Below are 57,671 nucleotides of genomic sequence, written 5' to 3' on the forward strand. Positions count from 1 at the left end.
TAGGGTGGTACACAGCCGTTATCCAACCTCAAGAACAGGAATTACAAGCCATACTGCAGCGTGATCAACAAGCAAAGCAAAATATGTCTAACAAAGTAGACACGGAGTCCCTTGTAGAATGGGCGACAGGAGGTATCAAGTACTTTCCAGAACCAAGTGTCTATCGAGTACTGCTGATTCCACAACGAACGTACCGACCATGGAATGTTGAAGCGGACATTGAGGGAACAAAGATTTTCTATTACCCTGTTTCCAATGAGAGCATTCATATGGATGACCCTTATGCTCCTGATCAATTCCTCGTCCAGAAATATAAAGCCTTAGGCGATGAAGTAAGGATGAAAATAGTTAAGCTTTTATTTGAAAAGGAACGTACCTTACATGAGCTTACAGATATCCTTAACATGGGCAAATCAACCATCCACCACCATTTGAAGCTATTGAAGTCTGCGCGAATCGTAGAAGGTGAGCGTTCCATCTATCGTTTAAGGAAAAACTCGATCGATATGATGGCAACAGAGCTTGAGTATTTCATTGATAGTCTCTCATGATAGATCCGTTACTAAATCGTGCTTCCTCGGATGAAACTCCGGAGTGGAAGAGGAACTTTCCCGCCTTTCGCTTAATAGGGGGAAATGTGATCTCTTTCCTTGGTGATCAAATCTATTTATTAGCATTACCGCTAATTGTTTTAGCGTTGACTGGGTCTCCATTAGCTATGGGGATCGTAGCTGCACTAGAACGTTTGCCCGTTCTACTTCAGCCTCTAGCAGGTGTAATTGCGGATCGCTTTCACCGCAAAGGAATACTACTATTTTGCGATGCGGGAAGAGGAGTGATCGTTGGTGCGGTGGGAGTTCTATTTATTAGGGATACCCTCATGATGTGGCAGTTATATAGTACGGCATTACTGATTGGCACATTGAGTCAGCTCTATAACACAGCCCAATTTGCTACAATTCCTCAGTTAGTTAGGAATAATGAGCTGGCAAAAGCAAATGCCGTAAATACAGGTTTGTTTCAAACGGCCGTACTAGTAGGACCTGGTTTGGGTGGAATACTAATTAACGCTTTTCATCTAGGATATGCCCTTATAGCTAACAGCTTGAGTTTTTTCTTGACCTTTTGTGCTGTATCCACCTTGACAATCCAACCACCAGCAAAAGATTCTGGGCAAAAGAGGGTGATGGAAGATATAAAAGAAGGCTTTTCGTATGTACTGCAAACAAAGCCCATTCTGTTCACAAATTTAGCTATGTTATTTTCCATTTTCGGTACGACATTGTTCTTAACGATGATGGTCTTCTACATGAGGGATGGAATAAGGTTAACAGTTGTGCAAATTGGATGGGTATTATCTTTTGGGGGAGCAGCTGCGGTAGGCGGGGCTATTTTAACCTCAGTTTTAAGAAAATGGTGGACCTATAGGCAGATATTATTTACAGCTTCTCTCGTTGGAGGTATGTCTATCATCGGTTTTAGCCATTTCCAATCATTTTGGTGGTTGGGAGTGATGAATGCTGTAGGAACTTTTTGTGCAGCTATTAAAAGTCCATCCATTGTAACAATTCGTCAAAGGCTCACACCTAATCATTTGTTAGGAAGAGTCCAGGCCACAAGCCGTTTCATGACATGGATGTTGATGCCTGCAGCAGCTCTCATGGCTGGGATTATCTCTGAATGGGCAAGCACGGAAACAACAATTTTTTGGGCAGGGGTGATCGTTGTGACAGCCTCGACCTTTTACCTCCATCCTTCATTAAAGACAGCTTGAACTTTATCGAATCGCAAAAAAATGTTTCACGTGAAACAAATTCATAGAAATCTTTGTGACTGATAAGATATTTAATAAAGCTATATAATACTCAAGGCAAAAGGAAACCGGCTTTCTACAGAAGCCACTTCATTTCCTTTTATCCATGTATGCAGTTACCACAAAGGCTAAATCATCGTTGCCGAATAAAGATAGTACACCGAGAAGGGTTTGGTCCGGAATATCTTCGGCCTCCTGTTTAGAGACAGTTAACTCTAATGCCTGTTTTAATGAATCATTTTCTAATTGGTTGGGATAAGCTTCTTTATAGAGCGAAACTGGGTCTAGTTCATGATTGATGCACCACTGGGCAAATACAAGGATCATCATCTGCTCATCTTTTTTATAACTTTGTATCACTTGTTCTTCGATTTCTTTACGATCCATAAATTATGCTCCTTTTTCTAGTCTATATATAATTATAACGAATGGAAAGCCATTATCATAATGAAAGAAGGAGTAAGCATATAACTTAGCCGATATCTATATAGATGTTAAAATTATAACTGTAAACCTTTAACCCTGGTGGGTATGATGAACCCTTATACAGAAAAAGGAGGCAAAAGAAGTGAATAAATTTTTGTCAGTTTCTATCGTTGCCTTGGTTGGTTTGGCTGTCTTTATTGGTCCAGGAGTTTATAAAAAGATATTTGGTGAAGAACGCAATATGGAACGTACAGTTGAAGTGAAAAGTGATGACGGGGAGAAGATAACATATTCTAAGTCTGAGCTAAAAGAAATGCTCACACCCATTCAATATAAAGTCACTCAAAAGAATGGAACGGAAAAGGCCTTTGAAAACAAGTATTGGGATAATAAAAAAGAAGGAATCTACGTAGACATTGTATCTGGAGAGCCTCTTTTCAGTTCCACTGATAAATTTTATTCGGGTACAGGCTGGCCTAGTTTTACTAAACCCTTAGTTGAAGAAAATATCGTTACAAAAAAGGATCCCGGGATCTTTGGTACTAGAACAGAGGTTAGAAGCAAGGAAGCGGATTCTCATGTTGGTCATGTTTTTAACGATGGCCCAGAGCCAACAGGTTTGCGTTACTGCATGAACTCTGCAGCTATGGACTTCGTTCCTAAGGATAAACTTGAGGAAAAAGGCTATGAAGAGTTTATGTACCTGTTTGAAAAGTAAAAGTTAATAATATAAGTGATTTTATCGATTAGACGCCTTTCCTAAATTAAGGGGGCGTCTTTTTTAACGAATAAAAGTGGCATTGAATCGCCATTATTAGGCACTTTTATATATTAAATGAATCTGCGAGATGGTTAGAACAGGGCAGCAAAACCTTATTGTTAGTTAGCAAAATCTAAAGGAAGTATTGTTGATTTCTTATAACACCTCAGAAAAATGGAGGGAACCCGAGGTCGTGGGACTTTTCGATCATACGTAAAGAGCTTGAGTTTTACGAAAAATCTGTTAGTGGTAGTCACTGTTAGGGAGGAAGGGTCGAAATTTTAAAGAAATCATCGTACAATGAGGGTATGATTTTAGTTTTTAGCTATTGTTTTGTAGTAAAAAGTCGATAATAGAAATATTCGATTTACTAGATACTTTTACTAGCCAAAATATGATAAAATAAATGATAGATTCAAAAAAGGCATACGTATGCGCAGCAGCTCATAAGCCTGCGGCGCTTTTTTCTATTTGATAAAGTAATGTTCCACGTGAAACATATTTGATCGTGTGCTTGATCGAAAAAAGGTGGTGTCTGATCGTGTTACATCCTTTTAGTCGTCTGTTTGGGCTGGGAGACAAGTCAGATTCAGATAGTAATAACAGCGAAGAAGAAGAATACAATCCTGATGAAGTCATGCAAGTCCCTGTCGAACGTGTTCAGCCGAACCGTTATCAGCCAAGGGCCATTTTTAACAATGAAAAGATTAAAGAACTAGCCCAGACGATACATACGCATGGGATGATTCAGCCGATTGTAGTTCGTCGTTTAAATGAGGATCAGTATGAATTAATTGCTGGGGAGCGCAGGTGGCGTGCTGTTCAATCACTTGGATGGGAAAACATCCCTGCCATTCTTCGAGATATGGATGATGCTCAAACAGCTTCTGTTGCCTTAATTGAGAACTTACAGCGTGAAGAATTAACAGTTATAGAGGAAGCTACAGCTTATGCACGGTTGATTGAAATCCATGAGTTGACTCAAGAAGCGCTTGCTCAACGTCTCGGGAAAAGCCAATCAACAGTTGCTAATAAGATGCGGCTGCTCAAACTTCCTGAGTCTGTACAGCAGGCGGTGATGGATAAAGAGATCACGGAACGTCATGCTAGAGCTCTTATCGTTTTGAAAGATAAAGAGAATCAGGAAAAGCTTCTTGATGAAATTATTGAAAAGCAGCTTAATGTAAAGCAAACGGAAGAACGGATTGCGAAGCTCCAAGATCCGAAACCAAAGAAGAAAAAGCCGAAGCTTAAAGGTGTCAATAAAGACATGAGGATTGCTATGAATACAATCCGCCAATCGCTTGATATGGTTTCAGATACTGGTATTGATCTGGAAACGAACGAGGAAGAACACGACGACTATTATCAATTTACTATAAAAATCCCTAAGAAAAGACCATAGCTTAATGAAACCTTGCCCATCTAAACAGCTGTGAAGATGGGTTTTTTAAAGATAATGCGAAACTTCCGTTTTATTTTGAAACCAATTGAACAAGTAAATTCGAACATATGATGTTAAGTAATTGGGAAGAGGCAGGTGACAGCATGGGTAAAGTGATTTCCATTGCCAATCAAAAAGGTGGCGTTGGAAAAACAACAACAGCCGTTAATTTAAGTTCATGCTTAGCTTATTTAAATAATAAGGTGCTTTTAGTCGATATTGACCCACAAGGGAATGCAACAAGTGGGGTAGGTGTAGAAAAGGGTGCAGTTGACCAGTGTATTTATGATGTGCTAGTGGATGGAGTAGATGCTTCTCAGGTACGCACATCAACAATGGTAGAAAATTTAGATGCTATTCCTGCTACTATACAGCTAGCTGGAGCTGAAATTGAGCTTGTACCTACGATCTCAAGAGAAGTGAGGCTCAAGCATGCCATTGATGAAGTGAAAGATGAATATGATTATGTCATTATTGATTGTCCGCCGTCACTAGGTCTTTTGACAATCAACTCCTTGACCGCTTCGGATACAGTATTGATCCCTGTTCAGTGTGAGTATTATGCGCTTGAGGGGTTGAGCCAACTATTGAACACCATCCGTCTTGTTCAGAAACATTTAAATAAGGATCTTATGATTGAAGGGGTCTTATTAACAATGCTGGATGCCCGGACAAATTTAGGTATCCAAGTTATTGAAGAAGTGAAAAAGTACTTTCAGGATCGTGTGTATCAGTCAATTATCCCGCGTAATGTTCGTTTAAGTGAAGCCCCAAGTCACGGCAAGCCTATTATTTTATATGATGCCAAATCACGTGGGGCTGAAGTATATTTAGACTTAGCGAAGGAAGTGATGGCAAATGGCGAGAGGGTTAGGTAAAGGCATTAATGCCCTGTTTACCGACATGAATGCACAAGATGATGAGCAGATTCATGAAGTAAGAGTGAAAAGTTGCAGACCCAATCCGTATCAACCGCGGAAGCACTTCACTGAGGAAGCGATTGAAGAGTTAAAGCAGTCGATAGAGGAACATGGAATCCTTCAACCTTTGATTGTCAGGAAAAGTATTAAAGGCTACGAAATTGTTGTAGGCGAGCGTCGTTTTCGTGCAGCTATACAGGCTGGCCTTGATTCGGTACCTGTTCTAATCAGGGAGTTAAGCGATGATCAAATGATGGAGTTGGCTTTGCTAGAAAACCTTCAACGTGAGGATTTAACACCTATTGAAGAAGCACATGCGTATCAGAACCTCATTAAAGAATTAGGGGTGACTCAAGACAGCCTCTCTAAACGTCTTGGTAAAAGCCGCTCTCATATCGCGAATCTTGTACGATTGCTTACACTTCCCACTGAAGTGAGTGAGCGAATTAATAACGGCTCCTTATCCATGGGCCATGGGAGAGCACTTCTAGGGTTGAAAGATAAGAAAAAGGTCCTCCCTGTTATGGAAAGAATTGAAGCGGAAGGGTTAAATGTACGGCAGGTTGAAAAGCTCATTCTAGAATTAAATGATCGAAAAGCTAAACAGAAGAAAAAAGAACCGGAAAAGGATATTTTCATTCGTGAAAGGGAAGAAAGCCTCAAAAAGCGCCTTGGAACAGGTGTAACCATTCATAAAGGTAAACGAAAAGGGAAAATTGAGATTGAGTTTTTTAATGATGAGGATTTAGAAAGAATTTTGCACTGGTTTGAAAATGAATAAAACTTGAAGCCTGGTCCTATGTAATACCAGGCCTTTTTCTTACATATAAAATAGTTTCACGTGAAACAAATCATTGGAGCGAGCATTATGGTCTTATTGGGTACAATTGTAAATGGAGTATGTATCTTTGTCGGTTCCTTGTTAGGTTTATTCTTTACCAAAATTCCCGAGCGTTTTAAGGAAACGGTGATGAGTGGTGTCGGTTTAGCGGTTATTCTGATAGGTCTGCAGATGGGATTCGAGACGAAGAACATTGTTGTTGTGCTACTTAGTTTGTTAACGGGTGCCATTATAGGTGAAGCTTTACATTTAGAGGAGCGTTTAGAGTATATTGGGCGCTGGATCGAAAGAAAGTTTACAAAGGCTGATCAGAAATCTACTATTGCTCAAGGGTTTATTACAGCTTCGCTTATTTTTGTCATTGGTGCACTCTCTGTTATCGGTGCATTGGATAGTGGTCTTCGAAACGATCATGAGGTGTTGATTACTAAGGCGATCATAGACGGATTTGTTGCCTTAGTATTGACTTCTACCTTAGGTATCGGCGTGATTTTTTCTGTTATTCCGGTTGTGCTTTATGAAGGCTCTATTGCGTTACTTGCAACACAAATTAATCGGTGGATTCCTCAGGAAATACTTGACTTATTTATCATAGAAGTGACCGCAACAGGAGGATTACTCATTGTAGCAATTGGTTTAAATTTACTTAAATTAACCAAAATTCGGGTAGCAAATTTATTACCTGCCTTGTTAATGGTTGGGGTGATTCTTTTTATTATGCAGTTGTTTTAAACAGTAACGAAAGCTATCGTTGCTGTTTTTTTGTTGCTGCTGAGTACGGCTGGTAGACATAAGTTCGTTTCTTTTCTGCGAGACGGATTCCAGCAGCTATCTTGGCGGCCATCTTCATTACGTGGTGAAGACGTGTGTTTTGTAAGACAACATACTCCATAAACCCACCAACGTTAACCATTCCACTTATATGCATGTCACCAATAGGAGGGAGGTCTTTTTTTAGGGCTGCTCCAGGATTGAGAGTTCCTTGTGCGATTGAAACACTTCCGATGGAAGAATTCTTTCCAAGACAAGCATCAATGGCAAGAATGAAGGGCTGTGGATGAGTACGATGAATGGCTTTTATCGTTTCTTTTAAGTTTAATGCATGTAGGGGTTCTTCTAACGTCCCATATACATGGAAGGTCTTTAGTGGCCTGTCTTGAAGCATTGACCCGATAAGAGGTCCTAATGAATCACCTGTGGAGCGATCGGTACCAACACATGCAATGACCACTTGTTTATTATTTGGAAGGGATTGAAGCAAATAATCGCTTAATTGTTCACTCATTTGCGGATGGTCAACATGTACGCGTTGCTCCCCTTTTGAAAACTTGTCCCTAACATTCATAGCAACTCCTCCAGACACATATTAGTAACAGTATATAAAGATATTCTTGTTTCTATACGTGGCAAAATACTTGAGTAGGGAGCGGTCGCTTGTGAAAGCAGGACTCAAATGGATGTGTTTGATTATAGGCACGATGATTGGAGCAGGATACGCTTCAGGAAGAGAGCTATGGCAATTTTTTGGACAAGATAGTAGTCTAGCTATCTTGTTATTTACCATTATGTTCATGATTTGTTGCATGAGTATTATGAAAATTAGTTATGAACAGAAGGCGGGACACTATTTACCTGTACTTAGAAAAATTGTTGGAAGACACTTAACGGGTGTATACGATGGGATGATTATTTTATATTTGTTTACGACGACGGTCATTATGCTTGCAGGCAGTGGTGCAACATGGCAGGCTTTCCATTTTTCCTATCGTTTAGGTGTACTAGCTCTTATCATTCCATTAATCTTGTTGTTTGTCTGGGATGTGAAAGGAATTGTAACCGTAAATAGCTTTATTTTGCCTTTGTTAATTGGCGGATTGCTTTTTGTTTTGATTCTTTTTATTACGGATCAGAACCTTTCTATGTTTGCCCACTTCAATGAGACAAGCAATTGGACTGCTGCCTTTCCTTTTACAGCTCTTAATGTTGTTCCATTGATTGCTGTACTCGGCGCGATTGGAAATCGCATGGAAAGTAAAAAAGAGATATGGGTGGCAAGTGTGGGGAGCGGTCTTGTGCTTGGTGTTGTTTCCTATTTATATAATAATAGTTTGATTCAGATTTCAGAGGATATCATTTTATATGAAATCCCGTTATTTGCCATTTTGAAGCATTATCCCTTTGAAATGATGGTTTTTATGTCGGTTGTCATGTGGGTAGCGATCTTTACAACGGCTGCTTCGGGGATCCTTGGATTGGTCACTCGCTTTAGAGATTATTTGCGTCAGCCTTTGTGGGTGCTGGCCATGGTGACAATAGCCATTATGCTGCCTTTTACATCTTTGGGATTTTCAACACTGATAGAATATTTATATCCATTATATGGCCTCCTGAATTTATATGTATTGGCCTCACTCTTATTATCTCCCTTCCTACATCGATTCAAAATTAACTGAAAACCTGTTAAAATAAGTTTCATATACATGGATCTTAGGAGGGGGAATCATGGAGGAAGTCATTTCACAGTGGGACAAAGCCGTTGAATATCTGACGGGACCTGACTTATGGATTGCTTTAGCGCAGGGTTTGTTAAAAATATTGCTGATTTTATTCATTTCATTACTCATCGTTCGAGTTGGCAGTAAAGTTATTTCCCGGTTTTTCGAGAACCGCAGACGGGGTCCATTTAAAATAACCGCTCGTCGTGAATCTACCCTTAAGAAGCTTGTGGTTAATACAATGACCTATATTGTTTATTTCACAGCGTTTATTATGATACTAGAAGTGTTCACTATCAAAATAGGCCCGTTGCTGGCTGGTGCAGGAGTTGCTGGGTTAGCGATTGGCTTTGGTGCCCAAAACCTAGTACGTGATATCATTTCAGGTTTTTTTATTATCTTTGAAGACCAATTTTCTGTAGGTGATTATATTCTTACTTCAGGTGTAGAGGGGTTTGTTGAGGAAATTGGACTTCGCACCTCCAAAATAAAAAGTTGGACGGGAGAGATTCATATTTTGCCGAATGGGAATGTCACCCAAGTTACCAATTATTCTATTTATAATAGTATTGCTGTAGTTGATGTAAGAATAGCTTATGAAAATGATATTGAACAGGCAGAACAAGTTATTGCTGAACTTCTTGAGGAGCTGCCAGAGCGTTATGAGCAGATGACGGCAGTGCCGGAGTTGCTTGGCGTAGATCATTTGAATGCATCCGAAGTCATTATGCGGATTATTGGGGAGACCGTTCCTATGGAGCACTGGGGGATTGCCCGTGTAATTCGCAAGGAAGTGAAACAGCGTCTACAAGAGAAAGGTATTGAAATTCCTTACCCGCGTATTGTAATGTACTCTCGTCATGAAGAGGAGTCGGCTCAAGAACCAACTTAACTAAAAGCCAGGGGGAGAAAGTAATGGCGGATAAAAATTATCACTTAAACGATGTGGTCCAAATGAAGAAAGCACATCCATGCGGAGAGAACCGTTGGAAAGTCATTCGTATGGGGGCGGACATTCGTATTAAATGTGAAGGATGCGGGCATAGTGTGCTAATCCCAAGGAAAAAGTTTGAAACAAAGATGAAGAAAGTACTAGAGACGAGCGAATAACAGGAGGGATACAAAAAGCGGGCAGCAATTAATTGTGTTGATTTTATTTAAACTATTCGTGCACTGATGTCGACTTTAAAAAAAGAGGTAGGGGAAGTTACAAAAACAGGCTCCGTTTCGGAGGCTGTTTTTCCTTTTTGCATAGCTTGTTATTTTTCTGTACAGTATCTATAATTGGTATGACCGAACATACATGTATGTAATTCCTTAAGGAGTGAAAGTCTTATATGGCACTAACAGCAGGTATTGTAGGATTGCCTAACGTGGGTAAATCTACGCTATTTAATGCAATTACGCAGGCTGGAGCTTTGTCTGCGAACTATCCGTTCGCAACAATTGATCCAAACGTTGGGATAGTAGAGGTTCCGGACCCTCGTTTAGAAAAGCTTACTGAACTAGTCAAACCGAGGAAAACTGTTCCCACAGCTTTTGAATTCACGGATATCGCTGGAATTGTAAAAGGGGCAAGTAAAGGGGAAGGGCTTGGCAACCAATTCCTATCTCATATTCGTCAAGTCGATGCAATCTGTCATGTCGTTCGTGCATTTGAGGATGAAAATATTACGCACGTTTCTGGACAGGTGGATCCAATTTCTGATATTGAAACGATTAATTTGGAGTTAATTTTGGCTGACCTTGAGACCGTTTCTAAACGGATGGATCGCGTGGCTAAAATGGCTCGCCAAAAAGATAAGGAAGCTGTTGCTGAGTATACGGTGCTTGAGAAGCTCCAGGATGGATTAGAGGGTGAAACACCTGCACGTGCAGTTGAGTTCTCCAGTGACCAGCAAAAGATCGTTAAGGGACTACATTTGTTAACAGCTAAGCCCATTCTTTATGTAGCAAACGTAAGTGAAGATGAGATTGGGGAAGGCGACAATGAAAAGGTGAAGCAGATTCGTGAGTACGCGGCTCAAGAGAATGCTGAGGTGATCGTTGTTTGTGCCAAAATCGAGGCGGAAATTGCTGAACTTGATGGAGAAGAGAAACTTGAGTTTCTTGAAGACCTTGGAATCACCGAATCGGGTCTTGATCAGCTGATCAAAGCAACGTACAACCTTTTAGGGCTAGCTACATATTTCACAGCTGGTGAACAAGAGGTTCGTGCATGGACGTTTAAGGAAGGAATGACTGCTCCTCAAGCTGCGGGTATTATTCACACGGACTTTGAACGAGGGTTTATTCGTGCAGAAACGGTATCCTATGATGACCTTGTTGACGCTGGAACAATGGGGGTCGCTCGGGATCGCGGACGTGTTCGTTTAGAAGGTAAAGAGTATTTAGTGAAAGATGGCGATGTTATCCATTTCCGTTTTAACGTATAAGCTGAAATCCGGGTCTCTCCGTTAACGTATTGTAATTCTACTGCACTTTTGATATAATACAACACTGTGAGTAATTATAGTTAAATTACTCCTTGCTCCTTTAATTTTAAAGGGGCCGTTAAGTCCATAAGGAGGTGAAAACGGATGAGAAATTACGAAATCATGTACATCATCCGCCCAGACATCGAGGAGGAAGCTAAAACTGCTGTAGTTGAGCGTTTCAGCGGGATCCTTACAAACAATGGTGCGGAGATTGAAAATGTTAAAGAAGTTGGCAAGCGCCGTCTTGCTTACGAAATTAACGACTATCGTGATGGGATTTATGTAACGATCAACTTTAAAGGTGATCGTGAAGCGATCAATGAATTCGACCGTCAAGCGAAGTTCTCGGATGATGTTATCCGCCACATCGCTGTACGTGAAGATGACAAATAAGGAGTGGTTCTGATGTTAAATCGTGTCGTTTTAGTCGGCAGATTAACGAAGGATCCGGATTTACGCTATACGCCAAACGGAGTGGCTGTTGCCAATTTCACTGTTGCAGTGAATCGACCATTCTCTAACAATCAGGGTGATCGTGATGCAGATTTCATTAACTGCGTTGTTTGGAGACGAGCTGCTGAAAACCTCGCCAACTTTATGAACAAAGGCAGCCTTGTCGGTGTGGACGGGCGTTTACAGTCTCGAAGCTTCGATAATCAAGAAGGTAAGCGTGTGTTTGTAACAGAAGTTGTTGCGGACAGCGTACAGTTCCTAGAATCTAAAGGTGCTTCACAAGGTGGAGGCAGTCAACAAGGTTCAGGATTCCAGCCAAATCAGAATCAGCAACCAACAGGAAATAACTTCGGTTCTAATAATAATAAAAAAGATGATGATCCATTCGCAGATAATGGAGAACCCATCGACATCTCAGATGATGATTTACCATTTTAAATAAGTAAGGGGGAACGCCTCATGGCACGTCGTGGACGCGGTAAACGCAAAAAGGTGTGTTTCTTCACAGCAAACGGAATCACACATATCGACTTTAAAGATACGGACTTGCTAAGACGTTTCATTTCCGACCGTGGAAAAATTCTTCCTCGTCGCGTAACTGGAACTTCTGCTAAGTACCAACGTAAATTGACAAAAGCGATCAAACGCTCTCGTCAAATGGCATTATTGCCTTATACTGCTGAGTAATAGCGGATGGAAAAAGCCGTTCAGTCTAAACTAGGACTGAACGGCTTTTTTGTGTGCCATTGATGTAGGTTAGCAATGGAAGACATCTTACATAACGTTGTACTGTTTAAAAAAATTAAACTAGGTAATATCCATTAACTCCCTTAATTCATCTTTGTTTGATAGTAAATCTTTGAGCGTATATTGATCGATTACTTCTAGAAAAGCGTGTAAGGCATTATTTAATATATGTCTTAGTTTGCAAGCTGGTGTGATTACACAGTAGTTGGTGTCGCGGTCAAAGCATTCCAGCAACAGAAAGTCGTCCTCCATTGCTCTAACAACATAACCTATATTGATATTTTCAGGTGTTTTTGCTAATTTAACACCACCACTTCTGCCCCGTACGGTTTCAATTAATTCCAACTTGTTTAATTGATGTATGATTTTCCCTAAATGGTTTTCGGATATATGAAAGATATAAGATATTTCTTTTTTGCTAGCTAATTCTCCCTCGGGTATAGAGGCTGTATAGATTAATACTCTAAGAGCATAATCTGTATATTTTTTTAAACGCATGTATAAAAAACCTCGTTCTCCTTTTTCATTATCTTATCATATTTGTAAGCAAGTTGTCTTTATCTTTGGTCTACAGGGAGGTGTTGATAATATTGTCACAAAAGATGTATTTTAAATATTGCTTTTATAGGTGAATTATTTTTACAATAAAGATGTATTAAAAATACATCTTTAAATAAAGGGGTATTGATATGTCTGTAAAAACTGAATTAAGCGAAGGAACAGTAAGAATTGTTAAGTCGACAATCCCCGTACTGGCTGAGCATGGGGAAGAGATTACAACTTGTTTTTATCAGCGAATGTTTGCGGATTATCCTGAGTTGAAGAACATTTTTAATCAGACGAATCAAAAGGCAGGGAGACAGCCGAAAGCTTTGGCAAATGCAGTATACGCTGCAGCACAACATATTGATGACTTGGGCGCAATAATGCCGACGGTGATGCAGATTTCTGAAAAACATCGTAGTTTGAACGTGAAACCTGAGCATTATCCGATTGTCGGTGAGTACTTACTTTTAGCAATTAAAGAGGTTCTTGGTGATGCCGCAACAGACAACATTATTGAGGCGTGGGGCGAAGCTTACGGAGTGATTGCGGAGGCATTTATAGAAGTTGAAAAGCAGAAATATCAAGAAGCTGCTTCACAAAAAGGCGGTTGGAAGGATTACCGTGAGTTTCGTGTATGGAAGAAGGTTAAGGAGAGTGATGTCATTACATCCTTTTACCTTCAGCCAGCCGACGGTGGAGAGTTAGCTGCCTATAAGCCTGGTCAATATATTACGATTAAGGCTGAGGTCCCCGGAGAGAACCATACACATCTAAGACAATATAGTCTGTCAGACGCGCCTGGAAATAACTATTATCGTATAAGTGTAAAAAGAGAAGATGGGACTGGGGAGAACCCGGCAGGTATTGTATCTACTTACTTACATACTCAGGTAGAGGAAGGGAATGTATTCTCCATTAGTGCACCTGCGGGCGATTTTTACTTAGATACGGAATCTGTGAATCCCGTTGTCCTTATTAGTGGAGGTGTTGGTTTAACACCCTTAATGAGTATGATGAAAACCTCGATGATTAAAGAGCAAAACCGTGATATTTATTTCATTCATGCGGCTCGTAATGGAAGTGTTCATGCTTTTAAGGAAGATATGAAACAAACGAGCAAGGAATTTCCGTTTGTCAAAACCCATATCATTTATGACTCACCAGATGAAAAAGATTCTGATTATGATAAAGAAGGGTATATTGATCTTGCGTGGCTGCAGGGAACAGTTCCACAAGATGCTGATTTTTACTATTGTGGTCCAGAAGGGTTTATGAAGGCAGTTCATAAAGCACTCAAAGAGTGGAATGTACCTGTGGAGCGAAGAAATTATGAATTCTTTGGTCCAGAAGGAAGCTTAGATTAAATAAATATAAAAAATACCTCTGTTGCAATTTAGCAACAGAGGTATTTTTTATATTTATTCTTCTACATATGCCCATTTAAATTCGAATTCTGGACCAGTAGCTGTAGGGAACGCGTTTTTAATTGTAGGTCTAAATAATTGTGCTTTAGCATCCTGGTAAATAGGTGCTACAGCAGCATACTCTTCCAGAAGTAATCTTTCAGCTTCTAGGAAAGTCTCAAAACGCTTTTGTGGGTCTTGTGCATACTCACCATTTGCCTTCGCGATGAGGGCATCATACTCTTCACTAGAGAAGTTCATGTTATTGTTTTGTCCATCTGTCAAATACATATTTAAATATGTGTTCGGGTCAATATAGTCGGGACCCCAAGTCGCAGCAAGGATTTCAAATTCTGATTCCTGTCCGCGTCGTACACGTTCTTTAAATGGTACCTGAACAAGGTTAATGGTTAGTCCTTCCAGTTTAGTCTCTAGTTGGTCTTTGTAATAGGCCATGACGTTTTGTGATGTTCCCGTATCATCACCGAGAATTTCTAACGTAACCTCTTCTTTTCCAAGTGCATCGAGTGCTTTTTGCCAGTGTTCAGCTGCTTTCTGTTCATTAGCTTCTACAAGAGAACCTTGGACTTCGCGGAAGCCTTTGTCAGTACCAGGTTTGTTTACGAAGTTTGACGGAACATATCCTTCAGCCGGAACAGATCCATCGTTAAGGATAACATCAGTTAGAGCTTGACGGTCAATGGCTAGTGAAATAGCTTTACGCGCGTCAACATTTGCTAATACTTCGTTTGCCTGGTTGAATTTGAAGAAATACATATATGGTTGTTTAGCCACATTGAAATCTTCTGTAGTAGAATATTGGTCAACAAACTCAGCGTTTAACTCTGTTTGGTCAATTTGACCAGACTCGTATAAATTGACCCCTGTGGAAATTTCTTTAATTACTTTTCCGTTAAGAGTTTGCAATTTGACTGCATCTGCATCCCAGTAGGAGTCATTCTTTTTAAGTGTCCATCCTTCACCATGATTCCACTCGGTCATCTTAAATGGACCGTTTGACAAGGTGAACTTTGCTTCTGTACCGAAGTCTTGACCATGCTTTTCAACAAAATCTTGATTTTGAGGCATGAACGTAATGAACACTGTCATGCCCTTGAAGTACGGTACTGGCTTTTCAAGGGTAACTTCTAATGTATGATCGTCGACAGCTACAGCACCTAGCTTTTCAGGATCCATTTCTCCGCTACTAATGGCTGTTGCGTTTTTCACAACACCTCCAAGGAAGTATGGTCCATATTCTGAAGCTGTTTCAGGAGTTACAGCGCGCTGCCAAGAATAAACGAAATCGTGTGCTGTTACAGGGTCCCCGTTTTCCCATTCAGCATCCTCACGTAAATTGAATGTCCAAGTGAGCCCATCCTCACTTACAGAACTGTCCTTGGCGATACCGGGTGAAAGGTTGCCCTCTTTGTCCAAACGGAACAAGCCTTCTAACGTTTCACCCGCCCATTGGAATGAAACGGTGTCTGTAATTAATGAAGGATCCATGCTCGCAATTTCACTTTTTGCAGTGATAGTAATTTCTTGTTTTACATCACTTTCTCCTCCACTTTCGCTGGAACTTCCTTCTTCTCCACCAGAATTACTTGATGTGCTTTCACCACCGCTGCATGCGGCTAAAATCAGTGTTAGCATTAAGACGAATAATAGCCATAAACTGTTGTGTTTTCTCAAAGTAATCCTCCCCCTAATGTTTTAATTTTCTAAAAATTTGTTACCTCTTGAATTATACAGACTGTTTTGTTAATTTTCAGCATTTTTATAAAAGAAAAAAAAGAAAAAAAGTATCTCGACTTAACATTCTTAGTAGATTGACAACAGCGATTCATTTGGTAGGATAAAGGAATATCATTTTTCTACCTTATAAAGTAATTTGTTCGTGCTGAGAGAACAATGCAGGTGGTGGAATGAAATGTGAGTGGGAACATTTACATACGAAAGGGCCGACTTCTATACCGCCTGCTATTGAACGAAGATGGGGCAGTCGATGATCCGGACATGTTTGATGCTTTTTTTAAAAAAAGTATGTGAGATGTATAGGGTGTCCTCGGTCGGCGTTGGTTCAGCTGCGGCTCGAAAGTCTATTAACAGAGGGGTTGAAGTAAATGTACCGTGTATTAATAAGTGATCCATTAAGTGAAGGTGGTATCCGACCACTACTTGAAGCAACAGATGTAGAAACGGTTGTTAATCCATCATTAAGTCATGAACAGCTTCTGAGGGAAATAGGAACAAGTAACGCCATTATTGTTCGCAGCCAAACACAAGTGACGAGAGAGCTGATTGAACAGGCACCTGAGTTAAGGGTGATTGGCCGAGCTGGTGTTGGCGTCGATAATATCGACCTTGAGGCAGCAACTGAGCACGGAGTTGTTGTCGTTAATGCTCCAGATGGGAATACGATTTCAACGGCAGAACATACGATGGCAATGCTGATGGCACTTGCCCGAAATATACCACAAGCTTATCATCAACTGAAACAAAATAAGTGGGAACGGAAAAAATTTGTTGGTGTAGAACTGAAAGATAAAACCTTGGGTATTGTCGGATTCGGTCGTATTGGGAAGGAAGTGGCTCACCGCGCGAAAGGGCACCGGATGAACGTGGTTGCTTACGATCCCTTTTTAACAAAAGAAAAGGCTGATAAGGCAGGCGTGAATCATGGCAGCTTAGAGGAGGTACTACAGCAAGCGGACTTCTTAACTGTTCATACTCCTCTAATGGATGAAACGAAGCATCTTATTAACCGAGATTCAATTCAGTTAATGAAGACGGGTGCTCGAATACTCAACTGTGCTCGTGGAGGGATCATCGAAGAAGATGCTTTGTACGAAGCGGTGAAGAGTGGAAAAATTGCTGGAGCCGCCCTCGATGTATTTGAAGAAGAGCCGGCTATCGATCATCCACTCTTGTCACTGTCAGAAGTGATTGCAACCCCACACTTGGGGGCTAGCACGATAGAAGCGCAGGAGAGTGTAGCTACAGACATCAGCTATGATGTCATGGAGCTTTTGCGGGGAGGCACGGTGAGACATCCTGTTAATATGCCTTCGGTTTCCGCAGAAATGATGGAGAGGCTTTCTCCATACTTCCAACTTTCCGAGAAATTAGGAGCGTTTTTATCAAAAGTTGTTGACGGGGCCCTTGAGCGAATTACCGTTTATTACTCAGGAGAGTTGCTCGATGTTGATACAACACCGCTGACACGGATGGCGATAAAAGGGATACTTCAGCGTTATATTGGAAATCGAGTAAATGATGTAAATGCATTTAAAACGGCTTCAGATAAAGGGATAGTCATTAATGAGCAAAAATCGACTTCAACTAAGGGCTTTACCAACCTTGTGAGGATCGAAATAGAGACTGATCGTGAAACTCGGAGCATTTCAGGTACGTTGTTGATTGGATTGGGGGCAAGGGTTGTCATGCTCGACCACCATTCAATTGATGTCGTTCCTCATGGCCATCTAATTGTCATCCAGCATAAAGATCAGCCCGGCGCTATTGGCCGCGTTGGAAGCTTGCTTGCTGAATATGAAGTTAACATTGCGACGATGCAAGTCGGACGGACGAATCAAGGTGGTGACGCTGTAATGGTTCTCACTGTAGATAAGGAAGTGGAAGAAAATTGCCGTGAGCAGCTTGCAGGAGTGGCTGATATTAGACAAGTGCAATGCCTTACACTATAACCATAATAAGGAGCAGATAGGCTAGTAAAGCTTGCCTGCTTTTTTAGTGGTTTAAAGTTGCTGGTGTCGACGTGCCACAAATAAAGTGCTGCCACTTATAAAGGGAAAATGCCATAAAATAGTGGAAAACATGTTTGTTCACTCATGGCTGAAATCACGAGAGTGTCTCAACCCACCATATAAACCTTAGATGGTGTATAGAATACCCCCTTATAATAATAGACACTGACCAACAACAAATAGTCTATTAATTAAGGGGTTATTTTTCAGCTATCTTATTGGGTCAACACGTGCTTTACGCTTTGTAAACACGTGTACCTCCTCATATCCAGCGGAGCGGGCTAATCTGATTGCGTCATCGTAGCAATAACCGATATGATCCGGTTTATGGGCGTCTGAGCATAGTACGATACCAACGCCTTTTTCCTTACAGATTTGCAAGAGCTCAGGATCAGGATAAAGCTCCCCTACAGGTTTTCTGAGTCCTGCTGTACTTATCTCTATGCAGGTGTTTGTTTTGGCTAAGGCTTCTGCTGCGCGTTCGTACTGTTCACGGAGAAACACCTTATCATCGGGGCGATAGCCAAACACTTTAATGACGTCAATGTGGCCAACGAAGTCAAATAAGCCAGATTCCGCTAGTGAAACGACTCGGTCAAAGTACTGACGGTAAACCTCATGTAAATCCCTTTTCTCGTATTCTTCACGAAAAATAGCCAGATCAATTCCCCATTCATCAATCCAATGGACTGATCCTATCACGTAATCGAAAGGGTGGGCATCGATAAATTGCTGCATTTCAGCTTCTTTGCCAGGCATGTAATCCATTTCGATCCCCATTTTAATAGGGATCCCGGCCTCGCTTGCTTGATCGAACATTTGCTGGTATGTCTTGAAATCAAGTGTTCGCCGATTTTCTACCCAAGGATTTGATAGAATACTTCTCGTCTCCTGGAAAAAGTAAGCATGTTCAGAAATGCCGAGTTCCTCAACCCCCTCTTGCCGAGCTTTTTCAATGTAATTCCGTAAGTAATCAATGGTTAAATTTCCCGTTTCTGCCATATGTACGTGATAATCGGTCCGCATGTAGACTCCTCCTAATCCGAATTTATTGTTTCCTATCATATCAGATAATAAGACATTAAGACAAAATGCTGAGAGAAGATGTGAAGTGGGTTTGTGTGTTAAAATAATGGAGTTAGCATAGCTTGATTAAAGATGAGGTGCAATGGATGAAAGATACAAGAAGAATTACTGAAGGGGCTTTAATGACGGGTGTTTATCTGCTAGAGTTATTGTTAATTCTCTTCCTCCCTGGAATTGTTGGGTCCTTATTATTATTTACATTACCTATACCTTTCGTATTTTACAGCTATCGTCACGGGTGGAAGGCAGGAGGACTCATGCTGATAGCGGTCGTTATTTTTGCTTTGCTATTTGCAACGGTTTTCTCTCTTCCTATAACATTACTCACCGGGGTCGGTGGAATATTTGCAGGAACAGCGATGTATCATAAGCGGTCCTCCTATGAAACTTGGGCTGTAGGTTCGATTGGATTTATTATAGGTATTGTCGCTGTTTACTTGCTGTCACAGCTGTTCCTTGGAGTGAGCTGGGCAGAGCAAATACGAGTGTCCTTAGATGAGGCATTTACGATAACTGAAAGGATGCTTGGAACTTTCGGTGGGGAAGAGCAAATGCAGGAGCAGCTTGAGGGATTACGTCAACAAATTGAAACATTGCCGGACTTAATACCTAGTTTAATTGCTATATTAGGGATTATTTATGCTTTTGTAAGCCAATGGTTAAGCTATAAACTAATAAACCGTGTAGAGGGTAAAAAGTTTCATTTCCCCGCATTTCGTAACTTTACCCTGCCTACATCCGTATTATGGTATTACTTTTTTGCGTTAATCTTAAACTATGCGTTTGCAGCAGGTGACGGAATAGGTTATTTGGCGGCGATTAACGTATTTACATTAACAGGCACGTTTTTGATAGTGCAGGGGTTTGCATTTATCGCTTTCTATACCCATGTGAAAAGGAAATCCAAGGCACTGCCTATTTTGGCAATTGTTGGATGTGTGTTTTTGCCAACAATCCTCCTTTATCTTGTGCGAATCTTAGGTATAATTGATATAGGATTTTCGTTAAGGGAACGTATGCAAACGAAAAAGTAACGATCGCTCGTATATGATGGCAGGAGCTGAATGAAATGCCGAACTTTTTTAAAAAACCGACTATGAGTGGACACTTGTGGGTCATCTATGTCATCTCTCTGCTGTTGCTTGGGTTCATTTGGTATTACCAGTGGATGCTCGGTTTATTGATGACACTCTTTTTGGCGGCATCGATTTTCTATAGTGTGCGCACAGAGAAGAATATGATTAGTGAAACAGAAGAATATATCTCGACGCTTTCTTACCGTGTGAAAAAAGTAGGGGAAGAGGCGCTATTAGAGATGCCTATTGGGATCATCTTATATAGTGAGGATTACAAGGTCGAATGGGCAAATCCTTATATGCATAAGTTCACAAAGAATAATACGATCGTTGGGGAGTCATTGAATAATCTCTCAGATGATCTGATTTCTCAAATTAAAGAGGATAATGATGAAACGTGGGTTGAAATCGAGGATTACAAGCTTCATACGTTAATTAAACGCGATGAGCGCTTGTTATACATTTTCGACCGGACGAACCAGACAAAAATTCATAACCTTTATCAAAATGAACAAACTGTTCTTTCTATTATTTTTCTGGATAACTATGAGGAAATTACCCAGGGAATGGATGATACTGCGAAAAGCCAAATTAACTCACAAGTAACGTCCATTCTTAATAAATGGGCCAGTGATTTTGGAATTTATCTGAAACGGACCTCACAGGAACGTTTTATGGCAGTAATGAATCAAGAAATTTTGCAATCACTTGAACGGGCTAAATTCGAGATTTTAGATGAAGTGAGGGAACTCATTACGAATCAGAATGTCCCGCTTACGTTAAGTTTCGGGGTTGGCGTAGGCCCTGTAAGCCTGCCTGAACTGGGAGAGCTGGCTCAGTCCAGTCTTGATCTAGCTTTGGGCCGCGGGGGCGATCAGGTGGCGATTAAAGATGATTCGGGGAAGGTACGTTTTTATGGCGGAAAAACAAATCCAATGGAAAAGCGCACAAGGGTTCGTGCCCGTGTCATCTCTCATGCTATGAAAGAACTCGTTCAGGAAAGCGAGAGAGTGCTTATAATGGGACACAAATCCCCAGATATGGACGCGGTTGGCGCCTCGATAGGGATTCTGAAAATCGCTCAAGCGAATGACAAAAAGGCAGCAATCGTACTTGATCCTGATGACATTGATACAGGGGTTCAGCGCATGATTGAGGAAATTCAAGATGATGAGGAATTATGGTCACATTTTATAACACCAGAGGATTCTCTTGAACTTGTAACAAACGAAACATTACTCGTTGTGGTTGATACCCACAAGCCTTCGCTCGTTATGGAAGAAAAGCTTCTACACAAGACGGAGCATGTGGTAGTCATTGATCACCACCGTCGTGCTGAGGAATTTATTTCTGATCCAACACTCGTCTATATGGAACCATACGCTTCCTCCACGGCAGAGCTTGTAACAGAACTGCTCGAATATCAACCGAAGAAGCTGAAACTGTCTATGCTCGAATCAACAGCATTATTGTCCGGGATTATTATCGACACGAAAAGTTTCACATTACGTACAGGGTCTCGTACCTTTGACGCGGCTTCCTATTTAAGGTCTAAAGGAGCGGATACCGTTCTCGTTCAGAAATTTATGAAGGAAGATTTAGACGTGTACGTGAAGCGCAGTCGTTTAATAGAAAAGGCGGATGTTTATCGCAATGGGGTTGCCATCTCAGCAGGTAAGCATGGCGAGTCTTATGGTCCGGTTATTATTGCTCAAGCTGCTGATACGTTGCTTACGATGACAGGAATTGTAGCGTCTTTTGTCATATCAGAGCGCAAAGACGGAAGAATTGGGATCAGCGCCCGCTCGTTGGGTGATATAAATGTGCAGGTAATCATGGAAAGAATGAATGGGGGCGGGCATTTAACCAATGCGGCCACCCAGCTTGAAGACACCAATATTGAAGATGCGAAAGCGTTACTACAGGATATTATCGATGAATATTTCGAAGGAGGAGACCAAGAATGAAAGTTATTTTCAAAGCTGATGTAAAAGGAAAAGGGAAAAAAGGGGAAATAAAAAATGTTTCGGACGGATATGCCCGTAACTATCTTTTGAAAAATAATTTAGCTGTTGAGGCGACAGGCGGCAACCTTAAAGCACAGAAGGCAAAGGATGCTAAACAGGACCAGCTGGCTGAAGAAGAAGAAAAAGAGGCTGGACTACTGAAACAGCAGTTGGCTGATATAGAAGTGAAGCTGACAGCGAAGTCTGGTGACAGTGGCCGTTTGTTTGGCTCTGTGACAAGCAAGCAAATTGCTGAAGAGCTGAAGAAATCACACAATATTAAAATTGACAAACGTAAAATCGAATTAGACGAGCCCATCCGCACGCTTGGGTATACAAATGTCCCTGTGAAGCTTCATCAAGAAGTTACAGGTACAATTCGTGTCCATATTGAAGGGAAGTAAAGGGTCCTTTTCATGATTAGAGGAGGAACGAACTAGTGAGTGAACAATGGAATGACCGTACTCCGCCGCATAATATCGAAGCAGAACAGGCTGTTCTCGGGGCTGTCTTTTTGGAGCCAGAGGCTATGTCTACTGCTGCTGAATACTTGCTTCCCGAAGATTTTTACAGAGCAAGTCACCAGCGAATATTTGAAGTCATGCTTACTTTATCTGACCGTGGGGAACCAATTGATCTCGTAACCGTGACCACGGCATTATCAAATAATAAAGTGTTGGAAGAGGTCGGTGGGGTATCATATTTAAGCGATATCGCAAACTCAGTACCGACAGCAGCGAATATTAGCTACTATACTAAAATTGTTAGCGAAAAATCTACATTACGTGGGTTAATCCGAACAGCAACAAATATCGTTACCAGCGGCTTTGCTGAGGAAGAGAATATTGAAGATGTTTTAAATTCAGCTGAAAAAGATATTCTCGAAGTGTCTAATAGGACAAATTCAGGTGCTTTTAAAAGTATTAAAGATGTGCTGATCGATGTGTACGATAACATTGAAATGCTCCACAATAGCGATGGGAACGTAACAGGGATTCCAACTGGGTATCGGGATCTCGATCAGATTACTTCTGGATTTCAGCGAAATGACCTAATTATAGTAGCAGCTAGACCATCTATGGGTAAAACGGCGTTTGCCTTAAATATTGCACAAAACGTAGCAGTCCATACAGAAGAAAATGTTGCGATTTTCAGCCTTGAGATGGGGGCTGATCAACTTGTATCGCGTATGTTGTGTGCAGAAGGCAATATTGATGCACAGCGTCTGCGGACAGGACGTATGGAATCTGATGATTGGAACAAGCTGACGATGGCAATGGGAAGTCTATCGAATGCAGGAATTTACATCGATGACACTCCAGGTGTTCGAGTAAGTGAAATCCGTTCTAAATGCCGTCGCCTTAAGCAAGAACATGGACTTGGGATGATCTTGATTGACTATTTGCAGCTCATTCAAGGGAGCGCCAATTCCAAAGAAAACCGTCAGCAGGAAGTATCAGAGATTTCACGCTCCTTAAAAGGGTTAGCCCGTGAATTAAATGTTCCGTTGATTGCGTTATCTCAGTTATCTCGTGGTGTTGAATCAAGACAGGACAAACGTCCGATGATGTCTGATCTTCGTGAATCAGGTTCAATTGAGCAGGATGCTGATATCGTAGGTTTCCTTTATCGTGATGATTATTATGATCAGGAGTCGGAGAACCAGAATATCATTGAGATTATTATATCGAAGCAACGTAATGGCCCGGTTGGTAATGTCGAACTCGCCTTTGTAAAAGAATACAACAAATTCGTCGACCTCGATCGACGCTATAGCGATGCCGACGTCCCACCAGCTTAATAAACCTAAAATTCCCCACCTCAGGTCATCCATAATTTGGATGACCTGAGGTGGGATTTATTCTATAAGACTCAAAGAAGACGCCTGAACTTGAGGAGCTCAGGCGTCTTTATATTCATCACCATTCGTTACGCCCCCCTTTAGGAAGTTACGCCGAACCGTGTATGAAGCGGTAATTAGTCTAACCATTGGGAGATGGTGTACGCCACACCATGTTCATCATTAGACTTTGTAATAAAGTCGCTGGCCTCTTTCACAACATTACGTCCATTAGCCATAGCTGCACTGTGTCCAGTCACTTCAAGCATGGAAAGGTCATTCGGGCTGTCCCCGATCGCTCCCACATCCCGTAAGTTCATTCCAAAATGGTTAGCCAATTTCGATAGAGCTATCCCCTTTGATGCGTTCTTATGTTCAAGTTCGAAGTTATGGAGAGACGAGCTAACCAGTGTTAAGTCTTCACGTAACTCGAATTGACGCCAGCCTAAATCAAGTTTTTCTTGATCAAAGGAAAAGGCTAGAACATTGTAAAGTGGTACATTGGCATCTAGAATTTCTTGAAAGGAATCCACTTGGAAGAATCCCTGTTGGCCAAATTGCTTCTCCATCGCCAGTTTTAAATCGGAGACGTCGGCTTGCGGATTGGCACTGCGAATCCGATCAAGTTCAATATTTAGTAACTCGCGACCGTTCTGTGGCGTTAAAATTGCCGAATCACTAAATACTTCATAATAAAATTGTTCCTGCTCAAGCCATTGCAAAATGTCTTTCCCATCATTAGGATCAATGGGCACGGCGCTGAAGCATTCCCTGTCTGGCTGATGAATGGTAGCTCCGTTTGCTCCAATCACCCATGTTGATACGTCTGTTTTAGCAAAAACCTCTCGCACATCAAATTCGGCTCTCCCCGTAGCAATGACAACCTCCACACCTTTAGATTGAGCTTTTTTAATAGCAGCAATATTTTCTTCACTGATCTTGCTTCGACTATTCAATAGCGTTCCATCTAAGTCAATCGCAATCATCTTCATCTTTTACTTCTCCTCTTCTGTAACAAGTAATTCTACTTGATGAGTAGTGAGTAATTCCTGGAAGTCAAGACTAGGTGTTCGGTCCGTGATTAATAAATCAATATCCTCAAGGCCCGCATATTGATAAAAGTCGGTTACCCCCACTTTTGTATGATCAGCAAGAACCGTCACCTGCTTTGCTCGTTCAATCATTTTCCGTTTCACCATTCCATCTTCTTCATGGGCGATCGTTAATCCGTGCTCTGATATCCCTACCACCCCGATAAAAGCATGGTCGACATGATATTTTGACAGCCGATCAATGACTGATGTTCCGTATAAGAATCGATGTTCTTTATGAAGCTGTCCACCCAGTAAATGAATAGTTAGCTTTGCTTTGCTTGATAAAATTTCTGCCTGATTAATAGAATTTGTGATGACTGTACAATCAAGTTCTTTCAATTGGTCTGCGCAAGATTGAACCGTGGTTGAAGCATCTAGAATAATTTTGTCTCCATTTCTGATCAATGAGGCAGCTTTTCGCCCAATATGCAACTTCTCTCCGGAATCGGTCTGCAGACGATTGGAATAGTCCTTGATTTTATTACGAGTGGAGGGAAGGATGGCTCCACCTCGTGTTCGCAATATAGCTTGCTGTTCCTCAAGCTTTACAAGGTCTCTTCGTGCAGTATCGCGGGAAACGTTGAAAAGCTCGCAAATTTTTTCAACTGATATTCTTCGCTCATTTCTTAGATAATTAAGGATTTCGATGAGTCGTTCCTCTTGGTACATATCCGTTCACTCTCCTATATAAGTTATTATAAGTATTAATTTAGTAAAAATCAATCAATATAAGTTTTTGTAAGCATTTATAAGTAAAAAGGGAGGCTATTTAAAATCGAACATTTTTAACATAATTAAATATAACGTTCGGTATTTACGTTGACGAATAAGCTAATCATTGATAAACTGACCATGGATAAAATAAAAAAGTAAATTTTATTGGCGGAGGTGCCATATGTCTTCAGTAGTAGTTGTCGGAACCCAATGGGGCGATGAAGGTAAAGGTAAAATTACTGATTTTCTATCACAGAACGCTGAGGTTGTAGCTCGTTATCAAGGCGGGAACAACGCAGGGCATACGATTAAGTTTGACGGAGTAACGTATAAACTACATCTCATTCCTTCGGGGATCTTTTTTGATGATAAAGTGTGTGTACTGGGAAATGGTATGGTAGTCGATCCGAAAGCCCTCTTAGAAGAGCTTAAGTACCTACATGATAGAGGAATCTCGACGGATAACTTGCGAATCAGCAACCGTGCACATATTATTCTTCCATATCACCTGAAGCTTGACGCATTGCAGGAAGAGGAAAAAGGTGCGAATAAAATTGGAACAACGAAAAAAGGAATCGGTCCAGCTTACATGGATAAGGCAGCAAGAATGGGAATCCGGGTAGCAGATCTTTTGGACAAAGAAAGTTTCCGTGAAAAGCTTGAACAGAATCTAGCAGAAAAGAACCGCTTTTTTGAAAAAGTATATGAAACGGCACCCTATACTGTAGATGAAATCCTAGACGAATATTATGAGTATGGGCAGCAATTTAAGAAATATGTATGTGATACATCTGTTGTATTAAATGATAGTTTAGACGAAGGGCGTCGAGTACTTTTTGAAGGTGCGCAAGGGGTTATGCTGGATATTGATCAAGGTACCTATCCGTTTGTAACGTCCTCTAATCCGATTGCAGGCGGGGTGACGATTGGCTCAGGTGTTGGCCCCTCTAAAATCAAGCACGTTGTGGGAGTGTCAAAAGCATACACCACTCGCGTGGGAGACGGACCGTTCCCAACAGAGCTTGATAATGAAGTAGGAGATCAAATCCGAGAAGTCGGCCGTGAATATGGAACGACAACAGGACGTCCCCGTCGAGTCGGCTGGTTCGACAGTGTCGTTGTCCGCCACGCCCGAAGAGTTAGCGGGATCACCGACCTTTCACTTAACTCGATTGATGTTTTAACAGGGATTGAGAACTTAAAAATTTGTACAGCTTACAAATACAAGGGTGAAATCATTAAGGAGTTTCCGGCCAGTTTGAAAGAGCTAGCTGAATGTGAACCTGTTTACGAGGAAATGCCAGGTTGGACGGAGGATATAACTGGTGCGAAATCACTCACAGATCTTCCCGTTAATGCGCGCCATTACTTGGAACGCGTATCACAACTTACAGGTATTCCGCTATCGATCTTTTCAGTTGGACCTGATCGCTCACAAACAAATGTTGTACGGAGCGTATATAGCGAATAGTATAATAGAAAGAATAAGACACGTCTTACTTGTAAAATAGGTAGGCGTGTTTTGTTAAGAGAAAGGAGCTATTCATTTGAGAAGAATATGTGTATTCGCTGGATCAAAAAGCGGTAATAATCAGGAATTTATCGAAAAGTCCAAAATCTTAGGCCAAGTTTTTGCGAACGAACAAATTGAGCTTGTTTATGGTGGGGCAAAGAGCGGATTAATGGGCGTGCTTGCTGATTCCATTTTAGAAGCAGGAGGGCATGTTACAGGCATTATGCCCACCCCACTTTTTGAAAAAGAAATCGTGCACCAAAAGCTGACATCGTTCATTGAGGTGGAAACCATGCATGAAAGAAAAGCAAAGATGAGTGAATTGGCTGATGGGTTCATCGCACTCCCTGGAGGCTTTGGAACGTTTGAGGAACTATTTGAAACCGTAACCTGGGCACAAATTGGGCTGCACACAAAACCCATTGCTCTATTAAATATTGAAAACTACTATACACCGATGATTAACCTGATCGACCATGCTATCGAAGCCGGTTTTGTCGCTGAATCGAATCGGAGCTTATTATTACAATCCGACAAACCAAAGGAATTAATAGAAAAAATGACATACTTGTTAGGGGAGAAATAGGAGGATCTCCTTCCTGATTTCTCTTTTTCACCAAAGATAATGGCAAAATCTATTGCTGTTCATCTTTCTCTATGGTATGATATTCTTCGTTGCCGTAATATAAGAGTATTTGCTTGGTCCGGTAGTTCAGTTGGTTAGAATGCCTGCCTGTCACGCAGGAGGTCGCGGGTTCGAGTCCCGTCCGGACCGCCATTATATATATCGGTTAAAAACTTGCAACAAGATGAGCGTAGGACCTCCTCGAATTCACTACAAAACCAGACGAAGAGCGAGGATTCAATACAGTATAACACTTAAAATATGGCTCGGTAGCTCAGTCGGTAGAGCAACGGACTGAAAATCCGTGTGTCGGCGGTTCGATTCCGTCCCGAGCCACTGGGAAAATGTCTGCGATTTGATTCGCAGGCATTTTTTGTTTTTAAACAAAAAGTTGAACGAAACTAATGATTCCAGTTATGAACTCACCATTTTTCCTCCATTAACATGTAAAACTTGACCACTAACATATCGGGAGTCATTACCAGCTAAGTACACATATGTTGGTGCAAGCTCAAATGGTTGTGCCGCGCGCTTCATTGGTACATTTAAGCCAAATGTCTTAACTTGCTCTTCAGAAAAGCTTGACGGTATGAGTGGTGTCCAAATCGGTCCAGGAGCAACTGCGTTGACTCGGATATTCTTTTCAGCAAGGTTTTGTGATAGGGAACGAGTGAATCCTACAATAGCACCTTTTGTAGCAGCATAGTCTATCAATAACTTGTGTCCTTCATAAGCCACAATAGAAGTTGTATTAATGATTGCATCGCCTTTTGTTAAGTGGGGGAGCGCTGCCTTTGATAAGTAAAAGTAAGAGTAAATGTTCGTTTTGAACGTGTCATCAAATTGTTCAATCGTTATATCAGATAGTTCCTGTTGAGGGAATTGTACACCATGGTTATTAACGAGAGTATTTAACTTGCCAAAAGTTTCAATTGTTTGATTGATGACATTTTCGCAGTGCTCATGATCTCGGAGATCACCAGGAAGGAGGAGGCATTGCTGCCCGAGCTCTTCAACACGTTTCTTGGTTCGGTGGGCATCTTCGTTTTCGTATTCGTAAAAATACGGGATGACAATGTCGGCTCCTTCTTTTGCGTACGCAATCGCTGCAGCTGCACCAATTCCGCTGTCTCCACCAGTAATAATAGCTACTTTGTTTTTGAGTTTCCCACTGCCTTCGTAGCTTAGGTTTTCAATAATTGGTTTAGGATTCATTAAGGATTCGATACCTGGTTGTTTAGGCTGGTGTTGAGGGGGAAAAGTCAACGTTTGATTTGTAGTCTCGGTTGTCACAGCATAATAAGGGTATTTCGGATACATGAAGTTCCCTCCCGTAAAAAATCTTTATTCCCCTTTAGGCTATTCATTTGTTAATATTTGGTTCATTGTTTTCTCATGATAGTTGGGATTTCTTAACTATTAGGGAAGAGGGAACTAATAACCCAATTTTTTACTAAATGGTTTTAATAAAGGTTCATATATAAATCGATAAAATAATGGTACCTATTTGTCGGTTTTTTGTAATATATTTGTAATAATCCATGCGAAAACATCCTTTAAGCTGTGGAATTTCACACATTAAAGGATGTTTAACTACATTTAAAAAGATAAAATTGGAATTAATATTATAAATTGATTACATCGTTGGTAATTCCTATCGCAAAATGCTTACCTATGATAAGTTAAAAAAGGTGAAATTAAACATAAGAAATAGAGAGAGAGATTTGATTTGGGGGAAAGATCGTGGATAAGACGACTGGTTTATGGAAAAAAGTCGCCATAATGACTTTACTTGGTATTGGTTTGAGTCTTGGAACAACGTATGCTGAAAGTAACCTAGAAACTATTTACCACGTTTATGTAGGAGATAAACACATAGGTGCTGTGAATGATAAAGAGATCGTTCAATCTTATGTTGACCAACGTTTGAACCAAGCCCAGGAAGAAAACGAGAACCTTCGATTGACAACAAAAGAAGAGATTGCCTATGTTCCTGAAAAAAAGTTCACGCCTACTCATAATAACGAAAAAGTGATTAAAGGACTTAAAGAAAACATATCAGTAGCTGCTAATGCTGTAGGTTTAAACATAGACGATCAAACCATTGCTTACCTTCCGAGTGGGGAAAAAGCTCAAAAAGCTGTTCAAAAGTTTAAAGAGCAGTATGTTGATAAAGAAGCACTTCGCAAAGTAAAAGAGAGAAAAGAGAATGGTAAACAACCAACCATAGACGACTCTACTATAATAGACGTGTCACTAACGAATAAGGTTTCAAAAATAGAAAAAGAAGTGGAACCTAGTAAAGTTGTAACTGTAGATGAAGCTGTTGACATAATACAAAGAGGAAAACCAGAGGATAAGGTTCATACCGTGGCCGAAGGAGAGGTACTTGGCGAACTTTCTTCCATGTACGGTCTCACTCAGGATGAATTAATTGAGATGAATTCTGAACTTGAGAAAGATGAACCTCTACAAATTGGGCAAGAGATCAATGTAACAGTGTTTGAGCGTCTGACTGAAGTGGTAGTAGAACTAGAAGGAATAAAGGAAGAAAGTATCTCGTATGATACAGAGACTGTCGAAACTGACGAGCTCCAGAAAGGTGAAAAAGCAGTGAAGCAAGAAGGTCGGGAGGGTGAGAAAGAAGTCCATTACTTCATTAAGAAGGAGAGCGGAGAGATTGTCGAAGAAAAAATCCTTAATGAAGAGACGATTTCCAAACCTGTGAAAGAAATTATCCTTAAAGGAACAAAAGTGACACCATCACGTGGGTCCGGTGAATTTACTTGGCCGGCAGTTGGAGGTACAATTACAAGTAAGCAAGGTTCTAGATGGGGAGATTTTCACAAAGGCATCGACATTTCTGGTGTAAGTGATCGTACGATTAAGGCAGCAGATAATGGGGTTGTTATTTCTGCTGGGTATGATGGCTCGTACGGAAATAAAATCGTGATCAACCATAACAATGGATATAAAACGATTTATGCTCACCTTTCATCCATAAGTGTAAGTGCAGGGGAAACGGTTGAACGAGGAAGCGCGATCGGTAACATGGGAACGACTGGACGTTCAACAGGTGTTCATTTACATTTTGAAATCTATAAAAATGGATCATTACAAAATCCAATGTCTTATTATTAATAAGTAAGCTGCTATGGCGTTTTCATAGCGGCTTTTTTAATATCTTTAAACTAGTTATAGCCTTCCGTAGTGGGTCTAGGATATTGAGGCATTCAGCTTTGGGCCCTCCATCTTACCCGAGCCTTCACTGCATGAAAAGGATGCCCACGCTTTCTTATTTTTAGGATGAGATAAGACATTTGAGGATAAATAAGTTAAAATGAGGGGAAGCATTGAAGTAGATGAAAAGGAAGTGAATTAGATATGGCTCCAAAAATTTTAGTCGTTGATGATGAGAAACCAATTGCGGATATATTGAAATTTAATTTAGAAAAAGAAGGCTATGATGTGGTTTGTGCTTATGATGGTGATGAAGCCATCCAAAAGGCCGATCAAGAAGATCCAGATTTAATATTGCTTGATATTATGCTGCCCAATAAAGATGGAAATGAAGTATGTCGAGAAGTTCGTAAAACCCACACGATGCCAATCATTATGCTGACAGCGAAGGATGCTGAGATTGATAAGGTGCTAGGTTTAGAAATGGGTGCGGATGACTATGTAACTAAGCCATTCAGCAACCGTGAATTGATTGCCAGAGTAAAGGCGAATTTACGAAGACACCAGCAGGAGCCGGAAGATCAATCCCATCAGTCAAAAGACATCACCATTGGGCGTTTGGCTATTCATCCGGATGCATACACTGTAACTCGGGATGGATCCTACATTGAGCTTACGCACCGAGAGTTCGAATTGTTACATTACCTTGCCCGTCATATTGGACAGGTTATGACGCGTGAGCATTTGCTTGAAACGGTGTGGGGCTACGATTATTATGGTGATGTGCGTACGGTCGACGTAACCGTTCGCCGCCTTCGTGAAAAAATTGAGGAGAACCCGAGTAATCCAGTATGGATTGTGACCCGTCGAGGTGTTGGTTACTATTTAAGAAACCCAGAGCAGGAGTAAGGTTTTATGAAGAAAGTGAGCTTTTTTCAGTCGGTTCGGCTGAAGCTTATTGTTGTTTATATTTTACTGCTTTTGCTCGGAATTCAAGTAATAGGTGCTTATTTTGTTGATAGGCTCGAGGAGCAGCTTAGGGATAATTTTGAGAGTTCGATCGAGGGGACCATTCGATCTTTAACATATAGCTTGCAGAATTCCTTTGAACTTGAGCGTGGGGAGTCAGACCCCAGTCTTAAATCAGATGTACAGAATCTGATTCAGGAGTTTGATGAAACAGAAATTCAAAAGTTGCAGGTCGTGGATAGTGACGGTCGGGTGATTGCAGAGCATGGGGGAGAATTAAGGAGCTCAAATATAGGTAAGAAAGCGACGCGTCCTTCAATTATTTCTGCACTAAAATTACCGTCTAGCACACCAACCCCAGAGATTGCGCTAGATGAAACTACAGGGGAGCGATTATTGTTCGGGGCAACCTCTATAGTCAGCAGTAGCAATGAAGACCAGGCATTAGGAGCAGTCTATTATGAAGCGAACATGAGTGGAGTATATGGTCAACTCCAGAATATCAACAATATCTTTGCCACAGGCGCTGCGCTGGCTATTACAATAACCGCTTTACTTGGGATTCTGGTAGCTAGAACGATAACGAAGCCATTGTCTGAAATGCGGAGACAGGCACGAATCATGTCAACTGGTGACTTCTCTCAGAAGGTGACTGTCCATGGGAATGATGAGATTGGCCAGTTAGGGATTGCTTTTAATGATTTAAATGACAAATTAAAGCTGTCTCAGGCCACAACAGAAGGTGAGCGGAGAAAGCTTAGTTCGGTCCTCTCAAACATGTCAGATGGAGTCATCGCTACAGATCGGTTAGGTGCTGTAACGTTAATGAATGCTCCTGCGTCTAATTTAATTGAACAAAGCTTTGAGGAAGTCCAAGGGCAGTCATTAATTGACATCCTGGGGATGACTGATCAGATTAGTGAGGTATCAGACATTGATTCGATAGGCTCGGTAATTATTGATTTAAGTGAAGAAGATCAACACCTGCTTTTGAAGGCTAATTTCTCTGTTGTTCAGGACGAAAATAACGAGATGAACGGTTTTATAACAGTACTTAGTGATGTAACAGAACAAGAGAGAATAGAACAGGAACGGCGAGAATTTGTTTCTAATGTGTCACATGAGCTTCGTACCCCGTTAACAACGATGCGGAGTTATATTGAAGCACTTACGGATGGGGCTTGGAAGGACGAAGAGATTGCGCCTCGTTTCCTAGACGTGACTCAGAACGAAACAGACCGAATGATTCGACTCGTAAACGATTTGCTTCAGTTGTCAAAAATGGATCGAAAGGACACTGGTCTTTTTAAGGAAAAAGTCGATTTCGTCCCTTTTTTCGGACATATTATTGATCGTTTCGAGATGAATCGAAGGGAGAATATGGCGTTTATTCGCGAATTATCTAAACAAGATCTCTATGTATGGATTGACAAAGATAAGATTACACAAGTCCTGGATAACGTTATTTCCAATGCGATTAAATATTCTCCTAAAGGTGGTACGATTACATTTAAAGCACTGCCGGGAAGTAAATATCTTCAAGTAAGCATTTCTGACCAAGGATTAGGGATGCCTTTAGATACGGTAGACAAAATATTTGATCGCTTTTATCGTGTCGACAAGGCTAGATCCCGGGAAATGGGCGGTACAGGACTTGGACTTGCTATTGCCCGGGAAATAATTGAGGCTCATCATGGTCAAATTTGGGCGAAAAGTCAAGAAGGTAAAGGGACCACTGTCTTCTTTACACTTCCGCTAATTAGTCAGAAGCGGAGGCGAAGATAATGAACTTTGAAACACTTAAATCGATTATGTTGTTAATTCTTATTTGTTTTAGTTTGCTGCTTACTGTCGGCTTATGGAACTATCAGCCTAGTAATGATTTTATCGAGGACGAAAACTTATTAGAGGAAACGACAATCGGGGGAAAGGAAGCTAAAATGTCATCCCTGATTGCCCCTTCTCAGTTCGTTTTCCATAAGAATGGGGAGCATTATTCCTTTAAAAATGGTAAAGATCGTGAGAATACCTATAAGGTTATGAAGGAATGGACATTGTTTAATGTCCACCCTAAAGATAATCAAGTTGTTCCAGAAGAAAGCCGAATGATGGAGGTTATTTTCCCTACTAATATTCCTGCTCAAGCGATTAAAAACTTATTTAATTTTGGAGATCAGGATTTCACCCCTCCAGTTGGAGAATTTAAGCGTATCTTTTTCACCTTTAATGATAATGGAGGGGTTGATGTTTTCTTTAAACCAGAATCAGAGGACGCTACAGCATTTGGAGCATCCCTTCGAAGTGAGAACATTTACAGATTGGAAGAGTTATTAGCTGTCGATGAAGGGCTGAGGGAGCAGGTTATGTTCATAGGCGATGGGGAGAAACGAATCTTCCTACCTGAAACTGAGGTAACAGTCCATTCGCTTATCATGGATACAACGCCTCTCCCTATCACCCCATTGAAAAACACCCTTTTTGAAGATCCTTCTATCGTTAGAAATTTCCCTGCGCCAAGAGCGGAGCAACGCCTTACCGATGGGTTAGGTAACCTTGAGGTGACGGAAGGTTGGAAACGGATGATTTTTACTGAGTTATTACTTGGTGAGTCAAGTCCGCAAATAGCTATGAGTTCTTTTGAAGTGCTGGAGAGGAGCATTAGTTTCATTAATGCACATCAAGGCTGGACGGATACATTCCGTGTTGGCAATCTATCGGCATCAAATACATCAGTGACCTACCTGATGTACCAAAAAGACTTACCCGTTTTGGCGAGTGACGATCAGATTCATACTATAGAAATAAACTACCAAAATGGTGAGGAAGAACGATATGCAAGACCTTTAGTAAGCTTAGAACCATCCATCAATGAATCTGAGGGAACTCACCCGCTTCCATCAGGAAAAAGTATTATTGCATTTATACAAGAATCCCGTTTGTATAACATCAAGCTGATCGAAGATATCAAAATTGGTTATAAACTGGTAGGGCAAAGCGGTGGTTATGGAGGGTATTCACTGATTCCTGCTTGGTTTGTTTTAGAAAATGGCAGTTGGAAGGAAATAACCGGGTCAACAGAAGGTAAAGGAGGTTTATCCAGTGCAGTGGGGTCAAATTAAAACCTTATTCATTTTTAGCTTCCTTGTGCTCGACTTATTCCTGCTGCAACAATTTCTAGATAAACAGGATCAAGCAAATGTAGGGACAATGGAGGAATCACAATTTGAAAAGAGTCTAAGTAATGCGGATATTACCATTTCAAATGATATACCTGAAGAAGCACCTCCCGTTAGTTTAATCACGGCTTCGCCTGGAGATTTTACCGAAGACCAGCTGAATCAAATCAAAAATCTCGAAGGTCAATCTGCTAAAGTTTATGATGACAGCCTTTTACATTCCATATTAGATGAACCTATCGAAGTAACGGAAGAGTCCATTGTCAGCGCTGTTAGTGAACACGTACCTTTTAGCAGTCAATATTCTTTTTGGGACTGGAATGAAGATCTAGGCAAGGCGGTATTTTTCCAAAAGGCGAATTCACGAACCGTTTATTATAATTCGGAAGGGGTGCTGATGGTAAATATTGAAAATGGAGCAATGACAGGATATACGCTCGCCCATTTAAAAGTACCCAACCAGTCAGGTGAAGATAAACAAGAGTTAATAAGCCCTTTGGAAGTGGTAGAAAAACTTTATACGGACGGAATTATAAATGGGGGGGATACGATCACTGACATGTCGATTGGCTACTATTCTGCTTATAAAAATCCAGGCGGAGAGGCGAGTGGACAATTGTTTGCACCGACATGGAAAGTGACAATCAATGGGAGTGAGGATGCCTTTTTTTATGCACTTGCCGCTAAACCCCAATATTTAAACCTAAGCGAAAGTAATTTTATCCAAACTACATTAGAGGAATTTGAAAAAACAATGGATTCCAATGAACAAAATATATTTACAAATAATGAGGAGAACTCTGATGAATAGAGATAGATGGAGTGTCTAAATATGACGTTACGATTTAGTGTACTAGCATCAGGCAGTACGGGGAATGCTTTTTATATAGAGTCCGGGGATGAGAAAATCTTAGTGGATGCAGGTTTAAGCGGGAAAAAGATTGAAGGGCTGCTTGAACAGGTGGATGTGAATCCAGCTAACCTTTCAAGAATTCTAGTTACGCATGAACATAGTGATCACATTAAAGGTCTTGGAATTATGGCCCGTCGTTATAATTTACCTATTTTTGCAAATGAAAAAACATGGCGAGCAATGGATGGACAACTTGGGAAGCTGTCTATCGATCAGAAATTCCATTTTAATATGGAGGAAACTAAAACATTCGGTGGAATCGATATTGAGTCTTTCGCTGTGTCACATGATGCAGCTGACCCAATGTTCTATACATTCCATAGAAATGGGAAGAAGGTAGCCCTTGTCACGGATTTAGGTTACGTATCTGAACGGATCAAGAAAACAGTCGAGGGCGCTGATGCTTATATTTTTGAGTCCAATCATGATGTAGGAATGCTGCGTATGGGACGTTATCCCTGGAGTGTAAAACGGAGGATTTTAGGAGACTCAGGTCACGTTTCTAATGAAGATAGTGCCCTTGCTTTAACTGATATTATGACAGATCAAACGAGGCGAGTGTATCTGGCTCATTTGAGTCTTGATAATAATATGAAAGATTTAGCTCGTATGTCGGTGAAAAATGTTCTGGAGGAGCGTGGATTTGAAATCGGTCCCCGTATTGAACTGTATGATACGGATCCTGCTCAAGCAACGCCAATTTATGAAGTATAACTAGTTTTAGAAGTTTTCAGAAAAGGTAACAGTTAGGTAGTAAAAAAAGCTCTGGATAGAAAGGAAAGGTGAAAAGCGTGGGTTATTACGACGATCATTCCCCAGCCGATCAACAGCAAAAAAATCGACGCCGTTTCGTCATGCCAACGATTGTTGGGGTCATTCTTGGCGCTGTTCTTGTATTACTTGCTTTGCCGGCGCTGGTACAAACAAATATACTGCCGTATGATATCGCACCAAGTGAAGAACAAACGGCTGAGGATGGGAGCGGTACACCTGGAGCGACTAAACAGCCTGTCCAGTTAGATGTATCGAGCCAAATCACGAAGGTAGTAGAAAAAGTTTCTCCATCGATCGTAGGTGTTGTTAACCTTCAATCCCAAGCGAACTTTTGGGAACAGGAAGGCACCCCAGAGCAGGCGGGGATAGGCTCTGGAGTTATTTATAAAAAAGAAGATGGAACGGCCTATGTTGTGACGAATTATCACGTCATCGAGGGGGCTAGTGAAATTGAAGTTGTGCTTTCAGATGGAGCAAGAGAGAAAGCACAACTTGTCGGCGGAGATGTATTTACTGATTTAGCCGTACTTAAGATGTCTGGGGAAAATGTAGAGAGGGTCGCTGAATTAGGTTCATCTGAGAACCTACAAGTAGGGGAACCAGCTATAACAATTGGTAACCCATTAGGTTTAAAATTTGCAGGCTCTGTCACGAAAGGGATTATTAGTGGGAAACAGAGAGCAATACCTCAAGACTTTAATGGTGATGGGCAACAAGACTGGCAAGCAGAGGTAATTCAAACGGATGCAGCCATTAACCCTGGAAACAGTGGTGGGGCGCTTATTAATATTAAGGGTCAAGTCATTGGTATTAACTCAATGAAAATCGCTCAATCTGCAGTTGAAGGTATTGGTTTCGCGATTCCAATCGATACGGTTAAGCCAATTATTGCAGAACTTGAACAGTATGGACAAGTGAATCGCCCATTCATTGGAATCGAAGCATATGGTTTAAATCGCGTTCCGACTTCGGAATGGAGAACTACCCTGAATCTTCCAGAGGATGTTGAGGGCGGATTATATATTCGAAGCATTACAAGAATGTCACCAGCGGATAAGGCAGGATTACAACCACTGGATGTCATTACAGCCATTGATGGAGAACCGGTACAAAACATTATAGACCTTCGCAAATATCTCTATGAAGAAAAAGATCCTGGAGATAATCTTGAAATCACCTATTACCGTGATGGAGAACAAAATACGGTAACGATTACATTAGGATCTCAACAATAAACGAGGGGCGCATGCATATAAAGTGCATGCGCTTTTCTATATTTTAGTCACAGAGACACATGGGGTAAAGAAATAGTTTAACGTTATCCACAACCTGTGCATAAGGCTCTGGATAATTAGCATATATGGTAGCGAACGTATATACCACTACCATATAGACTTCGGTTTATTGACGCTTGTGAATAAAATCTGGGGATAACCTGTGGGTAAACGGAAATTGATAAAGGTTGTGTATAAGTCTGTGGATAGGTGTGGGTAACTATTTTCGTTAGTTACCTTTTCCACATGTGAATAACAGTGGTCGCGTATCATTAGCGTTTATCCACAATAATTCTCACTTAATCACAATTGACTCAAAATACGGAGGGGAAATAGAACTTTTATGAACTTATTTTACTAACGAAATACGAGGGATTCTCTATGAATGGCAGGAGTCATTGGGGATGAACCGACTATTAATAGCTTTCTTGTTAGGATAAAGGTTGTTTAGGATCGCGTTCATTTTGTACAATAATGGGAATGAGGAGGAGATACATATGATTGATTTGCGAAGCGATACGGTAACAAAACCAACCAGCGCCATGAGACAGGCCGCCTTTGATGCGGAGGTAGGGGATGATGTGTATGGCGAGGATCCAACAGTACAGCGTTTAGAAGAGGTAGCGGCACGTATGCTTGGAAAGGAAGCTGCTTTATTTGTAACGAGCGGTACACAAGGGAATCAGATTGCTGTGCTTACGCATTGTAATCCTGGTGATGAGGTGCTGCTTGAAGCGAATTCGCATTTGTTTCTATATGAAGGAGCTTCGATGTCGGCATTAGCCGGCGTGCAACCGCGAACGATCCAAGGAACCCGCGGGGCGATGAATCCCGAGGAGGTACGCGCGGCGATTCGGCCGGAGGATATTCATTTTCCGGAGACCAGTTTAATTTGTGTGGAAAATACACACAACAAGGCGGGGGGAGCCATTGTTCCGCTTGGAAATATGCAGGCAGTTTATGAGGTTGCACGGGAACAGCAGATTCCTGTCCATTTGGATGGGGCAAGGCTGTTTAATGCATCCGTTGCTTCAGGAGTGTCACTCGAACATTATGCTGCTCAAGCGGACACCGTTCAATTTTGCCTGTCAAAAGGGCTGGGAGCACCAATGGGATCTGTAATTGCTGGATCATCTGATTTTATTAATAAAGCGCGAAAATGGCGGAAGCGCCTTGGAGGCGGTCTGAGACAGGTCGGAATGGTTGCAGCTCCTGGATTAGTCGCTTTGACAGAAATGGTTGATCGATTGACAGAAGATCATGAGCATGCCCAGCTTTTAGCTCAGGGCCTTAGCCAGATGACGGGACTTAATCTGGAAGGAAAAGTGGAAACAAACATTGTACTTGTTAATGTAGCTGAATTGGGTAAATCAGCAGAGGAATTTCTTGAGGACTTGAAAGGAATAGGTATTCTGGCTGTCCCTTTTGGACCGGCAACAGTGAGGTTTGTAACAAATTATGATGTGAGTCGAGATGATATAGAATCTGTCGTTGAGCGAGTGGAGCAATTGGTGTAATGGTTTACAGTTCGTAATATCCGTCAGCTTAGAAAAGCTCTCTCATTGTGGGGGGCTTTTTTAAATAAAACCCCTAGTTTTTACATAGGTGGCGGTTGTCTGTAGGCTAAAGGGTTGAGGTCTTAAAAAAGTTTGATATTTATATATGATCCATATAAAACGTGGTACAATAACTATAGACAAGCATCCTTAAAATGCTTCACCATTCTTTGAATTTTGAATACGTACCACTTTTACAAAACAGACAAAAACGGTAGATCATACATTTTCTTGGTCCATTTAAGATACCGTTTTTTTAAAACGTGTAGATTAGTAATACAATCAGATACTGTGCCCGCGTGTGCTATCGATCAAGGTTCTAAATGGTAAAACAACTATTTTATAAAGAAAGAAGGATTCCCTATGTGCGGATTTATTGGGATATTACACAATAAAGGCAATCAGGTCAATCAAGAGTATGAGCAAGCATTTAATGCTAATAATAATCTCATTAAACATCGTGGGCCAGATGATGAAGGCTACTATCACGATGATTATATCTCACTCGGCTTTCGAAGGCTAAGTATTATTGATATCGAGAGCGGCCAACAGCCCTTTCATTTTGAAAATGAACGCTATTGGATGGTGTTCAACGGCGAGATTTACAACTATGTAGAGCTTCGTGAACAACTGAAAGCGAAAGGCTATACGTTCCAAACAGAGTCAGATACGGAAGTGATTGCTGTTCTTTTTCAAGATCAGCAGGAGCAAGCTTTCAGTAAGTTGCGTGGGATGTTTGCTATCCTTATTTGGGACAAGGAAACAAAGAGCTTATACGGCGCCCGTGATCCATTTGGTATCAAACCTTTTTATTATACGGAAAATGATGATAGCTTAAGCTTCGCATCTGAGAAGAAAAGCCTGGCTCAAGCAGGCGACAAGGTGGACACAGAAGCTTTGCAGCACTACTTAAGCTACCAATATGTCCCAGAGCCAATGACTCTAACTGAAGGGGTTCATAAGGTGGAGCCAGGTCATTATTTTATAAAAACACCGGAAGAACCGCTTCATATTGAACGCTATTTCCATGCGACATTCAATCCTGTGCTCACGGATGAAAAGCAAATGATCACTCGAATCCAGGATTCACTGATTAATTCGGTAGATGTGCATATGCGGAGTGACGTACCAGTGGGCTCATTCCTCTCTGGAGGGATTGATTCATCAATCATCGTTGCGATTGCAAAAGATTTCAATCCAAATATTAAAACGTTCTCTGTAGGTTTTGAACGTGAAGGTTATTCAGAGGTAGATGTGGCAAAAGAAACAGCCGATAAGCTTAATGTAACGAACCATTCTTACATCATTACACCAGAAGAATATGTTCAGAAGCTTCCGAAAATCATGTGGCACATGGATGATCCATTAGCTGACCCAGCTTGTGTACCGCTTTATTTTGTTGCACGAGAAGCCAGAAAGGATGTCACTGTTGTATTATCAGGCGAGGGAGCGGACGAGCTATTCGGCGGTTATAATATCTACCGTGAGCCCGAGTCATTGAAGGCCTTTAATTCGATACCGCCCGTTGTAAAAAAAGCACTTCAAAAGGTGGCACATATACTTCCTGAAGGTATGCGCGGCAAGAGTTTTCTGGAACGTGGGACAACACCATTGGAAGACCGCTATATCGGTAATGCGAAGATGTTTGAAGAACCTGAAAAAGAACAACTACTCGCTAATTTCAGAAAAGACAGCACCTATCAATCATTGACGAAAAGTTTGTATGAAAATGTTCAGGAGGAGCATCCTGTCCACCAAATGCAGTACGTTGATATTCACACATGGCTACGAGGCGATATCTTGTTAAAAGCAGATAAAATGACGATGGCAAATTCCCTTGAGTTACGTGTTCCCTTCCTAGATAAGGAAGTGTTCAACGCTGCTCGCGGGCTTCCAGTTGATAGCAAAATTGCTGATGGAACAACAAAGTCGATTTTGCGTAAAGCTGCACGTGGTATCGTGCCAGACCATGTGCTCGACCGTAAGAAGCTCGGTTTCCCTGTTCCGATTCGTCACTGGCTAAGAAACGAGCTATACGATTGGGCGAAAACACTGATTGCGACTAGTGACACAGACCATCTCATTCATAAATCTGTCGTCCTTGATTTGCTTGAAGCTCACGTTCAACAAAAGGGTGACTATTCCAGGAAAATATGGACGGTGCTGATGTTTATGCTATGGCATCAAATCTATGTGGAAGGTGTCTACTCTTTTGAAGAATTACAGAAAGAGGATGAGACAGAAAGTAAAGTACTCGAACAGCTGGCGACTGTTTAAAAGGGTTTCCGATTTCTCCAAAAAATTAGACGGTCAGCTTAGGCTAATTGAGGCCAAATGCTGCGGTGGATAAAAACGTGATTACCACTATAAAAGGTCAGCTCCGAAGTCATTCGGGAGCTGGTCTTATTTTATTTTCAAGATTTTTTTCAACAACTATAAATTACGCTCCACCATAGCTGAATCCAAAAAAGTTTTGTAGGTCATTTCAGGAATCTCCATATCAAAAACATTATGGTTAGGAGAGGCCTTGGTAAAAAGAATGACGGTTCTAAAAATGAATAGAGCTCGTACAAGTAGTAAAGAGTGTATTTAAGAACGGAGGCGCAATAAGGATGAAAAAACGATTTGTGCTATGGACTGTTATTCTTTTCCCTATCTATGCCTATCTCGTCTACCTTTATTTGTTCCATTGGACGGGTACGGGGGTACCCGCATCCTATCAAGGTACAGCAGCGGACCCTGCCACCTTTATGACGGCTAAGGAACTAGAACTAAGCCAGGATTTTTCAAGGTATAAGGACTTCCTGTTTTTTGTCGGACTGCCTTTAGAAGGACTGATCTATTTAGGTGTACTTATATTCGGAGTGTCCCCGATTTTCAAACAATTTGGAGAAAGGTTATCGCGATTTTCCTTTGTCAAAATTCCAATCTATGTATTGCTGTTATCTGCTTTTACCTGGATTCTTACGTTTCCGATTTATTACGCTGAACGTATGCTTTCTGTCGCTTACGGCATCTCGACGCAAAGCTTCTCAAGTTGGATGCGGGACGAATTGTTAGGCTTTTGGATTGGCGTCCTTATTATGTCCGTGCTCATTACTGTTTTATACTGGCTCATGAAGCGTTTCACCAAGCGATGGTGGCTGTACGCCTGGATACTGCTTATCCCATTTCTCATCTTCATGATGTACATTCAACCAGTTGTGATCGACCCACTATACAACGATTTCTCTGAACTAGACGACCCCGTATTACAAGAAAAGATTCTCAACATGGCTGATGAAGCAGATATTCCCGCAGAACGTGTGTATGAAGTGGACATGTCCGAAAAAACGAATGCAATGAACGCCTATGTAAACGGGATCGGCTCAAACCTGCGCATTGTCTTATGGGATACAACTTTAAATCATCTCAAGGACAGGGAAGTCCTGTTCATTATGGCACACGAAATTGGCCACTATGTGATGAACCACCTCTACTATAATCTAGCAGGTGTCATCATTTCCAGCCTTGTCGGCTTATACCTCGCCTACCGGTTGCTTCACATGGTCATCCGTAAATGGGGATCAAGCTGGGGAGTAAAAAATGTTGCCGACATTTCCTCATTACCCGCCCTATTTATTATCCTTTCCTTGCTTTCCTTTGCAGCGAGTCCAATTGAACTAGCGATCTCGCGCGATGCTGAAAAAGCAGCGGATATGTACGCTATCGAAATGACAGAAGATAAGGAAGCAGCAGTTGGTGCTTTTCAGGAATTGACAGTCAATGGGCTAACTGATGTCAACCCACCGGCGCTAGTAAAATTTTTCAGGTATGGTCACCCAACGATGATGGAGCGGATTTTGATGCTAAAAGAGCATGGGAAGGAGTAATCCATGATGGTGAGGGATTTCTACTACAGGGATTGATCCCTAACGCAATAGGATTGTTCCCTGTCTGGACTGATTGTTCTTTAACATCAAGGGATTGTTCCCTATCTCAGCATGATTGTTCCCTAACACCAAAAGATTGTTCTTTATCCTAAATAATGAGCAGATTTCGAATGACACATGATACACTTAGAGCAAACATTATACACGGAGGACGACACATGAAAATCACCATCATTACCGTTGGAAAATTAAAAGAAAAATACTTGAAACAAGGCATTGAAGAATACACAAAACGTCTCTCCCCCTACGCCAAAGTCGAGGTTATCGAAGTACCTGATGAAAAAGCACCCGAAAACTTAAGTGAAGCCCAAATCCTTGAAGTGAAGCAAAAAGAAGGAGAACGGATCCTCTCCAAGATTGGCCACGACACCCATGTCATTACGCTTGAAATCAACGGTCAGCAGCTAACATCAGAGAAACTTGCCAAAAAAATCGACGGCCTTGCTACGTATGGACAGAGCAAGGTCGCTTTTGTCATTGGTGGATCGTTAGGTTTGAGTGATGAAGTTATGGAAAGAAGTGACTTCGGGTTGTCTTTTTCAAAAATGACGTTCCCTCACCAGTTGATGCGCTTGGTGTTAGTGGAGCAAGTTTACCGCGCCTTTAAGATTAACCGGGGTGAACCGTATCACAAGTGATGGTAAAACAAAAAATAGAGGTAGCTTTAAGTGAAAAGCGGTTAAAGAAGCGATGGCATCCCCGCCCCTTTTTTCCAAAGATCATTGAAGCACCAGCTTTATTGCCTCCTTTCCTTTCATTTATAAAAAAGAGATGAGAGAAGAGCACGAACGGCTCTCTCTCATCTCCTGTAAAAATCAAAGAATGATTCGGTTCAAACGAAACGGGCTTTACTTTACTTAAAAAACAGAAAAACCTTGCTGTTCTTTCAATCCATCTTTCTCTGTAAATTGATCAAGCAGGGCACGGACTTCATCGGTGGATTCTGTGCTCATCAGTCTATTCCTCAACTCACTCGCTCCTCTGAATCCGCGGACGTAAATCTTAAAGAAGCGGCGAAGCGGTTTGAAGAGGCGTGGTTCTAGTTCTTCGGAATACTTATCATGAAGATCGAGCTGCAGGCGAAGGAGGTCGAGCAGTTCTTCGCTGGTATGCTCTTTCTTCTCTGTTTCGAAAGCGAACGGGTTATGGAAGATCCCTCGTCCGATCATCACTCCATCTACGCCATATTTTTCTACGAGTTCAAGTCCCTTCTGACGGTCAGGAATATCCCCGTTGATCGTCAGAAGCGTATCAGGGGCCACTTCGTCACGAAGTTTCTTGATCTCCGGAATCAGTTCCCAGTGAGCATCGACATTACTCATTTCCTTTTTCGTACGGAGGTGGACGGAAAGGTTGACAATATCCTGTTCCAGGAGGTGCTTCAACCAGTGGCGCCACTCTTCCACTTCCGTATAACCGAGACGGGTCTTCACACTTACGGGCAGTCCTCCCGCTTTGGCTGCCTGGATGATTTCAGCTGCAACATCCGGACGACGGATGAGTCCACATCCTTTCCCTTTCGTTGCGATATTAAGAGCAGGACAGCCCATATTGATATCGACTCCTCGATAACCCATTTCTGCCATACCGATACTCATTTCACGGAAGTATTCGGGCTTGTCTCCCCAGATATGGGCAACAATTGGCTGTTCATCTTCCGTAAACGTCAGACGCCCTCGCACGCTGTCTTTTCCTTTCGGATGGCAGTAGCTTTCCGTATTCGTAAACTCTGTAAAAAACACGTCAGGCCTCGCTGCTTCACTAACGACATGACGAAAAACGACATCCGTCACGGCTTCCATTGGTGCCAGAACAAAAAACGGCCGCGGCAATTCATGCCAAAAGTTATCTTTCATAGTATATCTGAACCCTTTCCTTAAGGGGAAACATGTCCCCAAAATTAAAAAGTGAAGATGTTTCTGTCCTATTCATTACTAGTTATGCTGAATTTCAATCAATACATACTTTAATAGTATCGAACGAAAAGTGCAAGGGAACAAGCCGTCTTGTTTTGGCGAAGTCCTCCTGGAAACGAATCCTGTATCCAATATATTGTGGACAGGCGATCAGCATGAACATATGGAAAATGGGTGGTTCAATGTGAATGCCTGCTATGAACCAGTACATGTGATGAAAAAATTGCTCTGCTAGGAGGTTCTAGGTGTATCTGGCGTTTAAGATTATTCGGAATGAACCGTACCACAAATAGAGGCAAAAAAGTTGAAGATAAGGTGGTATTTTATCTTTTGAATCAAAATTTGAAGGGGAACTTTCCTTTGAATAATCTGATTCAAGATACAGGATGTGGATAAGTATAAATGTCTTGGACAGATTTACTTCGGAAAAGTCAAAATCGAGTTCTATTTTATCCATAGTTCGAGAACGACCGTTCGAATGTTTGATGGATATCTTATTTAGCAAAAGCTAAAAAAGCTGCTTTTTCTTTTGTTCTAAGTCATTCTTCGACTTAGCTAACTTCTGTAACCGTTCCTGTAATATGGACACAGGGAAGAGGTTTTGCTCAAATGCTTCCATATATTTTTCTTGCACGGTATTAACTTCTTTAAGCTCTACTTCAATCTTCTTTAACTGCTCTTTTTAGATTCACATTTGATTGAATCGTGTCTTTATTAATATTTTCAATGGTTTGACTAAAGCCAGTTGAATCGTTTAAGAATTCTGTTATACGATTAATGAAAGGGTCAAATGCACAGTCCTCTTTTCAATTAAAAATAGACTTTGGCAATGCTGATTCAAAAGATCAAAAGAGTCGCTTAAAACAGAAATAAGTATAAACTTATCTTCTCCTGCAAGTGTGTTTATATCAAACTGGAGGATATGGTTAGATGTCAAAATCTCGTGTTCCAAAAATCACATATTCACAGGACCTTTCTGCAGAATCAGCTGTTTGGATACAAAAGCTTGTTACCAAATTGCTAATAATATTGAAGAAGGAACTGGTTGTCGCTTATTCACGAGTTAGTTCAAGCTCGCAAAATCTTCGGGAACAACTTGCCGTATTAAAGTCGAGAGATATTAATAAAGATGAGGTTCTATTCCTCGAAGATTACAGTGTTTCTGCAACGAAAAATGATGCAAGCAATCGTCAGCCTATAACAAGTTGCAAAAGTTGGTGAGAGAGGACAAGGTAGCTACACTCATCCTCTAGGTGTTTATAAAGGTCTCTGTTGGTAATTCTGTAACATTTAGATACTGTTGCATTCAGGAAAACGACTTATTTTTACTCCTTTTTATTCAAGTGTATGTTAAACATTTATAATGAATAGGGTAATTATACCAATTTGTATAAGAAAAATTAATAAGAACCGTGTTATTCACACCCTGTTCAAAGTAATAATTTTGTAATCGTATATAAATAATTTATTTGATCAAACAAGTAACATACCTAACTGATTTTTGTCTATTATTCTTATAAAAAAATGTTGATATATTAAGCGCTTTCGTGCTATTCTTTTAAAGAGTTCAAAAAAATTTAACAAATTTGACGCGAGATAGCGTTCCTGTCGCCGGTCAAATTTATTGAAAAAGCTATTAAAGAGATTTTAACTGTTGGGTCGATAGTAGCGAACCCTGCTATTTACTAACCGTTAATCTTTCCATAAAGAATACTGCAGCTGTATTCTTTTGGAGGGGTTAACGGTTTTTATTTTGTAAAAGACATTTAAAAGGATGATGTAGGAATGGTGAAAAAAGTGAAAAACAGGTGGCTAATTGCAGCTTCCGCTGTAGGGATACATCTTTCAATAGGCTCTGTTTATGCATGGAGTAACTTTACAGCTCCCTTAATTGAACAATTTGGTTGGACAGCAAAACAAGTTCAATTGACATTTAGTTTAGCCATTTTATTCTTAGGGCTATCCGCAGCTTTTCTTGGGCACTTTGTTGAAAAATATGGCCCCAGGAAATCGGGGTTATTAGCTGCGGCATTTTTTGGGGTAGGTATATTTGGATCCGGGTTGGCTGTAAATTTAGGTTCGCTGCCTCTATTATATATTTTTTATGGAGTATTAGGGGGAATCGGGTTAGGGCTAGGCTACATTGCTCCTGTTTCTACCCTGGTGAAGTGGTTTCCGGATCGCCGAGGGTTAGCCACTGGCTTAGCGATCATGGGGTTTGGTTTTGCCGCTGCGATCAGTAGTCCAGTTATGGATTCATTAATCAAATCCGTCGGCACGGCTAATACATTTTACATTTTAGGAATTGCTTATTTTATTGTGATGGTGGCCTCATCCGTTTATTTGGAAAAACCCCTGTGGACTGGGCGCCAGCAGGCTTTAAAGAAAAAAAAGCATCGGGTAGATCCAAGGTTAAGCAAGATTTATCTCAATTAAAAGCAAACGAAGCAATCAAAACATCAAGGTTTTACTATTTATGGTTGATGCTGTTTATTAATGTGACGTGTGGGATTGCCATTTTATCAGCGGCAAAACCTCTAGCTCAAGAGAGTATTGGTTTAACAACTACTGAAGCAGCAGCGTTAGTCGGTGTACTAGGAATCTTTAATGGCCTAGGGAGAATTGGCTGGGCCACCGTTTCCGACTATATAGGTAGAACGAATACATACACAACGTTCTTTGTTGTTCAAATCGTATTATTCGCGTTATTGCCCCATACATCGATGGCCATATTGTTCCAAGTGATGCTTGCAATTGTTTACACGTGCTATGGCGGAGGGTTTTCGGCCCTCCCAGCTTACATTGGCGACTTATTTGGTACAAAACAGCTTGGTGCCATTCACGGTTACATTTTAACAGCATGGGCAGCAGCTGGTTTAGCAGGTCCCATGTTCGCAGCGTGGATGAAAGATACAACAGGAAGCTATTCAGCAAGCTTAACGTTCTTTGCAGGATTATTTGTCATTGCCTTAATCGTTTCTTTAGTTATTCGCAAAGATATAAATAAATTGCGGGCCCTAAATGCTGGACAGAGTAAAAGTAAATCTGCAGCTAGCTAACATTTCATTATGACGGCGGAATTGTGGTAAAGTATAAACATGTTATAACTGTTTTTTTACAGGAGGACACCATGAATAAGTACGAAGCAGAATTCAGTAACCTTGTTCGCTCTTTCAGAAAAAAGCATATGGGAAAAGGACCAAGCAAAATCACAACAACATTTTGTAAAAACTGGGCGATTTGCGAGATGGAGGGAAATCTATCACCAGTTGAGAAGTTCATCGCGAGTGCCGATGACGGAAAACAACTGCTCCGGGCTGCACGCACAGAAATGGTGAAAGAAATGTATAGAAAGAATCCTCCTGTTGAGATGGAAGAGTTTCTAGGATGTAAGTATGTTGATTTGTTTGTTGACATTGATATTCATCGTGATTTCGGAATGTCAATCTTCATTTTTGATGAAAATGTGGAAGAAAAATATTCTAAATAACAGGTTTGGCACTTGGTAGCGACCCTGCTAAAGACTTAACCACCGTAGTATTTTTACCTAGTAAAAGTATGTACGGTGGTTTTTTATTTGAACAATCAAGTGGTCAATTTTACAAGGAGTGAGTGAAAATGGGAGAAACAAAACACCAAGGACCTATAAAAGTATCTAAAAAGCCCGCACCTGAGCACTGGGTGAGTCCAGTTCCATTTGGCCTAGGCAAGGTGAAGCCGAAACATATTAGGGACACAATGAAAATCATGTGGGAAAATAAGGACAATATAAATTACGCTAAGAACATCCTTACTAAGGGTGTTTGTGATGGCTGTGCACTAGGAGTTTCAGGCCTTCAAGACCAAACACTAAAGGGTCCGCATATTTGTACCACTCGTTTAAATGTATTACGTCTAAGTACAATGCCTGCCATGAAAGAAGAGATGGTTCACGCAGATATTGATGAACTTAAGAAATATAGTAGTGAAGAATTGCGTCGGTTAGGTCGAATTCCATATCCATTGATTCGTAGAAAAGGCGAAAGGAAGTTTTCACGTCTGGGTTGGGATGAGGCAATGGATATGATTGCAGAAAAGATGAAAAAATTGGACCCTAAACAATATGGGTTTTATTTAACCTCAAGAGGAATCACAAATGAATCTTATTACGTAGCTGCGAAGGTATCCCGTTTCCTTGGGACAAACCATGTTGACAATGCTTCCCGTATTTGTCATTCCCCTTCCAAAACAGCTCTTAAACGTTCTGTAGGGATTGGAGCAAGTAGTGCAAACTATCAAGATTGGATCGGAACCGATGTCCTTTTATTCTGGGGTTCTGTTGCTTCGAATAGTTCACCTGTTTCAACAAAGTATATGTTAGCTGCTAAGAAAAAGGGAACAAAAATTATTGTTATCAATCCATATAGAGAGCCGGCGATGGATAAATATTGGGTCCCTTCTAATACTGAATCTGCGTTATTTGGAACAAAGGTCGCGGATGACTTTTATCAAATAAACATCGGTGGGGATATTGCTTTCATGCATGGTATCATGAAACACTGGTTTGATATGGAAGAATTAGAACATGGTTCGGCCATTAATCACCCATTTGTTCAAGAGCATGTGAATAGTTATAAGGAGCTTAAAGCGAAGGTCCAAGATCAGTCTTGGGAGGAGATTGTGAAGTCTTCAGGGGTAACAAAGGAAAGAATTATTGAGTTGTCTGAACTGCTAGCAAATAGTAAAAGTGCAGTATATGCTTGGGCGCTAGGATTAACGATGCACTCCTTTGCAACAGATAATATCTCGCAAGTTGCCAACCTAGCCCTTTTGCGCGGTCACTTAGGGCGCGAGCATGCTGGTTTGATGCCGTTTCGTGGTCACTCTAGTGTCCAAGGTTCTGGCGAAATGGGGGCGGATCCATTTGTCCTTCCTGGCGGCGGCTGGGATGAGGAGAATGTCAAGAGAATCGAAGACGTATGGAACTTCGAACTTCCAAAGTGGCAAGGTGATATTGTTGGTGTTTCTCTTGAGAATGCTGTGCTTCCAGAAGATAATGAAAGAAAGCTGAAAATGTATTATATGAGCGGTGGTAATTTCTTAGAAACGATGCCAAACCCTGATTTTATTGAGGAGGCATTATCTGAATTAGACATCCGTGTTCACCAGGATATTATCTTTAATACTTCAACACTGGTTGATGCGAAAGAAGCCGTTATTGTGCTTCCAGCAAAAACCCGTTATGAACAAGACGGCGGAGGAACTTCTACCTCTACTGAACGAATGGTTTACTTCTCACCTGAAATTAAAGGGAATAAACAGTTGGTTGAAGAAGCACGATCAGAGTGGAAAATCTACATTGACCTTGCAAAAAGAGTTAAACCTGAAACTGCGCATTTAGTTGATTTTAAGGATGGTCAGTCCATTCGGGATGAAATTGCACTGGCAAATCAAAATTACGACGGCATTCAACATCTAAAGAAACAGGGAGATGTTTTCCAATGGGGAGGCGCATGGTTATGCGAAGGTGGAATTTGTCCAACTCCTGATGGGAAAGGAAATTTAATTCAAGTTGATATTCCAAAACTTGATAAACCAGAAGGCACGTTCTACATTACAACCCGGCGTGGGAAGCAATTCAACTCGATGGTCTACAAAAAAACAGATCCATTTAACGCTGCTGGACGTTACGATGTTTTAATGAGTGAAGAAGATGGAAGAGAGTTAAATATCACAAATGGAGAACCAGTTGTTGTTTATAATCAACATGGAACTTTTCAAGGTAAAGCTCATTTTGCTGATATTACAAACGGAAATGTCGGCCTTCATTTCCCAGAAGCAAACTTTTTAATTCCAAAAGGTGTTTATGATGGGCCTTCAGGAATTCCTCAATATAGTATTGCAGTCAAAGTTGAAAAAGCCGAGCGCTTTAATGCTAGGAAAGATGTTAATTATTTAGAGAAAAAAGTAGAAGACTTAGAAATGGCAGTAGATTAATTGATAATAATGTCCATTTTACTTAAAGTGTGTGTTCAAAAAGTTGACGAATGAAGAACGTCGACAAAGATCGTCACCTCCTGTCACAAAGTCGACACTAGCACGTCCTGTGCGTCGCAAGAAGTTCGAGGCGCGAAAGTTTTGAGGACCGCAAGCCGTATGCCTTTCATATGTGAGGATCAGAAAAACCAAGCAACGAAGAAATTCGCCGTTAATCATTTGGTGACTTTTGAACATCCTCTTAAAAGAAGACCACATTAGCGGAATTTTCACTCTGCTAATGTGGTCTCTTATTTGTTATTCAACCAACAGCCTCTATTTCATTAGGCGGCAGGGTTCTTTGTAGTACTTCTCTTTCTTCTTTGTTCAAAGGCAGTAATGGTAGGCGAACATCACCGACATGTACCCCTCTCATATTTAGCGCTGCTTTTACTGGTGAGGGGCTTGGGGCAGCAAATAATGCATTCATGATTGGGAGAAGCTCACGATGTATCGAAGCAGCCCTTCGGACATCACCTCTCGTAAAGTTATTGACCATTTCTTGCATTTCATTTCCGATAATGTGTGAAGAAACGGAAACAATTCCTGCTCCCCCAATTGATAAGATGGGCAATGTCATTCCATCATCACCACTATATACCGTAAACTCATCAGCCGTCTTACTAATAATTTCTGCCACGGCATCCAAATCACCACTGGCCTCTTTTACAGATACAATATTGTTGATTTTAGAGAGGCCGACAATCGTTTCTACTGACATGTTTACTACACTTCGTCCCGGAATATTATAAAGCATGATTGGTAATGATGTGGAATTGGCAATCGCTTTAAAGTGTTGAAATAAGCCTTCCTGTGACGGTTTGTTGTAATATGGAGCAACAAGCATGATTCCATCGACCCCTGCTTCCTCTGCCTGCCTTGTCAAACTGATCGAAGCATTTGTGTTGTTTGATCCAGTTCCGGCTATGACTGGAACTCTTCCGTCAACAACTTTCACCACAAATTTAAATAAGTCCATCTTTTCCTCTGTTGTCAATGTAGGAGATTCTCCAGTTGTACCAGCTATAACCAATCCATCAGAACCATTGGTTAGTAAATGATTGACTAAAGTTCTCGTAGCAGTAAAATCAACCTCACCGTTATGGTCAAACGGAGTCACCATGGCAGTTAAAACTTGGCCGAAATTCATAACTTCACACCCTTTTGTATAATTTTAAAAATTCAGAGGTGGTCCGGGCCATTCGGAAGTAAACGCAAAAAAGCAACAACGAAGGCTTCGCTGTTGCCGTAGAAACATATTTGTGAAAATCGTTCCTGCGTAAGATAGCCCTCCATATAGTTTCCTATATGACAGCCCTGTATTTATTCAATAGCAGAACCAGCTTCAAGAACATGAGATTCTCCCCGCTTCGGCAAATTCCCCTTTTCACAATAGTCATGGGATCTCATTATCCTCGTATTGTGTACTAATGGTCTTTGCTCCTCTATCCTTACTTCAAAAGTATTGAAATAAGAAAATATTTAATTGAGTGTACTATAACAAAAAATCCCCTTTACTACAAGGCTATTTCAGAAATACTTTTAAAAAAACGTGAATTTCAAAGATTAACTGAAATCTCCACAGCCGCTTGTTCGAACTGAAACTAAAGGACTAAGGTTTTGTTACCGATAAAGTAAGTGAATACTGCATAAAGGAGGAAGTGTAAATGCTAAATGGATGTGATATTTGTTTACCACAGCATCACGGGTATACAGTTTATTTTGTAGGCGGCCAAAGTATTGATCAATTAAAAAAGTACTTTAGATACTTTTCCGAAGAAAAATGGTTCACTGTCAACGAAAAAACCTTTTGGACCGAGGAACCTATCTTCTTCGACCTATTGGATTATCTTGAAGGTCATATGGAGCCAGATAAAGTTTTTGCAGTTTCTTCAAAGAAAGCCGCCCCCTTACAAAACCTTGATGAAATGAAGCGGATCGGATTGTTTCGGGTAGAACGACAAGCCAGTTGGATTGACCAAATCATTGAGGAGCGTTCGATACGAACTCACTACCAGCCCATTGTCAGTGTTAAAAATAATCAGGTTGATATGTTCGGCTATGAACTCCTATCAAGAGGGATAGATGAAAAGGGAGATCTTATTCCCCCATTCAAAATGTTTGAAGCCGCTAGAGTACGTAACAGGTTATTTGCTCTTGATCGCATTTGTCGTCTCGAATCGGTAAAAAATGCTTCAAACATCGACATCACAAATAAGATGATTTTCATAAATTTCATCCCGACAGCCATTTATGTGCCGGAACATTGTCTTTCAACAACTTTTGAGCTTATAAAAAAGGTCAATCTTAAGCCAGAACAAGTCGTCTTTGAGGTTGTAGAAACCGACGAGGTTGAAGATATCGAACATCTTAAATCAATCTTGAATTATTATAAGTCACATGGGTTTAAATATGCCTTGGATGATGTTGGAACAGGTGTGAATGATCTTAAAAAGCTATCAAGTCTAGAACCCCATTTTGTTAAATTAGCTCGGGAGTTTTCTGATGGGGTGAGCGAAGACCTTGGTAAGCAACACGTGGCTGAATCAGTCCTGCAAGTTGCCCGCGATATAAATGCTAAGCCGTTGGCAGAGGGGGTTGAAAGATCAGAAGATATAAGATTCCTAGCTGACATCGGATATGAATTATTTCAGGGTTATTATTTTGCAAAGCCTCAGGAAAATCCAACCCAACATATTGACCAAGAGTTTAGGGGGTGAAATACCACTCTTCTCATAACGTTGTTCTCAACGAAATATTTACATAAATCATTAAGAGACAGCAGATCAACAAACAGACTGTAAAAGTAGGGGATAGTCCGAATTAGCCGTAATAAAAATTCGCTTCTAAGGGAGGAAACCTTTTTGATAGTTATTTTCAAGTGTTGTTCATTGAAACACCTGCAATGTTTTCCTTTTCGTCCCTAAAGATTTATCGTTGCCCCCATTTACCTGCACGAAGGTTGGAAGGAAGGATATAAGGAAATGTTTGAACGTTTAGAAAGTGCCCTTCCCTCCCATGCCGTCAAAGATTTAACATTTGAGTTGCTCCAGCACCGGTTTACGAAGCCAGCTAAAGAAAAACTATCCTATGAGTAAGCTTGAGCTTGAGGAATCCAAAAGAAAGTGGAAATGGGGCCGCTACGGAATCGCAAATACGTTTATCAGGACGAAGAGCAGGAAGATATGAAAGATACACTAGGAGGATATAATGATACTTATTTCCCGGAAGCCAAGTTAGAGTATTTTACGTGACAGTAAAATCTTACAGAATAACAAAGCCCGTCTCATATAAAAGGAAGACGGGCTTTGTTATTGCATAGGACCGGGAAAGAAAAGAATACTTCAACTAAGGACGCCTTTTTGTTGACATAGGCAGGACAATTACTGTTCATGGGTTAGTCTGTTTATAACGAACTTCGAGGGTATTGATTGTAGAGAAGAAATAGCAGGCCTAACATAACGATATCTAATCTAGCCTCGAAAAGAAATAGGATAAAGCCGGCATGTAGAGTAGGAACCTTTGTTATCAATAGCGCGGCAATGATAATGCCCATTAGTGGAAGAGTTGCATATTTCACATACCTATTTGCGACGAGAAGTATTCCGCACACAATTTCAATAGCAGCTACTACATACATAATTGTGATTGAATTAGGTATGCCTAAACTTGTGAAATACTCACCTAAACCATTACCTGTTACCTTTATAAATCCGGAAGTAATAAAAACAAAGGCTGTTACATATCGAACCCATTTTATTGCGGATAAAGAAGTGTTCATGGGTTGTCCTCCTTTCATATAAATGTATATGCAAGAAGGAAGACAAACCATTCCAAATATAGTTTAAATATTGAGAGAATTAGGATTTCTAATCGAAGTGAAATAGCGATAGGGTATTCGGCAATAAAAGCAGTAAACTTAAAAGGAAATAAACAAGTCATAACCATATCCATCACACCGGTGCCTTAACTTTGCCCTGTTGTACGTCTATGCCTCCACATCATATAGCAATAACGGATCGTACAACCGATGCAGAAGCCCATCAAGTCAATACCTGCGGCAGCTAATACCATAAGGCTGAATATAGTCGCAGCCACAGTCCAGCCTAAGAGGCGATCGATAATCCTAAGTAAATGGTAGCGATCCAATGATTGAAAAGCTGTTGCTCTTTATCTTCAGGAATATAGCGATGTAAGGGCTTCTTCAAAAAATTCTTACCAAAATGAATGACAGGATTTTGTTTTGTACTTAACGTGTAAACACCGATGATAAACGGAACAAATAATACTGCGTGATGGGTGACTAACGCTAAAAGGACAGAAACAACAATGAATGCCTGATTCAACTGAACAAGTGGTTTTGGTATGCTCATGGACATCCCCTTTTTGTTAAAATAAATTATACAGGGTAACTTACTCGGGATAAAGGATAAGGCGCTTTAGATAATCTCTCGGAAAATTGTCAAACAGTGTTAGTAATTAGGTGAAAAAGGGGATAGACCTATACAAGCGGTTTAAGGAGGAACCATTTTATGAAGAAAATGATCAGCTATGCCAAGGAGGTCTTGGCTGAGTTTCAAAAGGACAATATTCCAATTTTGGGAGCGGCACAAGCCTACTATTATTTACTTGCAATTGTGCCTATGGTTATTTTGCTATTATCTATACTACCTTACTTAAATATTGATACTGAAACGGTGATGGGTTTTATGCAAAACGTTGTCCCAGGAGGCACCGCGGAAATTTTCCGTGAAAATATTGTCAGCCTAGTGGAGCAGCCTAAAGGTGGTTTATTAACCGTCGGAATTATTGGTACATTATGGTCTGCTTCAAGCGGAGTAAACGCATTTATCCAATCAGCGAACATTGCTTATAACGTCGATGAAACGAGATCATTTATTAAGGTCAGACTGCTGTCGATCCTGCTTACAATAGGGATGGTTATTGCGATTGTCGTTGCTCTTGCCCTCCCAATATTCGGGGATGTAATTATTAATTTCGTGAATAACTTCTTAGGTTTGCCTGAGCAAACGGTTATTCTATTTCAGGTGCTTCGCTGGGTGATCAGTATTATCGTCATGAGTGCCATTTTGATGGCTCTATATCACATCGCCCCTAATAAATCTTTACCATTTCCAGAAATTTTACCTGGGGCAATCATTACAGCGATTCTATGGCAGCTTATTTCATTAGCGTTCTCCTTTTACGTAAGCAATTTTGGCAACTATTCTGCTACGTACGGGAGCCTCGGCGGGATCATTATTTTAATGCTGTGGTTCTTTATCACAGGTATTATCCTCATGGTCGGAGCCGAGATTAATGTGATTCATCACCGAAGGAAGCATGGAGGAGCAAAAGGATAGTATTAAATAGAAGGGGAAGTTCGACAGGCTTCCTCCTTTTGGTTTCCACCTGATGCAGATAAAAGTTATACTGAAACTACTCTTCTTAAGGAAACGAAGGACGTAAATATGAAATTAGTAAAAAAAATTATATTAATCATAGTAGGCTTCCTCTCTTTAGGGCTGGGTTTAGCGGGAATTCTGCTGCCATTATTACCAACAACACCATTTTTATTGTTAGCTGCAGCATGTTTTGTTAGGAGCTCGAATAAGCTGTATTACTGGCTGATAACAAATAAGTGGTTTGGCAGCTACATTAGGGATTTTCGTGCAGGAAACGGAATTCCACTAAAAGCAAAAGTTATCGGTGTAACCACTCTTTGGATTTCGATCATCTATTCTGCATTTTTCATCGTTCCATTAGTGACTGTGAGAATTGTCATGCTGCTCGTGGCCAGCTACTTCACATGGTATATCCTTTCTCAAAAAACGTTGGGATGATTTAGAGAGGCGGTTGAGATGGGGCTCTAATGAATAGAAATGGATTCTAATAAGTTCCCTCTATGTAAGAAAAT

At 40.9% G+C, this 57,671-nt stretch carries 50 protein-coding genes, 2 tRNA genes, 4 pseudogenes and 1 riboswitch (1 of these 57 only partly in view); of the genes and pseudogenes, 43 read left to right on the top strand and 13 right to left on the bottom strand.

Annotated features, from left to right (window positions below):
• Positions 1 to 551, top strand: partial view of an ArsR/SmtB family transcription factor gene (locus tag MUO15_RS14150; protein ID WP_245030091.1) — the 3' portion only. The gene continues 493 nt to the left of window position 1, outside the view; the window shows 551 of its 1,044 coding nt (coding positions 494–1,044); its start codon lies off the left edge, out of view; it ends in the stop codon at positions 549 to 551.
• Positions 552 to 637: 86 nt separating this feature from the next.
• Positions 638 to 1,774, top strand: coding sequence for an MFS transporter (locus MUO15_RS14155; RefSeq protein WP_245030093.1), 1,137 nt, complete (start codon positions 638 to 640; stop codon positions 1,772 to 1,774).
• A gap of 129 nt (positions 1,775 to 1,903) precedes the next feature.
• Here MUO15_RS14155 and MUO15_RS14160 read toward each other — a convergent pair whose 3' ends face one another.
• Positions 1,904 to 2,200 (bottom strand): hypothetical protein, encoded by a 297-nt coding sequence (locus tag MUO15_RS14160; RefSeq protein WP_245030095.1) that lies wholly within the window; start codon positions 2,198 to 2,200, stop codon positions 1,904 to 1,906.
• 250 nt (positions 2,201 to 2,450) lie between these two features.
• Here MUO15_RS14160 and msrB point away from each other — a divergent pair.
• The 5 genes and pseudogenes from msrB to MUO15_RS14185 all read left to right on the top strand — a co-directional run.
• Positions 2,451 to 2,957, top strand: a pseudogene (gene msrB / locus MUO15_RS14165) (peptide-methionine (R)-S-oxide reductase MsrB); the annotation flags it as partial.
• Positions 2,958 to 3,540: 583 nt separating this feature from the next.
• Positions 3,541 to 4,404: a nucleoid occlusion protein gene (gene noc / locus MUO15_RS14170; RefSeq protein WP_245030097.1), complete on the top strand. Its 864-nt coding sequence runs from the start codon at positions 3,541 to 3,543 to the stop codon at positions 4,402 to 4,404.
• 143 nt (positions 4,405 to 4,547) lie between these two features.
• Positions 4,548 to 5,321, top strand: a complete 774-nt coding sequence (locus MUO15_RS14175; RefSeq protein WP_245030099.1) for a ParA family protein — start codon at positions 4,548 to 4,550, stop codon at positions 5,319 to 5,321.
• On the top strand, positions 5,302 to 6,144 hold the full coding sequence (locus tag MUO15_RS14180; protein ID WP_245030101.1) for a ParB/RepB/Spo0J family partition protein: 843 nt from the start codon (positions 5,302 to 5,304) through the stop codon (positions 6,142 to 6,144). The genes MUO15_RS14175 and MUO15_RS14180 overlap by 20 nt, the downstream gene beginning before the upstream one ends.
• A gap of 87 nt (positions 6,145 to 6,231) precedes the next feature.
• Positions 6,232 to 6,936 carry a DUF554 domain-containing protein gene (locus tag MUO15_RS14185; RefSeq protein ID WP_245030103.1) on the top strand — a complete coding sequence of 235 codons (705 nt, stop codon included), beginning with the start codon at positions 6,232 to 6,234 and terminating at the stop codon, positions 6,934 to 6,936.
• 13 nt (positions 6,937 to 6,949) lie between these two features.
• Here the strand turns inward: MUO15_RS14185 and yyaC are convergent, their stop codons facing one another.
• A complete protein-coding gene (yyaC, locus tag MUO15_RS14190; RefSeq protein ID WP_245030105.1) occupies positions 6,950 to 7,549 on the bottom strand; it encodes a spore protease YyaC in 600 nt (199 codons plus the stop codon).
• Positions 7,550 to 7,661: 112 nt separating this feature from the next.
• Between yyaC and MUO15_RS14195 the strand changes: the two genes are divergently transcribed.
• The 7 genes from MUO15_RS14195 to rpsR all read left to right on the top strand — a co-directional run bounded on the left by MUO15_RS14195 (position 7,662) and on the right by rpsR (position 12,316).
• Positions 7,662 to 8,657 carry a YkvI family membrane protein gene (locus MUO15_RS14195; protein WP_245036030.1) on the top strand — a complete coding sequence of 332 codons (996 nt, stop codon included), beginning with the start codon at positions 7,662 to 7,664 and terminating at the stop codon, positions 8,655 to 8,657.
• Between the two features lie 49 nt (positions 8,658 to 8,706).
• The gene (locus tag MUO15_RS14200) at positions 8,707 to 9,591 is read left to right on the top strand and encodes a mechanosensitive ion channel family protein (protein WP_245030106.1); all 885 of its coding nucleotides are present in this window, start codon (positions 8,707 to 8,709) and stop codon (positions 9,589 to 9,591) included.
• Positions 9,592 to 9,614: 23 nt separating this feature from the next.
• Positions 9,615 to 9,809 carry a DUF951 domain-containing protein gene (locus tag MUO15_RS14205; protein ID WP_245030107.1) on the top strand — a complete coding sequence of 65 codons (195 nt, stop codon included), beginning with the start codon at positions 9,615 to 9,617 and terminating at the stop codon, positions 9,807 to 9,809.
• Between the two features lie 227 nt (positions 9,810 to 10,036).
• Positions 10,037 to 11,134 (top strand): redox-regulated ATPase YchF, encoded by a 1,098-nt coding sequence (gene ychF, locus MUO15_RS14210; protein ID WP_245030113.1) that lies wholly within the window; start codon positions 10,037 to 10,039, stop codon positions 11,132 to 11,134.
• A gap of 144 nt (positions 11,135 to 11,278) precedes the next feature.
• The gene (rpsF, locus tag MUO15_RS14215; protein ID WP_245030114.1) at positions 11,279 to 11,569 is read left to right on the top strand and encodes a 30S ribosomal protein S6; all 291 of its coding nucleotides are present in this window, start codon (positions 11,279 to 11,281) and stop codon (positions 11,567 to 11,569) included.
• 12 nt (positions 11,570 to 11,581) lie between these two features.
• Positions 11,582 to 12,067 (top strand): single-stranded DNA-binding protein, encoded by a 486-nt coding sequence (ssb, locus tag MUO15_RS14220; protein WP_245030118.1) that lies wholly within the window; start codon positions 11,582 to 11,584, stop codon positions 12,065 to 12,067.
• 21 nt (positions 12,068 to 12,088) lie between these two features.
• Entirely contained in the window at positions 12,089 to 12,316 is a 228-nt protein-coding gene (rpsR, locus tag MUO15_RS14225; protein ID WP_244755351.1) for a 30S ribosomal protein S18, read from the top strand.
• Positions 12,317 to 12,436: 120 nt separating this feature from the next.
• Here rpsR and MUO15_RS14230 read toward each other — a convergent pair whose 3' ends face one another.
• A complete protein-coding gene (locus MUO15_RS14230; protein WP_245030120.1) occupies positions 12,437 to 12,874 on the bottom strand; it encodes an Rrf2 family transcriptional regulator in 438 nt (145 codons plus the stop codon).
• Positions 12,875 to 13,065: 191 nt separating this feature from the next.
• Between MUO15_RS14230 and hmpA the strand changes: the two genes are divergently transcribed.
• The gene (hmpA, locus tag MUO15_RS14235) at positions 13,066 to 14,286 is read left to right on the top strand and encodes an NO-inducible flavohemoprotein (RefSeq protein WP_245030122.1); all 1,221 of its coding nucleotides are present in this window, start codon (positions 13,066 to 13,068) and stop codon (positions 14,284 to 14,286) included.
• 54 nt (positions 14,287 to 14,340) lie between these two features.
• Here hmpA and MUO15_RS14240 read toward each other — a convergent pair whose 3' ends face one another.
• On the bottom strand, positions 14,341 to 16,020 hold the full coding sequence (locus MUO15_RS14240; RefSeq protein WP_245030124.1) for a peptide ABC transporter substrate-binding protein: 1,680 nt from the start codon (positions 16,018 to 16,020) through the stop codon (positions 14,341 to 14,343).
• 431 nt (positions 16,021 to 16,451) lie between these two features.
• Here MUO15_RS14240 and serA point away from each other — a divergent pair, with 431 nt between their 5' ends.
• Complete coding sequence (serA, locus tag MUO15_RS14245) at positions 16,452 to 18,035, top strand: phosphoglycerate dehydrogenase (RefSeq protein ID WP_245030126.1); 1,584 nt, start codon at positions 16,452 to 16,454, stop codon at positions 18,033 to 18,035.
• Between the two features lie 270 nt (positions 18,036 to 18,305).
• Here serA and MUO15_RS14250 read toward each other — a convergent pair whose 3' ends face one another.
• Positions 18,306 to 19,121, bottom strand: coding sequence for a histidinol-phosphatase HisJ family protein (locus MUO15_RS14250; RefSeq protein WP_245030132.1), 816 nt, complete (start codon positions 19,119 to 19,121; stop codon positions 18,306 to 18,308).
• Positions 19,122 to 19,243: 122 nt separating this feature from the next.
• On the opposite strand from MUO15_RS14250, the gene MUO15_RS14255 reads away from it, so the two are divergent.
• From MUO15_RS14255 to dnaB, 4 genes are read left to right on the top strand one after another with little or no spacing between them, the layout of a single operon-like run.
• The gene (locus MUO15_RS14255; protein WP_245030133.1) at positions 19,244 to 20,215 is read left to right on the top strand and encodes a YybS family protein; all 972 of its coding nucleotides are present in this window, start codon (positions 19,244 to 19,246) and stop codon (positions 20,213 to 20,215) included.
• 35 nt (positions 20,216 to 20,250) lie between these two features.
• Positions 20,251 to 22,224 carry a DHH family phosphoesterase gene (locus tag MUO15_RS14260; RefSeq protein WP_245030134.1) on the top strand — a complete coding sequence of 658 codons (1,974 nt, stop codon included), beginning with the start codon at positions 20,251 to 20,253 and terminating at the stop codon, positions 22,222 to 22,224.
• The gene (rplI, locus tag MUO15_RS14265) at positions 22,221 to 22,667 is read left to right on the top strand and encodes a 50S ribosomal protein L9 (protein ID WP_245030135.1); all 447 of its coding nucleotides are present in this window, start codon (positions 22,221 to 22,223) and stop codon (positions 22,665 to 22,667) included. Before MUO15_RS14260 ends, rplI begins: the two co-directional genes overlap by 4 nt.
• Before the next feature lie 35 nt (positions 22,668 to 22,702).
• On the top strand, positions 22,703 to 24,064 hold the full coding sequence (gene dnaB, locus MUO15_RS14270; protein ID WP_244755342.1) for a replicative DNA helicase: 1,362 nt from the start codon (positions 22,703 to 22,705) through the stop codon (positions 24,062 to 24,064).
• A 176-nt stretch (positions 24,065 to 24,240) separates the two neighbouring features.
• Here the strand turns inward: dnaB and MUO15_RS14275 are convergent, their stop codons facing one another.
• Together MUO15_RS14275 and MUO15_RS14280 are read right to left on the bottom strand one after the other, a co-directional pair.
• On the bottom strand, positions 24,241 to 25,095 hold the full coding sequence (locus tag MUO15_RS14275; RefSeq protein WP_245030136.1) for a Cof-type HAD-IIB family hydrolase: 855 nt from the start codon (positions 25,093 to 25,095) through the stop codon (positions 24,241 to 24,243).
• 3 nt (positions 25,096 to 25,098) lie between these two features.
• The gene (locus MUO15_RS14280) at positions 25,099 to 25,866 is read right to left on the bottom strand and encodes a DeoR/GlpR family DNA-binding transcription regulator (RefSeq protein WP_245030137.1); all 768 of its coding nucleotides are present in this window, start codon (positions 25,864 to 25,866) and stop codon (positions 25,099 to 25,101) included.
• Between the two features lie 226 nt (positions 25,867 to 26,092).
• Here MUO15_RS14280 and MUO15_RS14285 point away from each other — a divergent pair, with 226 nt between their 5' ends.
• The 4 genes from MUO15_RS14285 to MUO15_RS14300 all read left to right on the top strand — a co-directional run bounded on the left by MUO15_RS14285 (position 26,093) and on the right by MUO15_RS14300 (position 28,385).
• A complete protein-coding gene (locus MUO15_RS14285; RefSeq protein ID WP_245030139.1) occupies positions 26,093 to 27,382 on the top strand; it encodes an adenylosuccinate synthase in 1,290 nt (429 codons plus the stop codon).
• A gap of 76 nt (positions 27,383 to 27,458) precedes the next feature.
• Positions 27,459 to 28,010, top strand: coding sequence for an LOG family protein (locus tag MUO15_RS14290; protein WP_245030141.1), 552 nt, complete (start codon positions 27,459 to 27,461; stop codon positions 28,008 to 28,010).
• A 115-nt stretch (positions 28,011 to 28,125) separates the two neighbouring features.
• Positions 28,126 to 28,202 (top strand) — tRNA-Asp (locus MUO15_RS14295).
• A 110-nt stretch (positions 28,203 to 28,312) separates the two neighbouring features.
• Positions 28,313 to 28,385, top strand: a tRNA-Phe gene (locus MUO15_RS14300).
• Positions 28,386 to 28,463: 78 nt separating this feature from the next.
• Here the strand turns inward: MUO15_RS14300 and MUO15_RS14305 are convergent.
• On the bottom strand, positions 28,464 to 29,369 hold the full coding sequence (locus MUO15_RS14305) for an SDR family oxidoreductase (protein WP_245030143.1): 906 nt from the start codon (positions 29,367 to 29,369) through the stop codon (positions 28,464 to 28,466).
• A gap of 423 nt (positions 29,370 to 29,792) precedes the next feature.
• Here MUO15_RS14305 and MUO15_RS14310 point away from each other — a divergent pair, with 423 nt between their 5' ends.
• From MUO15_RS14310 to rlmH, 11 genes are all read left to right on the top strand, one after another.
• Entirely contained in the window at positions 29,793 to 31,190 is a 1,398-nt protein-coding gene (locus MUO15_RS14310; RefSeq protein ID WP_245030145.1) for a peptidoglycan DD-metalloendopeptidase family protein, read from the top strand.
• A 243-nt stretch (positions 31,191 to 31,433) separates the two neighbouring features.
• Positions 31,434 to 32,138, top strand: coding sequence for a response regulator YycF (gene yycF / locus MUO15_RS14315; protein ID WP_245030148.1), 705 nt, complete (start codon positions 31,434 to 31,436; stop codon positions 32,136 to 32,138).
• A 6-nt stretch (positions 32,139 to 32,144) separates the two neighbouring features.
• Positions 32,145 to 33,983 (top strand): cell wall metabolism sensor histidine kinase WalK, encoded by a 1,839-nt coding sequence (walK, locus tag MUO15_RS14320; RefSeq protein ID WP_245030150.1) that lies wholly within the window; start codon positions 32,145 to 32,147, stop codon positions 33,981 to 33,983.
• The gene (locus tag MUO15_RS14325) at positions 33,983 to 35,317 is read left to right on the top strand and encodes a YycH family regulatory protein (protein WP_245030154.1); all 1,335 of its coding nucleotides are present in this window, start codon (positions 33,983 to 33,985) and stop codon (positions 35,315 to 35,317) included. Before walK ends, MUO15_RS14325 begins: the two co-directional genes overlap by 1 nt.
• A complete protein-coding gene (locus tag MUO15_RS14330; RefSeq protein ID WP_245030156.1) occupies positions 35,298 to 36,185 on the top strand; it encodes a two-component system regulatory protein YycI in 888 nt (295 codons plus the stop codon). The genes MUO15_RS14325 and MUO15_RS14330 overlap by 20 nt, the downstream gene beginning before the upstream one ends.
• Before the next feature lie 21 nt (positions 36,186 to 36,206).
• The gene (locus MUO15_RS14335; protein WP_245030158.1) at positions 36,207 to 37,001 is read left to right on the top strand and encodes an MBL fold metallo-hydrolase; all 795 of its coding nucleotides are present in this window, start codon (positions 36,207 to 36,209) and stop codon (positions 36,999 to 37,001) included.
• 77 nt (positions 37,002 to 37,078) lie between these two features.
• Positions 37,079 to 38,296 carry a S1C family serine protease gene (locus MUO15_RS14340; protein ID WP_305853248.1) on the top strand — a complete coding sequence of 406 codons (1,218 nt, stop codon included), beginning with the start codon at positions 37,079 to 37,081 and terminating at the stop codon, positions 38,294 to 38,296.
• A gap of 536 nt (positions 38,297 to 38,832) precedes the next feature.
• Entirely contained in the window at positions 38,833 to 39,852 is a 1,020-nt protein-coding gene (gene ltaE / locus MUO15_RS14345; RefSeq protein ID WP_245030160.1) for a low-specificity L-threonine aldolase, read from the top strand.
• Positions 39,853 to 40,254: 402 nt separating this feature from the next.
• Positions 40,255 to 42,168, top strand: coding sequence for an asparagine synthase (glutamine-hydrolyzing) (asnB, locus tag MUO15_RS14350; RefSeq protein WP_245030162.1), 1,914 nt, complete (start codon positions 40,255 to 40,257; stop codon positions 42,166 to 42,168).
• Positions 42,169 to 42,503: 335 nt separating this feature from the next.
• The gene (locus tag MUO15_RS14355; RefSeq protein ID WP_245030164.1) at positions 42,504 to 43,763 is read left to right on the top strand and encodes a M48 family metallopeptidase; all 1,260 of its coding nucleotides are present in this window, start codon (positions 42,504 to 42,506) and stop codon (positions 43,761 to 43,763) included.
• A 218-nt stretch (positions 43,764 to 43,981) separates the two neighbouring features.
• The gene (rlmH, locus tag MUO15_RS14360; RefSeq protein WP_245030166.1) at positions 43,982 to 44,461 is read left to right on the top strand and encodes a 23S rRNA (pseudouridine(1915)-N(3))-methyltransferase RlmH; all 480 of its coding nucleotides are present in this window, start codon (positions 43,982 to 43,984) and stop codon (positions 44,459 to 44,461) included.
• 219 nt (positions 44,462 to 44,680) lie between these two features.
• Here rlmH and MUO15_RS14365 read toward each other — a convergent pair whose 3' ends face one another.
• Both MUO15_RS14365 and MUO15_RS21705 read right to left on the bottom strand, forming a co-directional pair.
• Positions 44,681 to 45,679: a tRNA dihydrouridine synthase gene (locus MUO15_RS14365; protein WP_245030168.1), complete on the bottom strand. Its 999-nt coding sequence runs from the start codon at positions 45,677 to 45,679 to the stop codon at positions 44,681 to 44,683.
• A gap of 568 nt (positions 45,680 to 46,247) precedes the next feature.
• On the bottom strand, positions 46,248 to 46,373 hold the full coding sequence (locus tag MUO15_RS21705) for a hypothetical protein (RefSeq protein ID WP_256464134.1): 126 nt from the start codon (positions 46,371 to 46,373) through the stop codon (positions 46,248 to 46,250).
• A gap of 296 nt (positions 46,374 to 46,669) precedes the next feature.
• Between MUO15_RS21705 and MUO15_RS14370 the strand changes: the two genes are divergently transcribed.
• The 4 genes and pseudogenes from MUO15_RS14370 to MUO15_RS14385 all read left to right on the top strand — a co-directional run bounded on the left by MUO15_RS14370 (position 46,670) and on the right by MUO15_RS14385 (position 51,715).
• Complete coding sequence (locus MUO15_RS14370) at positions 46,670 to 46,960, top strand: recombinase family protein (protein WP_245030169.1); 291 nt, start codon at positions 46,670 to 46,672, stop codon at positions 46,958 to 46,960.
• Between the two features lie 564 nt (positions 46,961 to 47,524).
• Positions 47,525 to 48,798 (top strand): annotated as a pseudogene (locus MUO15_RS14375) (L-lactate MFS transporter).
• Between the two features lie 71 nt (positions 48,799 to 48,869).
• Positions 48,870 to 49,229: a Na-translocating system protein MpsC family protein gene (locus tag MUO15_RS14380; RefSeq protein ID WP_245030171.1), complete on the top strand. Its 360-nt coding sequence runs from the start codon at positions 48,870 to 48,872 to the stop codon at positions 49,227 to 49,229.
• Positions 49,230 to 49,357: 128 nt separating this feature from the next.
• Entirely contained in the window at positions 49,358 to 51,715 is a 2,358-nt protein-coding gene (locus MUO15_RS14385; protein WP_245030173.1) for an FdhF/YdeP family oxidoreductase, read from the top strand.
• Between the two features lie 301 nt (positions 51,716 to 52,016).
• Here MUO15_RS14385 and dapA read toward each other — a convergent pair whose 3' ends face one another.
• Positions 52,017 to 52,904, bottom strand: a complete 888-nt coding sequence (gene dapA, locus MUO15_RS14390; RefSeq protein WP_245030175.1) for a 4-hydroxy-tetrahydrodipicolinate synthase — start codon at positions 52,902 to 52,904, stop codon at positions 52,017 to 52,019.
• A 127-nt stretch (positions 52,905 to 53,031) separates the two neighbouring features.
• A riboswitch (Lysine riboswitch) is annotated at positions 53,032 to 53,210 on the bottom strand.
• Between the two features lie 211 nt (positions 53,211 to 53,421).
• Between dapA and MUO15_RS14395 the strand changes: the two genes are divergently transcribed.
• A complete protein-coding gene (locus MUO15_RS14395; RefSeq protein ID WP_245030177.1) occupies positions 53,422 to 54,474 on the top strand; it encodes an EAL domain-containing protein in 1,053 nt (350 codons plus the stop codon).
• Between the two features lie 213 nt (positions 54,475 to 54,687).
• Positions 54,688 to 55,008: pseudogene (locus tag MUO15_RS14400) on the top strand (spore photoproduct lyase family protein).
• Between the two features lie 152 nt (positions 55,009 to 55,160).
• On the opposite strand, the gene MUO15_RS14405 reads toward MUO15_RS14400, so the two are convergent.
• Positions 55,161 to 55,535: a DoxX family protein gene (locus MUO15_RS14405; protein WP_245030179.1), complete on the bottom strand. Its 375-nt coding sequence runs from the start codon at positions 55,533 to 55,535 to the stop codon at positions 55,161 to 55,163.
• 185 nt (positions 55,536 to 55,720) lie between these two features.
• Positions 55,721 to 56,133 (bottom strand): annotated as a pseudogene (locus MUO15_RS14410) (DUF4395 domain-containing protein).
• A 153-nt stretch (positions 56,134 to 56,286) separates the two neighbouring features.
• Between MUO15_RS14410 and MUO15_RS14415 the strand changes: the two are divergent.
• Together MUO15_RS14415 and MUO15_RS14420 are read left to right on the top strand one after the other, a co-directional pair.
• A complete protein-coding gene (locus MUO15_RS14415) occupies positions 56,287 to 57,117 on the top strand; it encodes a YihY/virulence factor BrkB family protein (RefSeq protein WP_245030181.1) in 831 nt (276 codons plus the stop codon).
• A gap of 108 nt (positions 57,118 to 57,225) precedes the next feature.
• On the top strand, positions 57,226 to 57,597 hold the full coding sequence (locus MUO15_RS14420; RefSeq protein ID WP_245030183.1) for a YbaN family protein: 372 nt from the start codon (positions 57,226 to 57,228) through the stop codon (positions 57,595 to 57,597).
• The last annotated feature ends 74 nt before the right edge of the window (positions 57,598 to 57,671 follow it).

Origin of the sequence: Halobacillus amylolyticus (assembly GCF_022921115.1) — a bacterium.
Lineage (GTDB): Bacteria > Bacillota > Bacilli > Bacillales > Halobacillaceae > Halobacillus_A > Halobacillus_A amylolyticus.

Coding starts and splice junctions, on each gene's coding strand:
- MUO15_RS14185 (WP_245030103.1), top strand. CDS start 6,232: ATGGTCTTATTGGGTACAATTGTAAATGGAGTATGTATCTTTGTCGGT.
- MUO15_RS14420 (WP_245030183.1), top strand. CDS start 57,226: ATGAAATTAGTAAAAAAAATTATATTAATCATAGTAGGCTTCCTCTCT.
- yycF (WP_245030148.1), top strand. CDS start 31,434: ATGGCTCCAAAAATTTTAGTCGTTGATGATGAGAAACCAATTGCGGAT.
- MUO15_RS14370 (WP_245030169.1), top strand. CDS start 46,670: ATGTCAAAATCTCGTGTTCCAAAAATCACATATTCACAGGACCTTTCT.
- MUO15_RS14205 (WP_245030107.1), top strand. CDS start 9,615: ATGGCGGATAAAAATTATCACTTAAACGATGTGGTCCAAATGAAGAAA.
- dapA (WP_245030175.1), bottom strand. CDS start 52,904: ATGAATTTCGGCCAAGTTTTAACTGCCATGGTGACTCCGTTTGACCAT.
- MUO15_RS14195 (WP_245036030.1), top strand. CDS start 7,662: ATGTGTTTGATTATAGGCACGATGATTGGAGCAGGATACGCTTCAGGA.
- serA (WP_245030126.1), top strand. CDS start 16,452: ATGTACCGTGTATTAATAAGTGATCCATTAAGTGAAGGTGGTATCCGA.
- hmpA (WP_245030122.1), top strand. CDS start 13,066: ATGTCTGTAAAAACTGAATTAAGCGAAGGAACAGTAAGAATTGTTAAG.
- rplI (WP_245030135.1), top strand. CDS start 22,221: ATGAAAGTTATTTTCAAAGCTGATGTAAAAGGAAAAGGGAAAAAAGGG.
- asnB (WP_245030162.1), top strand. CDS start 40,255: ATGTGCGGATTTATTGGGATATTACACAATAAAGGCAATCAGGTCAAT.
- MUO15_RS14385 (WP_245030173.1), top strand. CDS start 49,358: ATGGGAGAAACAAAACACCAAGGACCTATAAAAGTATCTAAAAAGCCC.
- MUO15_RS14305 (WP_245030143.1), bottom strand. CDS start 29,369: ATGTATCCGAAATACCCTTATTATGCTGTGACAACCGAGACTACAAAT.
- MUO15_RS14160 (WP_245030095.1), bottom strand. CDS start 2,200: ATGGATCGTAAAGAAATCGAAGAACAAGTGATACAAAGTTATAAAAAA.
- rpsR (WP_244755351.1), top strand. CDS start 12,089: ATGGCACGTCGTGGACGCGGTAAACGCAAAAAGGTGTGTTTCTTCACA.
- MUO15_RS14380 (WP_245030171.1), top strand. CDS start 48,870: ATGAATAAGTACGAAGCAGAATTCAGTAACCTTGTTCGCTCTTTCAGA.
- ssb (WP_245030118.1), top strand. CDS start 11,582: ATGTTAAATCGTGTCGTTTTAGTCGGCAGATTAACGAAGGATCCGGAT.
- MUO15_RS14325 (WP_245030154.1), top strand. CDS start 33,983: ATGAACTTTGAAACACTTAAATCGATTATGTTGTTAATTCTTATTTGT.
- rlmH (WP_245030166.1), top strand. CDS start 43,982: ATGAAAATCACCATCATTACCGTTGGAAAATTAAAAGAAAAATACTTG.
- MUO15_RS14415 (WP_245030181.1), top strand. CDS start 56,287: ATGAAGAAAATGATCAGCTATGCCAAGGAGGTCTTGGCTGAGTTTCAA.
- MUO15_RS14280 (WP_245030137.1), bottom strand. CDS start 25,866: ATGTACCAAGAGGAACGACTCATCGAAATCCTTAATTATCTAAGAAAT.
- MUO15_RS14175 (WP_245030099.1), top strand. CDS start 4,548: ATGGGTAAAGTGATTTCCATTGCCAATCAAAAAGGTGGCGTTGGAAAA.
- MUO15_RS14355 (WP_245030164.1), top strand. CDS start 42,504: ATGAAAAAACGATTTGTGCTATGGACTGTTATTCTTTTCCCTATCTAT.
- MUO15_RS14285 (WP_245030139.1), top strand. CDS start 26,093: ATGTCTTCAGTAGTAGTTGTCGGAACCCAATGGGGCGATGAAGGTAAA.
- MUO15_RS14230 (WP_245030120.1), bottom strand. CDS start 12,874: ATGCGTTTAAAAAAATATACAGATTATGCTCTTAGAGTATTAATCTAT.
- ltaE (WP_245030160.1), top strand. CDS start 38,833: ATGATTGATTTGCGAAGCGATACGGTAACAAAACCAACCAGCGCCATG.
- MUO15_RS14405 (WP_245030179.1), bottom strand. CDS start 55,535: ATGAACACTTCTTTATCCGCAATAAAATGGGTTCGATATGTAACAGCC.
- yyaC (WP_245030105.1), bottom strand. CDS start 7,549: ATGAATGTTAGGGACAAGTTTTCAAAAGGGGAGCAACGCGTACATGTT.
- MUO15_RS14275 (WP_245030136.1), bottom strand. CDS start 25,095: ATGAAGATGATTGCGATTGACTTAGATGGAACGCTATTGAATAGTCGA.
- MUO15_RS14250 (WP_245030132.1), bottom strand. CDS start 19,121: ATGCGGACCGATTATCACGTACATATGGCAGAAACGGGAAATTTAACC.
- MUO15_RS14180 (WP_245030101.1), top strand. CDS start 5,302: ATGGCGAGAGGGTTAGGTAAAGGCATTAATGCCCTGTTTACCGACATG.
- rpsF (WP_245030114.1), top strand. CDS start 11,279: ATGAGAAATTACGAAATCATGTACATCATCCGCCCAGACATCGAGGAG.
- MUO15_RS14365 (WP_245030168.1), bottom strand. CDS start 45,679: ATGAAAGATAACTTTTGGCATGAATTGCCGCGGCCGTTTTTTGTTCTG.
- MUO15_RS14260 (WP_245030134.1), top strand. CDS start 20,251: ATGCCGAACTTTTTTAAAAAACCGACTATGAGTGGACACTTGTGGGTC.
- MUO15_RS14395 (WP_245030177.1), top strand. CDS start 53,422: ATGCTAAATGGATGTGATATTTGTTTACCACAGCATCACGGGTATACA.
- walK (WP_245030150.1), top strand. CDS start 32,145: ATGAAGAAAGTGAGCTTTTTTCAGTCGGTTCGGCTGAAGCTTATTGTT.
- MUO15_RS14200 (WP_245030106.1), top strand. CDS start 8,707: ATGGAGGAAGTCATTTCACAGTGGGACAAAGCCGTTGAATATCTGACG.
- MUO15_RS14335 (WP_245030158.1), top strand. CDS start 36,207: ATGACGTTACGATTTAGTGTACTAGCATCAGGCAGTACGGGGAATGCT.
- ychF (WP_245030113.1), top strand. CDS start 10,037: ATGGCACTAACAGCAGGTATTGTAGGATTGCCTAACGTGGGTAAATCT.